The organism is Mesorhizobium sp. PL10, assembly GCF_053714315.1.
This window is the reverse complement of sequence record NZ_JBSKBR010000022.1, coordinates 1-54,315: the sequence shown is the minus strand read 5'-3', so window position 1 is coordinate 54,315 and position 54,315 is coordinate 1. Positions and strand designations below refer to the sequence as shown.

The following is a 54,315-nucleotide window of genomic DNA, read 5'->3' as shown; positions in this document are numbered from 1 at the left end:
GGGTCTGAGGGTGTCAACCAGCCTGCTGTGACCGCGTCGACCGCTCCGGCCGGCAACATCGACCACAGCTATACGGCCTCGATCGGCAAGCCGGCCACCTTCGGCGGCTTCACGATCAAGCCGGACTCGAACCAGCCGCAATCCGGCCAGGGCATCTGGGGCCGTTGATTTCTGGCAAATCGTCGACCACAAAGAGCGGTGGGCTTGGCCCGCCGCTCTTGTTTTTTGCGCAGCCGGCTTGGGTTCCGCGCGGTTTGAATCAACTCGGCAGCGATCTATTCTATCTTCTTGTTTGCACGTCATCTTTCTAGGCCGCGCTTGGCGATCGTCGTTCGCGGCCGGCCCGTTTCCGTCCCCCAAAATTCGAGAAAAAGCGCAGCGTCCGGGAATAAAGCCTCGCCGCTGAAGGTTCGTGGCGAGAGCGGGCCATCCTCGCAAGGCGCCGTTTGACCGACAAACAAGGAACGATGAAATGAGCAAGATCACTCTCGCGGCCGTCGCCGTCCTGATGGCGACAGGCGGCAGCCTTTGCCGGCAGCGACCACCACGACGGCGGCGGCAGCGGCAGCAACCACTATGGCTCGGACGAATGGCAGGAGCCCGTTGTCAAAACCACGACGACCACGGCTTCGATCAAGAAACCGGTCCAGCCGGCTCAGGAACCGGTCAGGCCGGGCAGTGACCGCCACCGTTTCGGCAACCACTGAGCGCGTTTGGGCACTGGCGGCGCCGAAGCTGCCAATCTCCCCACGTGGGGGAGATTGGCAGCTTCGGCGTCAGCCCAAATCCTTCGGCCTGATGCAATGCGTCAACCGGGCTGTGCCGAGGGCGAGATCCGCCCAGCCATCATCGACGACAAAGCGGGCAAGGGCGCCGGTCGGGAATTTCTCTTCGAGCTTCCTCAGAGCTCCGGCATCCGATCGCGGACCGGCAAGCCGGCGCGCAAAATCCTCCATGCCGGGATTATGGCCAAGCACCAGGAGACAGCCAGCCGATGTGATGGCCTGTTGCACCTCGGCCAGAATGTCGCCAGCAGTGGCCCCGAAGAGCGCTTCGGCAAACTCCACCGATACTTTCGCCGGCAGTTCTGCCGAGACCAGCCGCCATGTCTCACGCGTGCGCAGCGCCGGCGACACCAGCGCCAGGTCAGGCAGCCAGTCACGCTTGGTCAGTTCGCGCCCCATCAGCGGCGCTGCCTTCAGTCCGCGCGGGGCAAGCGGCCGGTCGAAATCGGCAAGCGCCGGATTGTCCCAGCTCGACTTGGCGTGGCGCAGCAGGAGCAACTGTTTCATCGATTTCACCTCAAGCGATCTGCTTGTCGGCGGCCTCGCGCAAGACCTCTTCTCCCCACTGGTTCAGGCTCTTGCCTGCGACTTCCGCTGCCAGCGCGACTTTCGAGTGGACCGAGGGATCGACGCGAAGCATGAGATTTCCGGAATAGGGTTTTTGCGGCGATTTGCCGATTTTTGCGCAGGTTTCGACATAGTCGTCCACAGCCTCATGGAAGGCTGCTTTCAGCCCCGCGACAGTTTCCGAATGGAACGATACACCGTCGCGAATTCCGGCAATCCGGCCGAAGAAAATCTCGTCGTCATCGTCATAGTCGACACGGGCGGAATAGCCCTTGTAGGACATCGCATTCATGGTTTCACTCCGATCCTCAACAGGAATTGGCGAGCATCTCTCACTTGGTATCGTTTCGCTTCCTTGGACGGGTGTGGCCTGTGAAAGGTCTCAACCTCGCCCTTGAACACAAAACGCACGCGCGAGCCGCTTCCCTCGATCACCTGGCAACCGACCGCCATCAGCAAGGTTTCGATGGCGAGCCATTCGATGCTGCCTGAAACTGGGTCGGTGAATATCGCCCTGAGCACGCGCTTATGCTTGCTGTTCATGCAAGCATAATTAGACCGGAGTGACTGAAAATGCAATCAAATTGTGATTGCACAAAGGGCCTAAGGCGTGATCCGCGCCAGATGCTCGAGATCGCGCTCCTCGCGCAGCGGATCGGGTGCCATCACCACCGAAGTTCCGTTGTCGGCGTCGTCGGCGAAGTGCGCCAGAACGGTGCGGCCGCCTTCCATGCGCGCCTTGCCGTCGGCGACCAGCCCGAGCGCCAGCGCATAGAGCCGGTGCTCGGCCTTCAGAACACGGGCGGCCAGTGTGTCCTCGTTGTCGCCGACCATCACCGGCACCGCGGCTTGTGCAATGATCGGGCCGTCATCCATCTCGGGCGTGACGAAATGCACCGTGCAGCCATGGATGCGCATGCCGGCGCGCAAGGCGCGCGCATGTGTGTCCAGCCCTTTGAAAGCCGGCAGCAGGGCAGGGTGGATGTTGAGCATGCGCCCCTGCCATTTCTCGACCAGGCCGCGCGAAAGGATGCGCAGATAGCCGGCCAGTGCCACGATCTCGGCATTGAACGCAATCAGCGCGGCGTCGATAGCCGCATCATGCGCTTCCTTGCTGGCATGGTCGGCGCGCACGATGACCTTGGTTGGAATGCCCCGCGCGGCGGCGATACCGAGACCGGCGGCGTTCGCCCTGTCGGAAATGACGCCGACGATCTCGGCAGGATAGGCCGGATCGCTGGCGGCCGCGATCAGCGCCGTCATGTTGGAGCCGCGTCCCGAGATCAAGACAACCGTGCGTTTTCTGCTCATAGGCCGATCGAGCCCCGATAGATGACGCCGGCGTCGCGCCGAGGCACGATGCGGCCGATCGGCGTCACCGTCTCGCCGGCCTCCTGCAGCACGGCGGCAACCTGCGCGGCCTGGCCGGAGGCGACGACGAGGATCATGCCGACGCCGCAGTTGAAGGTGCGCATCATCTCTTCCGGCGCCACGCCACCGGTTTTCGCCAGCCAGGAAAAGACCGGCGGCACATCGATGGCATTGAGGTCGAGCTCGGCGGAAAAGTCCTTCGGCAGGACGCGCGGGATGTTTTCGGGAAAGCCGCCGCCGGTGATGTGGGCCAGCGCCTTGATGCCATGCGTGCCGCGGATCGCCTTGAGGATCGACTTGACGTAAATGCGCGTCGGCTCGAGCAGCGCCTCGGCCAGCGTCGCCTCGTCGTTGAACGGCGCCGGATCGCTCCAGGCAAGCCCACTGACGCCGACGATGCGGCGAACCAGCGAAAAACCGTTGGAATGCAGGCCCGACGAGGCAAGGCCGAGCAGCACGTCGCCCTCGACAATATCGTCGGTCGGCAGCAACTGGCCGCGTTCAGCCGCGCCTACGGCAAAGCCGGCAAGGTCGTAATCGTTGCCATGATACATGCCGGGCATTTCGGCCGTCTCGCCGCCAATCAGCGCGCAGCCGGCCTGCCGGCAGCCCGTCGCGATGCCGCCCACGATCGCCGCCCCCTGGTCGGGGTCGAGCTTGCCGGTGGCGAAATAGTCGAGGAAGAACAGCGGCTCCGCCCCTTGTACGACAATGTCGTTGACGCACATGGCGACGAGGTCGATGCCGATCGTGTCATGCTTGCCGGCATCGATGGCGATCTTCAGCTTGGTGCCGACGCCGTCATTGGCGGCAACCAGCACCGGGTCTGTGAAACCGGCGGCCTTGAGGTCGAACAGGCCGCCAAAGCCGCCGATCTCTCCATCGGCGCCCGGCCGGCGCGTCGCGCGCACCAGCGGCTTGATCTTCTCGACCATGAGGTTGCCGGCATCGATGTCGACGCCCGCCTCGGCATAGGTGAGCCCGTTCTTGCGCTTGGCCCGGTCGCCCTTGCTCATCGTCGGCGCATCCCTGTTTCCGTTGCGGGCTCTTCGCATGAATGGTTTCGGGGGGCAAGGATGACCGCGCCTGCCACGCCGTTTGGCTCGACAAAAGCGTGGATATTTTTTGGGTTGCACCCTCACTGCGCGCCCTTGCAGTCTTCCGTCGCATTTGGCCGAAGATCGTTCAGAATATTGGCGCTGGCCGGCGGCGGCAGTCACGACGGTCTTTGGTTTCGACTGCGCGCTGCCCGGCTCAAACAGACCCAAACAGGCTCAAACAGATTGGGCGTCCTGTTTTCTGCCTTCGTCGCCGTGGATAGCCAAGCCCTTCGCCGCTGGTCCTTGCGCCCGCACCTCGACTCCATCATCTATCAGCGGAACAAGACATGGCGGGACATGCCTTTGACCATCCCCAATTTGATTACCATCATGCGCTTTGTTCTCGTCCCGGCCGTGGTGCTGGCGATGCTGAACATGCGTTGGGACTGGGCCTTTGCCGGCTTTCTCGTTGCCGGCATTTCCGATGGCGTCGACGGCTTCATCGCCCGCCGTTTCAACCAGCATTCGAAACTCGGCGCCTATCTCGATCCGATGGCCGACAAGGTGCTTCTGGTCTCGGTGTTCGTGGTCTTGGGCTTCATCGGGCAATTGCCGTTGTGGCTGGTGGTGACCATGGTGTCGCGCGATGTGCTGATCATCTGCGCCGTGCTTTTATCCACGGTCATGGCACACCCGGTCGAGATGAAGCCACTCTATGTGTCGAAGGCCAACACCGCCGCCCAGATCGTGTTGGCGGCCGTGGTGCTGGGCGAACTTGCCCTTGGCCTCCACCTCGACCCGCTCAGGCCCGCGCTCATATTGCTGTCCGGGGTCTTGACCGTGGCTTCGGCCGCAGCCTATCTCGTGGCTTGGCTGAGGCATATGAGCGGCTATGGCGAAGGCTCCACCCCGGGTAGTTGATAACAGTGCCGCGACTGCAGCGCTAGCAGATGCGGCTGCGTCGGCAGCGTTTCGCCGCCAGATTTTCTTCTGGCTGGGTACGGCCGTGTTCCTGGCGCTGTTCCTCTACATCTTCTCCAGCATCCTGCTGCCGTTTGTCGCCGGCATGGTGCTTGCCTATTTCCTCGACCCGGTAGCCGACCGGCTGCAGCGCCTCGGCCTGTCCCGGCTGATGGCAACGGTGGTCATTCTCATTGCCTTCATCATCCTGCTGGTGCTGGCCTTCGTCATCCTGATTCCGGTGCTGGCCACGCAGATGGCTGATTTCGCCAGCAAGCTGCCGGAATATCTGACCCGGCTGCAGTCGCTGATCACCAGCTTCGACCCGAAATGGCTGGAGCAGAAATTCGGCGTCAATGCCAATGGCCTGCGCGACGGGCTGAATTCGCTGCTCACCTCGGGCTTCGGCCTGTTGAGCACCGTTTTCACCTCGATCTGGAGTTCCGGCGTGGCGCTGGTCTCGGTGGTCAGCCTGTTCGTGGTCACCCCGGTCGTTGCCTTCTACATGCTACTCGACTGGGACCGCATGGTGGCGGTCGTCGACAGCTGGGTGCCGCGCGATTATGTCGGCACGGTCAGGGCGATCTTCAGGGACATCAACACCGCGACCGCCGGCTTCGTGCGCGGCCAGGGCACGCTGTGCCTGGTGCTCGGCGCCATGTACGCCACCGGCCTGACGCTGACCGGGTTGAATTTCGCCATCCTCATCGGCCTGTTCGCCGGGCTGATCTCCTTCATTCCCTATGTCGGCTCGCTGACCGGCCTGGTGCTGGCCGTCGGCGTTGCTTTCGTCCAATTCTGGCCGGACTGGACCATGATCGTCGCCGTCGCAGTGGTGTTCTTCATCGGCCAGTTCATCGAAGGCAACATCCTGCAGCCCAGGCTGGTCGGAAAAAGCGTCGGCCTGCATCCGGTGTGGCTGATGTTCGCGCTGTTTGCCTTCGGCGCCCTGTTCGGCTTCGTTGGCCTGCTGATTGCTGTGCCAGCCTCGGCCGCGGTTGCCGTGCTGGTGCGCTTTGCCATCGCCAGGTATCTGGAATCGCCGCTCTACAAGGGACACTCCACCGAGCCAGTCCCGCCGCTCCCCGCCAATCGCGGCGGGGACCACCGCTCGCCGCGCGGCTGAACGTGGCGGATCAAAAGACCGAACCGCCGCGCCAGCTGCCGCTCGACCTTGGCCACGGCACCGGCTATTCGCGCGACGAGCTGGTGGTGTCGGCCACCAACCGCGAGGCGGCGGCCTTGGTCGACCGCTGGCCGGACTGGCCCTCGCCGGTGATCGTGCTGGCCGGCCCGGCCGGTTCCGGCAAGACACATCTGGGCTCGATCTGGCAGGCGCGGGCCAACGCCATGGCGGTCGATGCCCAGCGCATCGGCAATGTCATCACCGGGCTTGGCGGCAGGCCGGCGCTGATCGACGATGTCGACAAGACAGCGATCGACGAGGCGGGTCTGTTCCACCTCATCAATGAAGTGCGCGGCGCCGGGTCCACCTTGCTGTTGACGGCGCGGCGTTTCCCCGCAGCGTGGGGGGTAACGCTGCCCGATCTCGCCTCGCGGCTGAAGGCGGCGGCTACCGTCGAGATCCATGAGCCGGACGACCTGCTTCTGGCCGGCGTCATCACCAAACTGTTCGCCGACCGCCAGGTCGAGGTCGAGCAGCATGTCGTGCAATATCTCGTGCGGCGCATCGAGCGCTCGCTGGCCACCGCCATGCGCGTGGTCGAACGGCTCGACCGCACCGCACTCGAGCGCAAGACGCCGATCAGCCGCGCGCTGGCCGCCGAGACCGTGAGCGCAATGGATGAAGGGCAGGGCGAGTTCGAGATTTAGTCCGTGGAAGGGGGAGACTCCGCTGCTGTCCTATATCGGGAAACATATGCTGGCATCCATCTTGCAACACTGCGCCTGCCGGCTGACCCCGGTCCTGATCGCGTTCCTGATCGGGTTGTAGGCTCGCCGGGAGTGATGATTGGGGTTCTCGCCGGGCGAGCTTACCTTCAGGCAGAATGCTTGCCAGAAGCGCGCTCCCTTACGCCCATAACGGGTCCAGATACCGCACCAGCAGGTAGACCGCCGTATGCGCCGCCACGTAGCACGCGGCGACGACGACAAAGAACGCCAGGCTGGCGGGCCACGACCGGGGTGGGCCCTGCCTCTTGCTCGGCCGGTTGTTCCAGATCCACAGCGCGGCACAAATAATGGCCCAGACGACCACGAACGGGATCGCGATGCCGAGATAAGCGAAGTAGGCAGGGCCTATCAGCGACAGCCATGCCTCGAGACCAAGCATCCAGAATCTCCCCTTTTGCCAAAGTCTAGACCGGCGCCAGCGATGGAAGCGAGGGGATTATCCGTCAGGCCGCGCGTCCGCGTTAGATATGGGCCGTCGACGTGTAGTGCCTCGGACAGGCCGCTGCCGATGGTTGCCGCCGCCGATGTCGGCCGGCTTCCGCCGAACTCATCCAGCAGAGCTGGACGGGCATACGAATCGTCGAGATGGAGGGACCTTGTCGCGTCTCTCCAAACGACATCGCAGCCGCTTTTGCCGATGCCCTTGGCCGGTACGTGCCATGCCCATACCACGCGAAGACCGGGAGGCGCTCTTCCGTTCACAAGGCATGAAGAACCCCCAGCCGCGTCTGCGGATGCTCGACGGCTTCAACGAGGGCTGGATCGCATTCCCGGACAATGGCGAAGGGACGCTCAAGGGCACCACCAGCCTGGCCGACGTGGTTGCAGCGCTTACCGCCGGCACGGAGGCCTAGCTAAACTGCTCCGGCCGACAAATCGGGCCGGAGCAGGCCTGCAACGATCAGGTCAACCGCAGACCCTGACCTCTTCGATGACCCTGTGATGATGGCGCCAATGCTTGACCAGTTCGATATGGCAGCGGTGATGGCGGTGGTGTCGGCGCCACTGACCGTCATCGCCCTGATTGTCGCTATATTCATCGTCGTCATAGATTTTTTGGCGGTCGTGATGGCGGCGAATTCGTATTTGATCATCGTCCGACGAATATTGGTCGCCGTCATCTGACTGGATGATCAGACTGGCGGCCTGTGTCGGTGTGATCGAAGCAGCCGTTCCGGCAAACGCGATCATGGAGGCGATTATCAGAGTTTTCATTGCTGGCTCCAGGGTTGAATGATACTCAACTCGCGGAGCGAACGCGTGTTCCGATAACAAATTGTGTGGTTTGACCTATAGAAGTTACCGCGCATGTCGCCAGGCATTGGCAGCGACAAAGGTCCCGCGGCCTTCTGTGCGGCGATGTTGTGGGAGAAAAATGGTCGGAGTGGAGAGATTCGAACTCCCGACCCTCTGGTCCCAAACCAGATGCGCTACCAGGCTGCGCTACACTCCGAGGCCCTGCGGCTATAAGGTTCCGGGCCCTGCGGCGCAACCCCTAAAACGTCAAACCGGACCTGGCGGTCTGCGCTCCCTCGCAATCCTGGCAGCGATCGCCTTGGCCTGGATGCGGGCATTGGCGAAGCAGCCGCGGATGCTCGGCCGCATTCCGGTGAACCACAGGCCCGGCAGCTTCGGGTCGCGGTCGGCGCCGTTGAACAGCGGCACGCCCTTTTTGTCGAGCACTCCGAGCTTGCCCAACATGGTCTCGAGCCCGGTGCGGTAGCCGGTCGCCGCGATGACGATGTCAGGCTGGATCGTCACGCCATTGTCGAAAATGACAGTGTCGCGGGTGAATTCCCGCACGGTCGGCAGCACTATGATGCGGCCGTCCTTGATGGCGTCGACGGCGCCGTCATCGGTGGCGATGGCGGTATAATCCGACGCCAGCCGGCTTGCCCCGCCCGAAGGCGTCGGTGGCAGGCCGAAGGCAGCGAGGTCACCGAAGACCAGCCGCTGCGTCGCTGCCATAACCGCATCGGCAAGCTTGAACGGCAGCCGCGCCAGCATCGGCGAAAAGCGGTGGACGGCGATCTGGCGGATGCGCTTAGGCAGCAGCGCCGGGCCGTTTCGTGCAGACAGCCAGATCTGCGCCGTATCCACCCGCGCCAGATGGTTGAGCACGTCGAAACCGGAATTGCCGGCGCCGACGACCAGCACTTTCCTGCCGGCATAGTCTCCGGCTTCGCCGAACTCTGCCGAATGGATAATGCGCCCGGCAAAGGCCTCCATTCCCTTCCAGGCCGGGATGAAGGGCTGCCGGTCGCGCCCGGTGGCGATGACGACATGGCGCGCCCGTCGCGGTCCGGCGCCGGTCCGCACAAGCCAGTGGTCGCCGTCGAAGGCGATCTCATCGACCGAGACCCCGAACTCGACCGGCAGCCGGTGCATGGCGCGGAACTCGTTGAGATGGCGGATGACGGCGCTTCGGTGCGGAAAGGCAGGGGTGCCGGCAGGAAAGGAGACGCCCGGGAGTGTCGAGAGATCGCGATGCGTGTTGAGGTGAAGCTGTGCATGGCGCCGGTGCCATGGCTCGGCCAGCCGGGCTTCCTTTTCCAGCACCATCACTTGTACGCCGGCCTTGAGCAGCGCGTGGGCTGCGGTCAGCCCGGCACCGCCGGCGCCGATGACGATCACGCCGTCGAAAATCGCTTGCTGGCCGGCTTTCGCGTACAAAATCCCTGCGTCCATGTCTCTATGTCTCGCCATAATGACCATGACTTTTGATGCCACGCCAGTGTATCAGGCCCATGCCGCTTCCGAAGCGGCGCGGTTGCAGGCCGCTTCGGCCTTGCCGTCGGCAGTGTTGCACAGTATTGACTGAAATAAGGCGGCGCTACCGCCAACGCAGCCACGAGGTGCCTATGTCCGCGCGTATTTTCAGCCCCGCCAAAACCGCGATGCAGTCCGGCAAGGCCAAGACCGGCCATTGGGTGCTGGAATTCGATCCCGCCCAGCGCAAAAAGATCGATCCGCTGATGGGCTACACCACATCTGGCGACATGCTGAGCCAGATCCGGCTCACCTTCGACACCAGGGAAGAGGCGGTGGCCTATGCCGAAAAGCAGGGGCTGGCCTTCCGCGTCGAGGAGCCGAAGGAGACCAAGCGCCGGCAGATTTCCTACGCGGAAAATTTCCGCTATGACCGCAGGATACCCTGGACGCATTGACCGGCGGACAGTGTCGTCGCAAAGACATTAGCCGGCCCGGCCGGCCAGCGGTCCCGTAGCTCAGCTGGATAGAGCACCGGCCTTCTAAGCCGATGGTCACAGGTTCGAATCCTGTCGGGATCGCCAATAATTCAACGGCTTAGCTCAGGCGCCGCTCCAAAAAATCCAACATTTCACCCTTGTCTCCGCGGATGGCGAAGTGGGCGGCAGCATCATCCCTGGGTGCTGCCTGAGAAGCAGGTCGCCGGCAGTAACGTTATGGTCTTGTAGAAAGAACGCGACGCTGGTAGGCTTTGGTCCGATGTTGGATAGGACTTTAGTCTGGCTATTTGGCTGGATTTTTGTTTTGTGCCAGCTGGGGACTTGGCGCGGGTTTTTCGCCGTTTATGTCGCCTCGGTTGAGTGGGCGTGACGCGACGAGATCATCGCAACGGTTCATACACACAGGTCTGCTGGCGCCATGGGCCCATGTCGCCTGATGAGCGCGAAAGTATGTGGAATCGATGATTTCGAAAAAACTTGCCGCCAATGCCGAAACTGCCGCCGCCTTTCTCAACTTGATGGGAAATGAGAAGCGGCTTTTGATCATGAACCATCTGGCCGGTGGCGAACTCTCGGTCGGTATCCTTGCCGAGAGAGTTCTGCTCAGCCAATCGGCCCTGTCGCAGCATCTTGCCAAGCTTCGCGCCTTCGGCCTTGTCGACACTCGTCGCGAACGTCAGATGGTCTACTATTCCTGCTCGTCCGGTGCGGCGCGTGAACTGCTTGCCATGTTGGATGGCTTCCTGGCGACCGAAAGACCGCTCACGGGGCCGGGGCCGCATTACGTGGCCGAAAGGCTGCGCCGGGCGCGAGCAGCCTGAGGGCAGGCATCGCCTGAATTGATTGACCCCTATGGCGGGGCTTCATAGCCGCTAACGCGCGAAGCGATGTGGGCGCCATCCCGGGGCCGATCGCTAGTATTTTCGACGACTTTTGCGGCTCTCCGGCGTTGGGTCGTCCATGCCGGCCGGACAGCACCTCGTTGGGCGCCAACATGGGCGTTGCGCGATCCGTGCCAAACTTGCGCGACTTCTAATATGGGAGCACAGTTCGAAGCGTTGAGGGAGAACGGCTCACAAGCAAAAAATCGGGAGGAAACCATGAACAGCATGAGCCTCACCACGCTTGAACGCGGCAAGACGACAGTCGACGCTACGGTCCTTGAAGCGTTTTCGACACACTTGCGCGGCACACTGCTTCAGCCTGGCGACGCCGCCTACGACGAAGCACGCACCGTCTGGAATGCCACGGTCGACCGGCGCCCCGGTCTCATCGTGTGTTGCGTCGGCGCCTCTGACGTCATCAGTGCCGTGAATTTCGCCCGGGAAAACAGGCTTCTCGTCTCCGTGCGCGGCGGCGGCCACAACATTGCTGGCAGTGCCGTCTGCGATGGCGGCCTGATGATCGATCTGTCGGCGATGAAGTCGGTGCGGGTCGATGTCGTGGGGCGGCGGGCATGGGTCGGGCCTGGCGCGACGCTCGTCGATGTCGACCGGGAAACACAGGCTTTTGGCCTGGTGGTGCCGACGGGTATCAACTCGACCACCGGCATATCAGGCTTGACGCTGGGTGGCGGCTTTGGCTGGATCACCCGCAAGTTCGGCTTGACCATCGACAATCTTGTTTCAGCCGATGTGGTCACCGCCGATGGCAAGTTGCTGCGCGCCTCCCAGAAGGACAATCCGGACCTGTTCTGGGCGCTGCGTGGCGGCGGCGGTAATTTCGGCGTCGTCACGGCGTTCGAGTTCCAACTCTACGAGATGGGTCCGCAGGTTCTGTCGGGGCTCGTCGTCCATCCCTTCGCCGATGCCGAAAAGGTGCTGCAGGACTATCGCAAGGCGCTCGAAACCGCGCCCGACGAACTGACCTGCTGGGTGGTCATGCGGCAGGCACCGCCGCTGCCGTTCCTGCCGACCGAATGGCATGGCAAAGAGGTGCTGGTTTTGGCCATGTGCTATTGCGGCGACATCCATGCGGGCGAAAAGGCGACGCAGAAGCTTCGCGCCATCGGCAAGCCGATTGCCGATGTTGTCGGTCCCAACCCGTTCACCGGCTGGCAGCAGGCCTTCGACCCGCTGCTGGCGCCGGGCGCCCGCAACTATTGGAAGAGCCACGACCTGACCGAGCTTTCCGACAGCGCGATTGGCGTCACCACTGCGGCGATTACGAGGCTTCCAGGCCCCGAATGCGAAATTTTCTTTGGCCATGTCGGTGGTGCGGCAGGCCGCGTCAAAGCAGATGCAACTGCGTTTCCGCAGCGCAGCTCGCATTTCGTCATGAACGTCCACGCCCGCTGGCGCGAACCGGCAATGGACAAGGCCTGCATCGATTGGGCTCGCGGTCTCTATGAAGCAGTCAAGCCCTATGCCGCCGGCACGGCTTACGTGAACTTCATGCCGGACGACGAGGTCGACCGGGTCGAAGCGGCCTATGGCGGCAACTATCGCCGGCTTCTGGAAATCAAGCAGCGCTACGACCCGCTGAACCTGTTCCGCATGAACCAGAATCTGCGGCCGAAAGAAAGCCAGCGCGCCGCTTGAGGCGGCAGCGCGTGATCCCGAACCGGAGATCCGTGCGTGCGAATATCGGAATCGATTTTGCTGCATTGACCTTCGGTTCGGAGCGGGTTGAGGTCAGTATCGGATAGTCCATTCGCACCCGACCTCGGTGCCATCCTGCCGCCGCCTAAAGCTCTGCGATAAATTGTCGAGACCTGTTCAGGCAACAGGCCAACTATCCCGTAGGGCACGGGCCTTCCGAGCCGATGGCCCAGGTTCGAATCCTGTCGGGATCGCCGACAGTTTCAAAGAGATAGTGTGGAGGTCTGAGTGGGAATTGAACCCACTACGTCGGTTTTGCAGACCGATGCGTCACCGTCCCGCCCTCAGACCATGATGCCTTGTGCATGCACCGCGACAGCCAGTCAAGTTGGCTGACCTTCCGCTCGACCTGGCTGCCGTCAGTCAGGATGTTTCGGAACGCAGCTCGCGCTCAGGTGTTTATGGGAGATGACACCGAAAACGCCTACCATCGCCCGCATCTGGCGCGGCAGGACCTTGCCGGACAAGGCCGACGCCTATGAGCGCTACAATTACGAGGCCGGCGTCAAGCCGCTGATCGAGAAAGCGCTTGGCGTGCAGACCTTTCGCGAGGACACGCCCAAGCATTCGGAGTTCGTCACCATCTCCTATTGGGAGAGCGTTGAGGCGATGGCGACCTTCACTGGCGGAGATCCCAAAAGCATCCACCATCTCGACCGCGACAGGGAGTTCCTGATCGAGTTGCCGAAGGGCGTCCAGGTGCTCCGCATCCGCTCCAGTGATGGAGTAATCGGACGGCGGCAGGATTGAAGGACGCCTGATGTTTGCAGGTTTTGACGCCAGAACCGTAGAGGTTGAGGGGACATCGATCTTCGTTAGGGTCGGTGGCGACGGTCCGCCTCTGTTGCTTCTGCACGGCTTTCCCGAAACGCATGTGATGTGGCGCGACATCGCTGTGGCTCTGGCACCGAACTTCAGCGTGGTTGCGGCCGATCTCAGGGGTTACGGCCAAAGCGGCTGTCCAGCCTCCGTTGCCGATCACGCCGCCTATTCCAAGCGGGCGATGGCGCGTGACATGGTGGCGGTCATGCGTGCGCTCGGCTTCGATCGCTTCATGGTTGCCGGCCATGACCGCGGCGGCCGCGTTGCTTACCGGCTGGCGCTCGACCATCCCGAGACCGTGTCGAAACTCGCCGTGCTCGACATCATCCCGACGGCCGCCGCGTGGGATCGCGCCGATGCCAGGCTGGCGCTCGCCTTCTGGCCGTGGAGCCTGCTTGCCCAGCCCGAACCGCTGCCGGAGCGTCTGCTGGCTGCGGCACCCGATGCCGTCGTCGACAACGCGATCGCCGGCTGGGGTTCGGCTCCGGATGCTTTCCCCTCTGAAGTCCGAAAGGCCTATATCGAGGCATTGCGCGATCCCGCCCATCTCCACGCCATCTGTGAGGAATATCGCGCCGCCGCTGGCATAGACCGCGAGCATGATGCAGCGAATCAGGCCGACGGCCGTCGCATAAAATGCCCGCTGCTGGCGCTGTGGAGCAGCGAGGGCGGTTTGGAAAACTGGTATGCGGACGAGGGCGGCCCGCTGGCGATCTGGCGGCAATGGGCCGACAGCGTCGAAGGCGGGCCGGTCAAGGGCGGGCATTTCTTCCCGGAGGAACATCCGGCGGACACCGCGGCGGCGCTGTCAAAATTCTTCGCGGCGTGAGGGCTCGCCTATTGCCCGCCGCGCACCTTGACCACCACGCTCCGCACCGCCAGCACCAGAACGGTGATGATGATCAGGATCACCGAAAGGGCGGCGATCGCCGGGTCGATGTTGTCGCGCAGACCCATCCACATCAGCCGCGGCAGCGTGATGGCGTTGACGGAGGTGATGAACAGGGTGACGCCGATTTCTTCCCACGACAGCACGAAGGACAGTAGCGCAGCGGTGACGATGCCGAACTTGATGTTGGGCATGATGATGCGCGTCGCGCGTTCCCACACGCTGGCGCCGAGGCCGCGCGCGGCCAGATCGATACGACGGTCGAGCTGGCTGAGCGAGACCAGGATCAGCACCGTGGAGAAAGGCACGGTCATTACCGAATGCGCCATGGCGACGCCGAGCCAGGTGTCGTAGCCGAAGAACGAGCTCATGCCCGAGATTGAGGTCAGCAGGAAGTAGAGCGTGATCGCCGAGACGACCGGCGGCACCACCATCGGCAACAGCACGAAGCCGACAAGGGCGGCGGTGAAGCGCGGCTGGAACATCCAGACGCCAAGGCTGAAGCAGAGAGCCAGCACGGTGGAGATGACGCTTGAGACGATGCCGATGCGGATCGAGAGCAGGATGGCGTCGAGCCAGCGCGGGTCCTCGATCAGCGAGCGGTAGTGGCGCAGCGACAGTTCGCCCGTCGGCATCGCCAGCATGCGGCTCGGCGTCAGCGACACAGGGATGACCGCCAGCAGCGGCAGCAGCAGGAACAACGCCACCAGCACGGCGAGGGCGAGCGAGACGGGACCGGGGCGATAGGTCGGCATCAGATCAACTGCTTCGGTCTGACATAGCGGAACAGCAGCGCCATCAGCGCGCCGACGAACAGCACCAGCACGACGCTGATCGCCGCGCCCAGTCCCCAGTCCGGGCTCTGGAAGATCCTGAGATAGATCAATTCGGCGATCATCACGCTGCGGCCGCCGCCGAGGATGGCGGGCGTGACGAAGAAGCCGAGCGAGAAGACGAAGACGATCATCGCCGAGCCGATGATGCCGGAGCGCGTCATCGGCACGAACACTGTCCAGAAGGTGCGCATGCGGCTGGAGCCGAGCCCGCGCGCCGCCAGCAGCACGCGTTCGTCGAGGCTTCGCATCGCCGACGCCAGCGGAAACACCGCGAAGGGGATCAGAAAATGCGTCATGCCGACGATGACGCCGAATTCGTTGCGCACCAGTGCCAGCGGCTCGGAGATGAAGCCGATCGATTGCAGCCAGGTGTTGATCAACCCGCGATTGGAGAGCAGCGCTACCCAGCCGAAGGCGCGCGTCAGCACCGAGATCCAGAAGGGGACGAGAATGCAGAATTCAGCGATCACGCGCTGTGCCGGGCTGCCGCGCACCCATACCATGGTGATCGCATACGCCGCCGCCACCGAAACCACAGTAACGATCAGCGCGATGCGCAGCGTGCGGATGAACACCGACTGCACCAGCGCGTCGGTGGCCAGCGCGCCATACTGGCCGAACCCCGGCGTCGGCAGCGTGACGCTCCATTTGACGACGCCGAGGAACGGCCATGCATAGGCGAGCACAAGGAACAGGAGCAGCGGCGCCATCAACAGCGCCGCGCCCATCCTGTCGGAGAGGGTGCCTCTCATCTCGGTCCGATCGTCCCGGCCTGATCAGGCCGAGATGATCTTGGTATATTCGTCGAGCGCTGCCCCGTAATTCTTGGCGTACCAATCCATGTCGAGCGCGATCTGCTTCTTCATGTTTTCGGGATCGACCGGGTTGATGCGCTTCTTGTCGGCGGGGATCAGCGCGTCGGCGGCCGGATTGGCCGGGCCCTGGCCCAACTTGTCGAACATGACCAGCTCCTTTTGCGGATCCTGGGTGCTGGCGATGAACTTCATCGCCGCTTCCTTGCCGCCCGGATTGCCCTTCAGCACGGCGAGCGCGCCCGGCGAGATCAGGCCCTGGTCCCAGATGAACTTGATCTTGCCGCCCGAGTCCTGCTCGATCAGCGAGGCGCGTGTCGACCAGACAATCGCCATCGAGGCCTCGCCATTGAGCAGCACGCTCTGGCTCTCGGCGCCGCCGCCCCAATAGGCCACGACGTTTTCCTTGAAGGCGGCGATCTTGTCATGCGCGCGCTTCAAATCGAGCGGGTAGAGCGAGGCCGGCGCGATGCCGTCGGCGAGCAACGCGGCTTCCCAGCTCGACACGCCCCATTTGTAGAGCGAGCGCTTGCCTGGGAATTTCTTCACGTCGAAGAAATCGGCCATGCCGGTCGGCGCGTCCTTGCCGTATTTCTCCGAGTCATAGGCGATGACATAAGAGAAGAAATAGGTCGAGGCGGCGTATTCCCAGCCGAAACCCTCGCGCATCTTCTTCTTGTCGACGATGGCGTAGTCGATCGGCTCGAGCGCGCCCTGGGCGCCGAGCGTGATGGCCGAGAACGGGTCGACGTCGACGAGATCCCAGGTCGGCGCGCCGCTCTTGAACTGCGCCGCAATCGCGCCTTCGGTCGGGCCCGAGCCGTCCATCTTGACGGTGATTCCGGTCTCCTTGGTGAAGGCCTGGCCGTAGGCTGCGTCATAAGCGGTGAGGGCATCGCCGCCCCAATTGACCAGCACCAATTCCTTGGCCTGCGCGAAGGCGCGGCTCGAGCGCAGCAGCATCGGCGTGCCGGCCAGCACAAGGGCTGCAAGCTGCGTGAATTGCCGGCGCGAAATCTCGCCGCGCGCCGCCCTGGCGGTCAGGCCGTCCATGGCTTGTTTTTTGGTTTCGTTTGTCATGTCAGTTCCCCTTTTTGTTGTTGATAGTCCGGTGGTTGTGGCGCGCTCCAGATTCTTTGCTGGAAGACTTCGCCGGTTTGGTCCTCATCCTCCGTCCGGAAGGAGGAAACCTTTTTCCGCCGGCCAGGTCAGCCAGACGGAATTGCCTTTGCTCAGCGCCGCGGCCGCGACTTCGTTCGGCACAGACACGGTTACCTTGGAGCCTTGGCGCGTGGTCAGATCGAGCTTGGTTGCGGCGCCGAGATAGGTGGAGGCCACCGCAGTTGCGACTATGCCGTTTTCCCCGACTGCTGCTTCACGGGCGATCGACATGTGCTCCGGCCGGATAGCCAGGATGGCGTCGCCACGGACTTTCTCGGCCTTGCAGTGCATGTTGACGGCGCGGTCTTCGCAGAGGCCCATCGAGCCATTGCCGGCGGGCGTGACGCCCTTCAACGGCAGCATGTTGATCTCGCCCAGGAACTCGGCGACGAAGCGGTTGTCCGGCCGGTCGTAGACCTCGTCGGGCGCGCCAACCTGCAGCAATTTGCCGTGGTTGAAGATGGCGACGCGCGACGACAGCGCCAGCGCCTCGCTCTGGTCGTGGGTGACGAAGACGAAGGTGGTGCCGGTCTCCTGGTGCAGCCGCTTCATCTCGGCCTGCATCTGGCCACGCAGGCTCTTGTCCAGCGCCGAGAACGGCTCGTCGAGAAGCAGCACGCCGGGCTCGAACACCAAAGCGCGCGCCAACGCCACACGCTGCTGCTGACCGCCGGAAAGCTGCGCCGGCAGCTTTTTCTCGTGACCCTTGAGCCCGACGCGTTCGACCATCTCGGCGACGCGGCGCTTGATCTCGGTTGCGGATTTCTTGCGCACCTTGAGGGGGAAGGCGATGTTGGCCTCTACCGACATATGTGGGAACAGCGCATAGCCCTGGAACACCATACCGGCGGCCCGTTGCTCCGCCGGCCTTTCGGTGATGTCGACGCCGTCGCTGAAAAGCTTGCCCTCGGTCGGCTGCACGAAGCCGGCCAGGATCATCAGGAAAGTGGTCTTGCCCGAGCCGGAGGGACCGAGCAGGGTCAGGAACTCGCCGCGGCCGATGTTGAGCGACAGATTGTCCAGCGCACGGAACGAGCCGAAGCTCTTGCCGATCCCGATTGCCTTGATCTCTGCGGCCCGGCCGGGTTGCTGCATCCTGCCTCTTTCCTTGGTCGTGGCTTGAGCGTAGGGCAGGGCGGCGGCTCACCGCAACCGAATAGTTTTCGCCGGATCGGCAAATTTGATTCACGGGCGGAAGGCTAGTACGGGCTGATCCGGTTCTCCGACAGCTTCGACCGCAGCCACCCCGCAAAGGCCTCCAGCACCGGATGGCTTGCCTTGGCATGCTCGGACACCAGGAAATACGAGCGCGGCGAGGGGATCGCGATGTCGAAGGGACGCACCAGACGGCCTTCGCTCAGTGCCCGGCGGCTGGTCAGCTCGTCGCCCATGGCGATGCCCTGGCCGGCGATTGCGGCCGAGAAGACGAGGTTCATGTCGGAAAAGAAAATACCGCCTTCGGTGTCGGGGTTTTCCACCTTGGACAGCGCCAGCCAGCGCGCCCAGTCCTCGGTGTCGCCGAGGTGCAGGAGGTTGGCGCGCAGCACGTCGGCTGGTTTTGAAAAGCCGCCGACCTTGTTGAGCAAGGTCGGGCTGCAGAGCGGCGTGAACGAAATTTCGCATAACAATTCGACTGCCCGGTTCGGCCAGTTGCCGACGCCGAAGGCAATGAAGGCATCAGCGTCCGGATTGCTGACATCGTCGAGGCGCCGTGGCGTCAGGATCGACAGCGCCACATCCGGATACGTCTGTCGAAACTCGCCGATATGGGTACATAAAAACAGCGAGGCGAAGCCCGGCGTGCAGGAGACGGCGAACGAGCCGCCCACGCCGGTGCCAGCCTGGCGTGTCACTGCGTCGCCAAGCACTGTCAACGCTTTGCGCACATCGGCGGCATAACGCTGGCCGCGCGGGGTGAGCGCCACGCCCTTGCCGATGCGCTCGAGCAGGTCGAAGCCGAGGTCGCGTTCGAGCAGCCGCAGCTGATGGCTGACCGCACTGCGGGTAAGGTGCAGTTCATCGGCGGCGCGCCAGACGCTGCCATGGCGGGCGAAACTGTCGAGGGCGCGCAGCGCCTGCGTGGAAGGAATCCGCAAGAGGCCTCAGGTGAACCGAATTTGCACGAGCCGGGAAAACATATCACTTTTTGCAAAGCCGCTTCACTGCTTTCTTGAATGGCATGGAGAAACCGGTGACGACCTCGGCGCAAGCCATCGCGCTTGCCTGTCTCGACGGCATCCAGCCGTCGCTATCGGCCTGGACGCGCACCATTTTCGATTTCGGCGAGACCGCCTGGCGCGAATACCAGTCGGCCGCCTGGTATGTCGCGCGGCTGAAGCATGAGGGGTTCTCCGTCGAGGAAGGCTCGGCCGGCATGCCGACCGCCTTCTGCGCCCATTGGACGAACGGTCCCGGTCCGACCATCGGCATGTACGCCGAATACGACGCCGTGCCAGGCAATTGCCAGGATGCGGCAACGGTGAAGCGGCCGCGCCCCGGTCTTGGCAGCGAGGCCGGCGGCCATACCGATCCGCATTCCGGGCTTGGCATCGCCAGCCTCGGCGGGCTTCTGGCCGCCAAGGCGGCAATGCAGCGCCACGGCATCGAGGGCACGTTGCGCTTCACCGGCGAGCCGGCCGAGAAGGTCAGGGGCTCGAAGCCGATCCATGCGGCTAAAGGCTATTATGACGGCCTTGCCGGCATGATCTCCTTCCACCCCTTCTACATGCTGCCGCTCTGCAACACGGCGCGCTGGGACACGCATTGCGGCGCGGCCTACGCGATGATCTATCGCTTTATCTGCGACGAACCTGAAAGCTGGGTGCGGGCCGGCGACGGCGCGCCGATCCCGCAGGCGCATTCGGCTGTCAGGGCGCCCGGCGCCAACGATGCGCTGATGACGATGTACATGGCTTCCAAGGCGCTGCGCGATTCCATGCTGCCGCACCAGGGCGGCTGGTCGATCAGCGAGGCGATCCTGACTGCAGGGCAGGCGACCGCCGACAATCTGCCGGCGGGCCTGGCCGAGATCCAGTACATGATCCGGGTGCCGACAATTGCCATGGCCGAGCAGGTCACATCAGTGCTCGACCGCAATGCGGCGGCGGCCGCCGCCATCAGCGGCTGCCGCTACGAGCGGCACTGGGTGTCGAAGTCGAGGCCGGGCCTCGCCAATCACGCCATGGCAGGGATTGCCTATGAAGCGCTGTCCACGGTCGGCCCGCCGCACTGGAATGAGGCGGCGAAGACGATCGCCCGTGAGGTGCAGGTCAATGCCGGCGGCACCGCGACCGAAAACCCGTTCATCGACGAAATGGAGCGATTGATGGCGCCGCAAGAGGCCGAGGCGATCCTGCGCCGCGATTTGCCACCGTCGCAGATCAACTCGACCTCCGACGACTACACCGATATGAGCTGGCACGCGCCGACTGCACGCTTCTATGTCGCCCGCCCGGCCTTGCGCTCCGCAAACGCCCACGCCTATCCGTCCTGGGCGATGAATGCGCTGGGCGGCATTGCCGCCACCATCGACCCGATGGTCATTTGCGCGGCGAAGACCGTTGCGCTGGCGGCGCTGCGCCTGCTGGAGGACAAGACCGCACGCGATGCGGCGATGGACGAATTCACCACCCGAACCGGCGGCGGCATCGGCGGCTCTGACTGGATCGCGCCGCTTTGCGACTATGACCCGCCGATCAATTTCCGCTGGCCGGAATATGTCACCACCGCGCGCGGGCGCGACTGGTGGATCCCTTCCGCCGGCACCGATCACCATTGATATCACCACGAGGAGAACCCCATGACCGTCCATGACCGTATCGTCGCCGAACCGTTTTCCTTGCAACGCCGCAATCCCAATGGCGGCACCAAGCCGCTGACATCATGGGGTTTCGCCAACGAGACCGACGTGCTGACCGACGTGCTGCTCGGCTCGCCCAATTTCCTGCGTCATCTCTCGACCAGCTCGCTGTCGCGCAAGCACCTGCGCGAGGCGCCGTGCAACGTCCAGATCGCGCAGGCGCAGCACAAGGACCTGGTCGCGGCATACGAGCATTTTGGCGTCAACATCCACTGGCACGAGCCGACGCCGGAACTGCCGATGCAGGTCTATTCGCGCGACTCCAGCGTCATGACGCCCTATGGCGCCTTCATCACCGCCATGGCCAATTGGTGGCGTCGCGGCGAGAACTATGCCGCCATCCGCACCTACGAAAAACTCGGTATCCCGATCTACGACATGGTCACATCAGGCACCTTCGAGGGTGGCGACTTCAATGTCATCGAGGAGGGCGTGGTGCTGATCGGCTGCGGCGGCGCCCGCACCCAGGAAGAGGGTGCCCGCCAGGTGCAGGCCTGGTTCGACAAGGAAGGCTGGGAAACCCGGCTAGCCTTCATCGACGAATACTACGTCCATATCGACCTGATGGTGGTGCCGATCGCTGAAAAGCTGACCGCGGTCTGCCTCGCCTGCACCGAGCCCGGCATCGTCGACTGGCTGAAGGGCAAGGGCCACGAAATCATCGACGTGCCGTTCCAGGACACGATGGCGCTCGGCTGCAACTTCATGTCGCTCGGCAAGGACAGGGTGATTGCGCCGACCTCGAGCCAGTCGCTGATCGGCCAGCTCAAGGCACGCGGCTTCGAGGTCGCGGCTGTCGACATGAGCGAGATCTCCAAGACCGGTGGCGGCATCCACTGCATGGCGCAGGCGCTGAAGCGCGAGCCGGCGTAAGGGCGGGAATCTTGACCGGTTAGTGCTGTATTTCCCTGCTTATTTGACAAAGCTGGCTCGGCAATGGAAACATGCACCGACATTTCGAGGAGAGAATCTATGAAAAAAGCCTACGAAAAGCCGAGCCTTGCCAAGGCGGGAAAGCTCGGATCGCTGGTCGCCTCGATCTCATCGAAGCCAGCCCCCTGAGCCGCCAGCCGTTGAAGGCTGAAATTCGGTTGTCCTGGCTTTAGTGACAACCGGACCGATTGTTTGACAGCAGCCCGCCGGCTTGGAAAGGCGGGCTTTTTGCTTTGCGCCAGAGCGCTGTCGCGCAAAGCCACCCCGCGGCGTCAGCCTCCTAATCCAGTCTGCCCGAACCTGAATTGAATTTGCGCCGGGCATTTTCCAGATGCGCGCGCATCGCTTGCCCGGCGGCTTCCGGCTCATGGCGCTCGATCGCCTCGAACACCGCCCGGTGGCCGGCGAAACTCTTGCGATTCTCGATCTCGGTGTTGGCCACGTGGATGCGCTGGTTGATCAGCCATTCGACCAGCGCCTCATGCGCGGCAAGGAAGATCGGATTGCCGGGGATAACGGTCAGCACGCGGTGAAATGCTACATCGGTGATGGCGAAGGCCCGCGCCCGAGCGATGGCACGCTCGTTTTCGGCCAGGGCTGCGGCCAGCGCGTCGATCTGTTCGCGTGTCGCCACCTCGGCGGCATGGCGGGCGATCGAGACCTCGAGAAACAGCCGCAATTGCTCGAAATGGCCGATGCCGTCGGGCTGATCCATCAGCAGATGCGCCGTACCCGTCAACTGTTCCAGCATGTTTTTCGGCGTCGGCCGCGTCACCTTCGGCCGCTCGCCGCTGTTGATGCGCACCAGTCCCATCTTCTCCAGCGCAAACAGTGCCTCGCGCACCGAGGGACGGCCTACGTCGAACATCGACATCAGGTCGCGCTCGGACGGCAACGACGCGCCGACCGGATAAACCTCGTCGCGGATCATCGCCTCCAGGCGGAGACGAACTTCATCCGACAATTTTTTTCGAACCGGCATATTGTGCATGGTCTACCTTTTAAGCTATTAGACCAGTCGCCGCAAGCGATGACTTGGTCGTTCGGTTGACGTGGCCGGACCCGCAAGGCGCGATCTCAAAGGTTGGAGGCAGTCGCAACGCGCTGATGGGTCTGGACCCTGTACCGCCCGGAGGAGGGCGCCCCGATATTCGGCCAAGACCGACAAAAGGCCGGCAGGAAGAACACAAGGGAGGAGAATTCCATGAGACGATTGCTGATGAGCCTGGTGCCGGCTCTGGCCATGATGTTTGCCGCCGGCCTCGCCAAGGCCGCGGATGGCGGTACGTTCCGCTCGGCGATGCGCACCGGCTGCATCGAGATGGGCACGCTGCACACGACTTGCGGCCACAGGCTCGACGAGACGGTTCTGCAGGGCCTTGTCCACATCAAATGGACGGGCGACGGCGTGCAGCCCATGCTGGCCGACAGCTGGAAGACACCCGACGGCGGCAAGACTTACATCTTCAACCTGCGCCATGGCGTCAAATGGCATGACGGCACGCCCTTCACAGCCAAGGATGTGGTGTTCAGCCTCAACCTCTACGCCAACCCCAAGGTCGGCTCGCCCTGGGCGCAGAAGCTTGGCGCGGTCGCCGGCTACAAGGCTTTCCAGGATGGCTCGGCCTCCTCGCTTGCCGGAGTGAAAGCACTCGATGACATGACCGTCCAGATCGAGCTCGACAGCGCCAAACCGCTCTGGGTCGAGCTGCAGCTTATCGCCATCAGCATCTTTCCCGAACACATTCTGGGTAAGGTCGCACCCGGCGACATCAAGGGCAACGCCTTTTGGGTCAACCGGGTCGGAACCGGTCCGTTCATCTGGAAGAAATACGAGAGCGACCAGTATGTCGAGGTCGGCCGTAACCCCGACTATTTCCTCGGTGCGCCGAAGCTCGACCGCATCATCTACCAGATCTACAAGGACGTGCCGCCGATCATCGCAGCGCTGGAGACCCAGGAGGTCGACGCCATGTCCTATGAGGGCGGCGGCGTGCCGATCTCCGAACTGCCGCGTCTGCAGAAGCTCGACTATCTGACGGTGCTGCCGAAATTCTCCGCCGGCCTGCCGACCTATTTGCAGTTCAACCTGGAGAACAAGCGCTTCGCCGACGTGCGCGTGCGCCAGGCGATGCTCTACGCCATCGACCGCAAGGCCATCATCGAGACGGTCAAGCAGGGCGCCGGCGAACTCTTGAACACGCTGTTCCCGCAGGACTGGGCGCGCGCCAAGGACCTCGAGCCCTACGACTACAATCCCGACAAGGCCAAGCAGCTGCTGACCGACGCCGGCTGGGACGCCAGCCAGCCGGTCGATTTCATCTACTATTATTCCGACCAGATGAACGTCGACACCGTCACGGCCATCCAGAGCTACCTGGCCGCCGTCGGCGTCAACATCCAGCCGCGCCTGCTCGATCCGGCGGCGATCAACCAGGTCTATGCCGATGGCAGCTTCCAGATGGGCTTCTTCGCCAACGGCATGGGGCTCGATCCCTCGCTCGGCTCGCCGCTGGTGGTCTGCGGCGCCAAGCCGCTCGGCTTTGGCTACTGCAACCCCAAGGTCGACGAACTCTTCAACAAAGGGCTGGAATCGAACGACCGCGCGGTGCGCGCCGTGAGCTACCAGGAGGCCTCGCGCATCCTTAACCAGGAGCTGCCCAAGGCCTGGCTGTGGAACGAGGTGCGGCCGCTCGCCTTCAACAACCGCATCGTCGGCTTGGCCCAGCACTTCAAGCAACAGCCGCTCGTGATCTTCAATCACCCGGTCTACAACGAAGTCGAGAAGTGGGAAGTGGCGAAATAGCCGCCGCGCAAACCCTTGCAGATCGTGGAGCTCCGCCGGAGCCTCACGATCCGATGTCTCAGAGCCGCCTTCAGCCATAGGAGAGGCCGGTGCTCAGCTATCTCCTGCGAAAACTGCTGTTCAGCATTCCTGTGCTGTTCGGCGTCACCGTGATCGTCTTCGCCATCGCGCACGCCATGCCGGGCGACGCGGTGCTGGCGATGATCACGGCCGAGGCGCCCTCCAGCGAGGAATTGATCGCCATGCGGCGCGGCGAACTCGGTCTCGACCAGCCGGTCTATGTCCAGTACCTCAACTGGATCGGCCAGATCCTGCACGGCAATCTTGGCCGCTCCTTCGTCAACGGCCGCAGCGTCGGCGACATCATCGGCGAGCGGCTGCCGATGACGCTGGAGCTGATGGGCGCGGCACTTCTCGTGGCCTTCCTCATCGGCACCACGCTGGGTGTGATCTCGGCGCTGCGGCAATACAAGCCCACCGACTATTCGCTGACACTGGCCGGTTTTGTCGGCGTCTCGATCCCGGATTTCTTCATGGGCCTGCTGCTGGTCTATGTCTTTGCGCTGGAGCTGCGCTGGCTGCCGTCGTCGGGCATCTCGACCGCCGGCGACAGCTTCTCGCTGCTCGACAATCTCAAGCACTTGATCCTGCCGGCGGCAGCCCTTGCCTTGTTCCGTGCCGCCATCTTCATGCGCTATGCCCGCGCCGGCATGCTCGAAGTGCTGAACCAGAGCTATATGCGCACAGCCAAAGCCAAGGGCCTGCGCCCGAGCACGATCACGCTGCGCCATGGCCTGCGCAACGCACTGATCCCGCTGGTCACCGTCTTCGGCCTCGCACTGCCGACTTTGTTCGGCGGCTCGGTAGTGATCGAGACCATTTTCCAGTGGCCGGGCATCGGCCTGATGTTCATCGATTCCGTCGTGAACCGGGATAGCCCTGTGATCATGGGCTATGTCCTGATCACCGCCATTATCGTCATGCTGGCGAACCTTGCGACGGACCTGGCCTACAGCGTGCTCGACCCCAGGGTGAGCTATGACTGACGCCACCGCCGCCGACATGACGATTACTGCCGGCGCCTCGCGCAGCCTGTGGGGCGAGGCGGCGCGCCGCTTCCTGCAGCACCGGCTGGCGACGCTTGGCCTGATCATGCTCGCCATCATCGTGCTTGCCTGTGTGCTGGCGCCTTTGATTGCGCATTACGGGCCGAACGACATCGACCTCAGGGGCCGCAACCAGCCACCTGGCGGCATGCATTGGCTGGGCACCGACGGCACCGGCAGGGATATCTTCGCCCGCATCCTCTATGGCGGCCGCATCTCGCTGACGGTCGGCTTCGTCGCCGTGGCCATCTCGGCGGCGATCGGCATCTTCATCGGCTGCGTCGCCGGCTATTTCGGCGGCAAGGTCGACCTCGTGCTGATGGGCCTCATCGACATGGTGCTGACCTTTCCGCGCCTGGTCATCATCATCGCTTTCGTCGCGGTCGCGGGCCCCAGCATTTTCAACACCATGGTGGTGATCGGGCTGCTCAGCTGGCCGTCCATCGCGCGGCTGACGCGTGGCGAGATTCTGGCGCTGCGCAACCAGGAATTCATTCTCGCCGCGCGCTCACTCGGTACTTCGCCATCGGTCATCATCCTCGAACACATATTGCCCAATGTGCTGAGCCCGATCCTGGTGGCGATCACGCTCGATGTGGCGACCGTCATCCTGCTCGAAGCTTCGCTTTCCTTCCTCGGCCTCGGCGCGCAGGCGCCGGCGGCAAGCTGGGGCAACATGCTGCGCGATGCGCGCACGCTGTCGATCCTGGAAAGCCAGCCGTGGATGTGGATCCCGCCCGGCGCCATGATCGCCATGGCCGTGCTCAGCATCAACTTCGTCGGTGACGGCCTGCGCGACGCGCTCGACCCGCAGCACATCATGGGCGGCAAATGATGCGGCAGGATACATTGTCCAGTGGCCAACTGGCCCATCGTCAGCCTGGTGAACCGCCGGGGCAAGCCCCCGTGCTTTCGGTGCAAGGACTGAGCGTCCAGTTCGGTCCGCAAGGCAGCGCCGTCTACGCCGTCAACGACGTCTCCTTCGAGCTTGCCGAAGGCGAGTCGCTGGCCATTGTCGGTGAGAGCGGTTCAGGAAAATCGGTCACGGTGCAGACGCTGATGGGGCTGATCCGCAAGCCACCCGGCCGCGTCACCGCCGGCCGGGCGCTGTTTCGCGGCCGCGATCTCCTCGCCATGCCCGACAGCGAACTGCGCCAGATTCGCGGCCGCGACATCGCCATGATCTTCCAGGATCCGATGTCGTCGCTGAACCCGGTGCTGACCATCGGCCTGCAATTGACCGAGGCGCTGCGCGAGCACCAGTACCTGAGCGAAGCCGAGGCGGAACGGCAGGCGCTCGACATGCTGGAATTGGTTGGCATCGCCAACGGGCCACAGCGCATGCGCGCCTTTCCGCACCAGTTCTCGGGTGGCCAGCTGCAGCGCATCGGCATCGCCATGGCACTGGTCTGCAAGCCCTCGATCCTGATCGCCGATGAGCCGACCACGGCGCTCGACGTCACCATCCAGGCGCAGATCGTCGAGCTGGTCAGCCGCCTGCAAAAACAGCTCGGCATGGCCATCATCTGGATCAGCCATGACCTCAGCCTGGTCGCCGGCTTCGTCGACCGCGTTGCGGTGATGTATGCCGGCTCGATCGTCGAATGTGCGCCGGTCGATGCGCTGTTTTCGGCAACGACGCATCCCTATACGATCGGCCTGTTGAATTCGATCCCGTCGCTGACGGCTGATAACACCAGGCTGGTGCCGATCAAGGGCGCGCCGCCCAATGTGACGCTGCCGCCGACCTTCTGCGCCTTCGCGCCGCGCTGCGATTATGCCGAGGCACGCTGCCGCGAGCAAAAGCCGCCGCTGGAAACGGCAAACGCTGGCCACACCACCGCCTGCTGGCGCTGGCGGGAGGTCGATCATTTACTGCGCTCGCTGGTGGCTGCATCGCCGGTGAAGCCGGCTGCCGCGGCTGGGCAGCAGGCGCTGCTCGCCGTCACCGATCTCAAGGTGCATTTCCCGATCCGGCGTGGCGTTTTGCGGCGGCAGGTCGGTGCGGTGCATGCCGTCGACGGCGTCAGCTTCGAGGTGCTGCGCGGCGAAACACTGGCGCTGGTCGGCGAAAGCGGCTGCGGCAAGTCGACGACCGGTCGCGCCGTGCTCGGTCTCGAGCGGCCAAGCAGCGGCCGCATCGTGTTCGAGGGCAGGGACTATGCCGACGCAACCGGCGAAGAGCTGAAGCAGCGCCGCCGTGACATGCAGATGGTGTTCCAGAACCCGTTCGGCTCGCTCAATCCGCGCATGACCGTCGGCCGCATCATCGGGGAGGGCCTGCGTGCGCAGAAGATCGGCACCCGCGCCACGCGCGATATCAGGGTCAGCGAGTTGCTGGCGCTGGTCGGCTTGAGGGAAGCGCTGCGCAACCGCTACCCCTTCGAGCTCTCCGGCGGCCAGCGCCAGCGCGTCGGCATTGCCCGCGCGCTGGCCGCCAATCCGAAATTCATCATCGCCGACGAGCCGATCTCGGCGCTCGATGTCTCGATCCAGGCGCAGATCGTCAACCTGCTCGACGACCTCAAGTCGCGCCTCGGCCTGACCTATCTGTTTGTTGGCCACGATCTGTCGATGATCCGCTATCTCAGCGATCGTGTCGCGGTGATGTATCTTGGCCGCATCGTCGAGATCGGTACCACGGCGGCGGTGTTCGGCAGCCCGCTGCACCCCTATACGCGCGCGCTGCTGTCGGCCATCCCTGTGCCCGATCCGAAGGCCGGCGGCACGCGCCGGCGCATCGTGCTCGGCGGTGGCGTGCCCGATCCGTCGAAGCCGCCGTCCGGCTGTCATTTCCATCCGCGCTGCCCGAAGGCGACCGACATCTGCAGCAGGGTGGATCCGCAGCCGCGCGATTTCGGATCGATCGCTTCGGGCCGGCACCTCGTCGCCTGCCACCATGCCGGCGAGGCGTAGTCAATGCGCCCGAGCAAAAGCCGGCTGTCGAAAAAGATCATGCCGAAACAACGCCATGGAGCCGGAACCGGAATCAGTGGTTCAGGCGCCGATTTCCCCGAGACAATCCCGACAACACCGAGGACCCTGCAATGACCAGAGAATTGGCGGGCATGTACGCCGCCTTGATGACCGGCCTCAGCGACGCCGGCGAGTTCGACCCCGAGCGCCAGCGCAACATCAATGATTACGTGCTGCGCCAGGGGCTGGCCGGCCTCTATGTCGGCGGCAGCAGTGGCGAGTCCGGCCTGCTGACGGTGGACGAATTGTTGGCCCAGCAGGAGGAGGTTTTCGCCGGCGCGGCAGGGTTGGCCATCAATCTGATCGCCCATGTCGGCATGCCGAACCTGCGTGACTCCATCCGCCTGGCGCGGCACGCGAAGAAGCTTGGCTACCACGCGCTGTCGGCGCTGCCGCCGCATTCCTATCCTTTCTCGGATGAGGAGGTATTCGGCTATTACCAGGCACTGGCGGCGGCGACCGACCTGCCGCTGATCGTCTACGAAATCCCCTTGCGCACCGGCCGTCCCTTGCCGCTTGCCTTGCTGGTCAGGCTGCTCGATCTCGGCAATGTCGTCGGCATCAAATACACCTCCACCGACCTGTTCAAATATTCGCTGCTGCGCAAGCGGCAGCCGCAAAAGCTGTTCTTCTACGGTTTTGATGAGATCTACGCCGCCGCCGGCATGCTCGGTACCGAGGGCGGCATCGGCACGACCTACAATCTGCTCGGACGGCTCTATGTGGCGATCGACCAGGCGGTCCGTGCCGGCGAACCGGCACGGGTGAAAACCCTGCAGATGGTGTCGCAGGATTTCGTCGAAGCGCTGCTCGAAACCGGCGTGCTGCCGGGTATGAAGGCGGCCTTCCGGGTCATTGGCGTCGATTGCGGCCCAACCCGCGCACCCATGGCGCCAGCCGTCAAGGACGCCGAAGACCGGATGCGCGCCGTCCTCGCCCGCCCGGCGATCAAGGAATGGCTGGCGTGATCGGCAGCCTTACTCGGTCCTCTGCCGGAACTTCGAATGGCAGCTCGAGCAATCCTGCAGGATGAGATGCAGGAGATGCTCGGCCGGCAGTTTGGCGGGGTCGACCTCCACTGCGCCCGGCCGTTTGCCGAGCAGGCTGCCGCCGCCCATTGCCAGACCGGCACCCATGCGCATTTCGTCCGTGATGACTGCCGGCGCGTGCTCGGCCTTGGCGGCGAGAGCCTCGGTCAGCATCCCGATGTGATTTGCCAGCGCCTCGAATTCCGCACGCGCTGGAGCGATCTCCAGCCTGGCCTGCGAAGGTGGCCCCAGCGATGCGCTCGGAAACTCGCCGATCAGGACAGGGCCGGTGCGTGCGCGAAGGGTGTCCGCCGCCGCCTTGAAGGCCGCGGCGTCATAGGCTTGCCGGCCGTCGAACATGCCGGCGATGGTTTTCGCCGCCACCGCCATGTCCTTCATCGACGCCTGGCGTGCCGCAACGATTGGTCCGTCGCCGGCAGAGGCGGCCACCGCGACGGCGCATACCAGCGACAGCAACGCCACTCCCAGGGTCCATCTCATGGCGCCACGCCCATGCCGGCCCATCCGTCGCCAAGCGCAGCGGGACTTCGCCGGAAGGTTGAATTCTTCGGTCGCGATGCCGCTGCTCATCGGTCGATGTCTACCATTGAAGGTGTCCATTTTTACTGCGCATAGACCTTCCATCTGCTGGAAGGTCAACCGCCCGAAACGGCCGATCACCGGGCGATCATCCTGACCTTGCAGAAAACTGACGTAGCGTTTTCTTGACTTGGATCACAAAAACGGGCAGCAAGGCGGGTGAGGGAGAGCATTTTTACCGTGGCGTAGACCATGGAGGGGCTCTTTTTTCGTATCGGGCACCGCACAATCGGTGGCTGATGGAGGGATTGGTTAACCAACTTTGTCCATCTTTTGATTCAATCGGCAACAGACGCGAAAGGTGCAGGGGGCACCAGCGAACTGTGGATGTCACGGATGCGAGGGTCGCAAGCCTGCATGCCGATTGAGAGTGGTTGTATGGCGTTTTTGCGTTTGAAAGACCGGGGCGACAATCCTGAACGGGATTTGACTTCGAAGAGATCCGGCAAGCGCTGGGTGGTGGTGCCGGCTGTCGGCGCGGCCCTTGCGCTGTGGTCGGTGGCGACCATGGCCGGCCTCTATTCGCTGGGAACCTCGCTCACCGCCGCTTCCAATACCTTGCCGCAAAGCCTGCTTCTGCCGCGCACGATCACGCTTGCCGATTCACGCCGCAACCTTGCCAATTCGTGGGCGCCGCGGCTTTCGGCGCAAAAATTTCAGGCCTCGCTGCTCAGCCAATGCGACGCCGGCTGCGCGCATACCGCCGCGAGCTTCGCGCATGACGGCAAGATGGCACGGTTGAAGCCGGCCACGCCTGCTGTGGCCAGTGTCGCCATCGCGCCAAACACCAGCGTCGCACTCGCCACTTCGCGCGGCATGCGCTTCGTGGTGGCCAAGGCAAAGCTGTCGCCGCAGAAGCTGGCTGCCGCCTTCGCCAAGGCCTCGAACGCGCCCTTCATGCTTGCCAGCCTTCCAGCCGCTGCCCGTTTCGCCGAAGTCCGCATGCCCGACCAGCATGGGCCGGCCTCGGAGCGCTTTGGGCCGGAAGTGGCTGAAATCGAACGCTCGTCCCGCCTGGCGTTGGCGCTGGCCAACACCTTGCCGGATCAGGGCGCTGACATGCTGGCGCCGCCGCCGGCCGTCGCGGCAATCGTCGGAACGCAAGATCCTGAGCAGGCCGAGGTTCAGGTCGCCTCGCTGCCGCCGCAGGACGATCTGCCGGACAACATTGCACTGCCGGGTCGGCGTCCGCGCGCCGAAACCGCTCAGCCTGCCGAGGCGCCCCAGGCAAGCAAGCCGCAGGCAAGCAAACTCCAGGACAGCAAACCCAAGGCAGCCAAGCCACAGGCCGACCGGGCGGCTGAGACTGCCGCACCCCAGTCGCCGGCCATTGCATCGCCGCGCTCGCCGCGGAGTTCTTCTGAAGTCGCAGCATTGCCGGGCGTGCCAGGCAGCGAGACCATTCGCACCAGGTCCGGCAAGCGGATAAAGGCGCCGGCTGGCGAGATGCTGGCCTATGCCAAGCCTGACGCGCCCGCCGGCGGTGTGGGCAGGGCCTTCAAGGACCTGTTCGCGACCCCCAACATGGGCAACGGCGTCGCCATCTACGATATCTCGGCCAAGACCGTCTATCTGCCGGACGGCTCGCGGCTCGAGGCGCATTCGGGAATTGGCTCGATGGCCGACCAGCCGCGCTACGCCAACCGCAAGAATGTCGGCCCGACACCGCCCGGCACCTATGACTTGAAGCTGCGCGAAACGCGCTTCCACGGCGTCGAGGCGATACGTCTCACCCCAACCAGCGGCGGCAACAACCAATATGGCCGCGACGGCCTGCTCGCCCACTCCTACCTGTTGCGCGGCGGCCGGGCGGAATCCCATGGCTGCGTGGCCTTCAAGGACTATGCGCGTTTCCTAGCCGCCTACAAGAAGGGCAAGATCAAGCGTCTCGTCGTGGTGCCGCGCATGTCGAAAACGCTGAAGCAAGTCGCCTCGAATGGCAGCCGCGCCTGAATCATTTTAACAGGATGAGCCTCTATCATCTTGTTTAAAATAGTATTTTCCGCACGTCGGGACCATGATCTCGACGCGTCGCATGCCCTCAATTTGTCAGCATTCGGCATTGAAAGCGTTTTCAATTCCGGCTGAGGATATTATGAGTGGATCGCGGCGGCTCCAGCTTCAACACACGAGGTATCAATGACAATACGCGCTGTCGTCTGGGGCGAGAATATCCATGAGCGGACTAATGAGGTGGTCGCCGCCCTCTACCCCGAGGGCATGCATGCGACCATCGCCAAGGCGCTGAACACTGACAAGGCGATCTCCGCCTCGACCGCCACGCTCGAACAGCCCGAGCATGGCCTGCCGGCCGATCGTCTGGCCGAGACCGACGTGCTGGTCTGGTGGGGCCACAAGGATCATGGCGCCGTTGCCGACGAGGTCGTCGAGCGCGTAGCCCGCCGCGTCTTTGAAGGCATGGGGCTGATCGTTCTGCATTCGGGCCATTTCTCCAAAATCTTCAAGCGGCTGATGGGCACGCCCTGCACGCTGAAATGGCGCGAGGCAGGCGAGCGCGAGCGGCTCTGGGTGACCAGCCCCAGCCACCCCATCGCCGAAGGCGTGGGAGAATATTTCGAGCTCGAGAACGAAGAAATGTATGGCGAGCAGTTTGCCGTGCCGGAGCCGCTGGAGACCGTTTTCATCTCCTGGTTCCAGGGCGGCGAGGTGTTCCGCTCCGGGCTGACCTATCGGCGCGGCGCCGGCAACGTCTTCTACTTCCGCCCGGGCCACGAGACCTATCCGACCTATCACGACGCCACTGTGCACAAGGTGCTGCGCAACGCGGTGAAGTGGGCGCACAACCCGCAAGGTACGAAGTCGGCGATCCTCGATGCGCCGAATGTGCCGGTCGACAAGGCGCTGGAACCGATCGTCGAGCGCGGCGGCAAGCTGCACGCCTCGGGCGAGGCGGGTTTCCGCTAAACAAACCCATGAAAAAGGCGAAGCGGCTTTCCGCATGGATTTGCTTAGCCCGCATCCGCCCCATATGATTGAATCGAACCAATTTCTCTCGGAGTGTAGAAAATGCGGCTTTTGATACTGGGTACCGGCTGGATGGCGCAGGAGCATGCCCGCCGCTTTGGCGCCATCGACGGCGTCGAGATCGTCGGCGCTGTCGACGTCGATGAAAAGCGCGTCGGTGAATTCGCCGACGGCTTCAAGATCCCGAAACGCTTCACATCGCTGGAGGCAGCGCTCAACTGGGACGGCTTCGATGCGGTGGCCAACGTCACGCCGGACCGCATTCACCACCCGACCACCATGGCTCTGATCGCCGCCGGTAAGCCGGTGCTGTGCGAAAAGCCGCTGGCCGAAAACTTCGGCAAGGCCAGCGAGATGGCTGACGCCGCCGAAGCCGCCGGCATCGTCAACATGGTCAACCTCACCTATCGCAACGTCGCTCCCCTGCAGAAGGCGCGGCAGATGGTGGTGGCCGGCGAAATCGGCACCGTGCGCCATGTCGAGGCGTCCTATCTGCAGAGCTGGCTGGTGTCGAAATTCTGGGGCGACTGGCGCACCGATCCGAAATGGCTGTGGCGGCTGTCGCGCGGCCACGGTTCCAATGGCGTGCTCGGCGATGTCGGCATCCATATCCTCGATTTCGCCAGCTATGGCGCGGCCCTTGACATCGACCATGTGTTCTGCCGGCTGCGCGCCTTCGACAAGGCGCCGGGCAACCGCATCGGCGAATACGACCTCGACGCCAATGACAGTTTCGCCATGACGATGGATTTTTCCAACGGCGCCTTCGGCGTGGTGCATGCCAGCCGCTGGGCGACCGGCCACATGAACGAATTGCGCCTGCGCATCTATGGCGACAAGGGCGGCATCGAGGTCGTGCACAATCTTGAGGGCTCGGAGCTGAAGGCGTGCATCGGCGACGACATCGAAACCGCCAAATGGCAGGTGATCGACGCCGGCACGGTGCCGACCAACTACCAGCGCTTCGTCGATGCCGTCAGGAGCGGCGTGCAGGCCGAACCATCATTCCACCATGCAGCCGAACTGCAAAGGGTGCTGGATCTGGCTGTCGTGTCGGACGAGAAGCGTACGGAGTTGAGGGCCAGCGCCGACACGCAGTAACGTGTCTCAGCAGCATGATCCCGAACCGAAGGTCAGCGAAGCAAAAAGCGGAATCCGGTTTTCGGAGATCATGCTCAAGAAGAAGATAGAGCCCCATCCCGATTCCATCGGGATGGAACAGGCTCGGGAGGAGCAACCCATGATCACGCGCCGCGCGCAATGTCTCTGCGGCCAGCTGTCGGCAATCTGTTCGGGCGAGCCGGCGCGCATCTCGGTCTGCCATTGCCTGGACTGCAAGCGCCGCACCGGCAGCGCCTTCAGCTATAACGTCCGGTTTGTGGAAGGCGATGTATCGATCGAGGGACGCGCGAAGCAGTTCACACGCATCGGCGATGAGGGCGGCCGCGTCGTCTATAATTTTTGCCCGGAGTGCGGCGCCGCCGTTCACTACCGCATCGACACGCAGCCCGGTGTTATCGCCATCCCCGTCGGCGCCTTCGCCGACCGATCGTTCCCGCCGCCCTTCCAGTCCTTCTATCACGACAGCCGGCGCTGCGACTGGGTCGAGATCAACGCAGAACCGCTGGCGACGTTTGATTGAAGACCCGCTTGTTCGATGAAGCGGAACCGTCCGCACGCTCCGCGCATTTCGAAGCATGGACAAGACGATTTCCAACACCGACATGGGTGGATCGGGCTGGACGATCAAGCTCGGAGACAGTCCTGTCATCGGTACAGCCATCCACAGCGGCACCGACGTTGGCAGCGCTTCTCGATCGCTCATGTCTCTTTCCGATCCAGACCGGCTTCGGGAAGAGGACCCGTTCACCGAGCGCTTCATCGCCGATTTTCCGACCCAGATCATCGTCCATCGATCGCGCTTCCATGTCGATCTGAACCGCGCGCGCGACGCTGCGATCTACCTGTCCCCGGACCAGTCCTGGGGGCTCAAAGTGTGGCGCGAGCCGCCGGCCGAGGCCATCGTGCAGGAGTCTCTCGCCTTTCACGACGCTTTCTACAGCGAGCTGAAGCGTGTCCTCATCGATATCGAGAAGCGCTACGGCCGGTTCGTTCTCATCGACGTCCACAGCTACAATCACCGCCGCGATGGGCCACAGGCTGTGCCGACGTCTCGCGACCTCGCGCCGGATATCAACATCGGCACGTCTTCCATGGACCGAGAGCGATGGGCGCCCATCGTCGACGCGTTCATCGAGACGCTTCGTGGCCACCTTCTCAACGGCGAGCCGATCGATGTGCGCGAGAACGTGTCCTTCCAGGGCAGGGGCGAACAGACGCGTTTCGTCCACACCAATTTTCCAGAGACCGGCTGTGCCATCGCGGTGGAGTTCAAGAAGATTTTCATGGACGAATGGAGCGGCGAACCCGACTGGGCAGCAATCGACCAACTGCGCGCCGCCCTTGCGTCGACGATGCCCGTTCTGGTCGAGGCGCTGCGGGCCATGCGATGAAGCCCAAGCTTGTCGAGCCCACCTCTCCACTGGTGCAAATCGAAGCGGACCTTGACGCGCTTTTCCGCGACGGCAAGCCGATCCGCCGCGAATTCGGCAACGGCAGCCGATTGCACATCGATCGGCCGCTGCCCTTTCTGTGTGTCCATGTCGGGTCGCATCAGGATGCGGCATTCCATGCCGTCTCCGCCAACGCCTCCTATCTGGTCGCCGCCGACATCGAGCTCGCCGGCGAGGTCGCGCGGCTGGTGGCGCGAAGGATACGCGATCACTGCGGCGCATTCCTCTTGCTGGACGTCGGCGAGTTGGCCGAAGACCGGTTCCTGACCGACGATGTTCCGTTCCTGCCGCCTTTCGAGATTGCGCTGGCCTGCGGCAACACCGCGGCGGAGAAGGCGGCACGCAAGCGCTTCGCTGATGCTGCATCCGCGCGCGAAGCCAGATATCGCACGCCCCGCGTCGACGAGCTCAGTCCCACCACACGTGCCGAAGCACGGCTCTGGGATGATCCCGGTGGTGTGGCGTGCCTGACGGTGCGCTTCGCACCAATCTACAGGGTGCCCGGCACCAAGCGCATCTACCCCGAACTCCACGACCTCGTGGTCGCCAACATGGTCGATTCCGCGCTGCAGGCCGTCAGCGCCTTCCTGAAGGCATCGAGCCTGGAACAACCGGCGACCCATCGTTCCCTGGGTCGCCGCGCCTACATCGACGCTGTCGTGCGGGCTGACCGCGCGCTAGACAATGTCGCGTCGACGTTCGATTTTCTGCTTGCGGTCACACCGATCAATGCCGAACCCGCCTGGCGGGAATTCCAGGCCGGCGCATTCGAGAGTGTGCCAACACTGCTTTACCGGCCGCTCGAGCTTGAGGTCGCCGACCAGAAGCGGAAGCTCTATTCGATCTCGCTCGACCATCTGGAAGATACACTCCTGACCAGGCTGCTCTCCGAAAAGCAGCAGGAGCTCGATCTCCAGTTGTCGATGCTGGCGGCACGCGAAACGCCCCGCTTCATCGAGCTCGGACGAGCCCTCTATGGCAGCGTCGAGCCGAGCCTGGCGGCGAGGGCACGCGCCATTCTCGAACGGCTGCCGCGGCCTGCCTCGGTCGCCCGTCAGAAGGGAATGGACGCCGCCGCCATTGCCACTGCCGCGCGAGACATGATCGCCGGATACCGCGCCGCCTATTCCGATTTCGATGCTTCCGTCGAGATCCGCGGCGACTTGCCGGCCGGCCTTCTGGTCTCGCGAAACCGGTTGCTGGTGTCGCGCGATACCAACCTTCCACCGGAGCGTCTGGCGGCGCTGCTCAGCCACGAGATCGGTGTTCATCTGCTGACCTATTTCAATGGTGCCGCGCAGGGGCTCGCCATCTTCTGTAGCGGGCTCGCCGGCTATGAAGGCATGCAGGAGGGACTGGCCGTGCTGGCGGAGTATCTGGTCGGCGGCATGACCGCGGCGCGTTTGCGGCTGATCGCGGCGAGAGTGATCGCCTGTCAGGCGATGCTCGGCGGCGCAACGTTTGAGGAAGCCTTCTACATTCTGCGTGGGGATCTCGATGAGCGCGAGGCCTTCAACGTCGTTCTGCGCGTCTATCGCGGCGGCGGCCTTGCAAAAGACGCCATCTATCTGCGCGGCCTGTTGCAGATTCTCGATCACTTGAGGAATGGCGGCAGCCTCACGCCGTTCTGGATGGGCAAGATTTCCGCCGCGCATTTCGGCGCGATCCAGGAACTCAACGCGCGCGGCCTGCTGCGGGCGCCGCGCCTCGAACCTGCGTTCCTCTCTTCCGACGCAGCCCGTCCGCGCCTCAGGAAAGCGATGGCGGGAATCAATCCGATCGATATGGTTGCAACCTGAGGGGGTCTAAAATGCGCATTGCGTTCTTCGTCAATTCCGTTGAAAGCGAGACGCCGGGCTATACGACGACGGCGTTGGCGATGGCTGCCGTCCAGCGCGGCCATTCTGTCGTCTATGTCGAGCCGGGCGATTTCATCCTGCGTCCCGATGACAATCTGGCTGTCAGCGTCGCGGTTCTGCCCGATGCTGCCCACAAGACATCAGCCAAGCTTCATGCTGCCCTGCGGGATGCCGCGAAGCAGAAGAAGACTGTCGCCATGAGCGACATCGACATTTTGTTTCTGCGCAACGACCCGTCGCTGGATGGCGCCCGTCGGCCATGGGCGGCCAATGCGGGCATCATGTTCGGTCGGCTCGCAGCAGAACGCGGCACGATCGTCGTCAACGATCCGGACGGCCTGGCGCAGGCACAGAGCAAGCTCTATCTGCAGTCCTTTCCCGAAGCGGTCAGGCCGGCGAGCCTGATATCGCGCAGCATCGCCGAGATCCGCGCCTTCATCGACAAGCAGCCAAAGGGCTGCATCGTCAAGCCGTTGCAAGGGTCCGGCGGCAAGAATGTCTTCCATATTGCCAAGCCCACCGATTCAAACCTCAACCAGATTTTCGAGGCGGCCAGCGGTGACGGCTATCTCATCGCGCAGGTCTATCTTCCGGAAGCCAAGGCCGGTGACGTGCGTCTGTTCCTGATGAACGGACTGCCGCTGGTGCGCGACGGCAAGTACGCAGCCTTTCGCCGCGTTCCGGCCAAGGGCGATGTCCGCTCCAACATCCATGCCGCCGGAACCGCTCGCAAGGTCAAGGTAACGGCCACCATGCTGGGCATTGCCGAGATGGTGCGCCCCAAATTGATCGGCGACGGCATGTTCCTGGTCGGCCTCGACATCGTCGGCGATAAACTTCTGGAGATCAACGTCTTCACGCCGGGCGGGCTCACCCGGCTCGCCGACATGTACGCGACGGACTTTGCCGCAAGCGTCATCGCTGCCTTGGAAGAGAAGCGGACGCTGCGACAAGCCTATGGCAAGGCCATGACCAATTCGCGGCTGGCGACGCTGTGAGGAATGGAGGCATGGCGCGACCTTTCAAAGGTGCAGGGTGGCCGCATAACCGCTTCCGCCGCGTGTCGGCCATACGAACAGCCTTCGCGAGGGTCGTTGTTGCGGCAACTCGGCTCAAATGATCTTGCGAACATCCTGTTCAAAGCTGAGGACGTGATGCAGCGCGATGCGCTCGGCCGTTTCGCCATCTCCCCGGCAAACCGCCTCGAGCATGAGGGTTTGCTCCTGCAGAACCTTGTCGAGCCCCGACATCAGCTCCGGAAACCGTCGCGTCGCCACATGCAGGATCCTGAGCGACAAATTGTGGTAATGGTCGAGCGTGTCGAACAAATACGGGTTCTTGGCGGCCCGATAGATGAAGCGGTGGATGCGCTGGTCCAGCGCAAGCAGGGGCTCGAGCTCCGGAGGACTTGGAAAGGCGGCCAGTTCGCCGATCAGGGCTTGTGCTTCCCGACGCTCGGGCTCTCGCAGACGTTCGGCGGCGAGCCGCGTCGCCCAGGATTCAATTCTCGCCCTGGCTTCGTAGATCGCCGATAGATCGCTGATGTCGATCGTGCTGACGGAGGTCCCGCGGCGGCCATTGACATCGACGAAGCCATCGCGCTGCAGCCGCAACAACGCCTCGCGGACCGGCGTGCGGCCGACGTCCAGCCGCCGCATGAGATCCGTTTCACGGAGCAGGGTGCCGGGCGCCAGCTTGACCGTGATGATGTCCTCCCGCAGCTGCAGATAGGTGCGCTCGGCCAATGTCGAGCCAGCCTCGACACGGTCGGCATCGTCTTCCCGCATCCGCGCGTCCATCTCACTCACCTCACAGGGATCAAATCCGATCACCAAGGAATCACTTGACAACGGATTCATATAATATACTGTTCAATATATTACAGATATATCGATCCGGCTACAGGGAGGTATCGGGCATGGAAAAAGGGACGGAAAAGGGCGTTGTATCTCACTCGCGATTCAAGGTCGGCATTGCCGCCTTGCTGGGCATTGGATTTGGAGTGCTGGCAACAGTGGCGCATGCGGACGGGCTTGAGACGCTGAAGCCTGGCGTCCTGCAGGTCACGATCGAGCCGTACATGCCCTACACGGCGATGAAGGACGAGAAGCTCGTCGGTCTGGACAGCGATATCCTTGCCGCCGTCGCCGACAAGCTAGGCCTCAAGATGGAAGTCAGCGTCACCGATTTTCCCGGCATGCTGGCATCGGTCCAGTCGCGGCGTGCCGATATCACGATCGGCGGCATCGCCTGGTCGGACGCCCGCCAGAAGGTCGGTCTCTTCACCGACCCGCCTTACTATTCGCCTCCGGCGATGGCGGTGCAGGGCACAACGGACTATCCGGACGTCAAGAGCCTGGAAGGCAAGGATCTCGGGACCGTCACCGGCTATGTCTGGGCGAAATCGATCGCGCAGGTGCCGAATGCCACCCCCCACACCTATCCGACGGCTGACAGCGTCTTTCAGGACCTGTCATCAGGCAGGCTGGATGTCGGCTTTCTCGACCCCCTGCTGATCATCTACCAGCAGAAGGAACGGCCGGACATGAAGTTCCGCGTCGCCTACCTGGCGCCGCCGACCGCCGACGAGATCAAGGCCCATCCCGATTACCAGTATTTTCAGCCCTACATGACCGGCTTCTACCTGCCGAAAGAGGCGCCGCAGCTGGCCAAGGCCGTCTCGGACCAGATCGATGCCATGTACAAGGACGGGTCGCTTGCCGCGCTTGTCACCAAATGGGGCGGCGATCCGAAGCAGTTCCTGGTGCCTTCGCCGGAGATGGCGGCGCAGCGCCGGGGCGCGGACCGCCCGGCGGATTGGGCGCCGCCCTCGATCGCGCCTTGAGGGTGGGGGCAGGCCATGTCCCTTTTCCACACGCTCGGCGGGTTCTTCCAGGTTCCCTGGAGCGATTACGCAAGCAATCTCGGCTGGGGTCTGCTCAGGACCCTTGCCTACACCATCGTCAGCTTTGTCGGTGCCGCTGTCCTCGGTCTCGTCCTGGCGCTGATGCGCCTCAACCGCTTGCGTCTGGTGCGCCTGCCGGCCGCCATCTACACCGAGATATTCAAGAACGTCCCGTTGCTCGCGATTATCTTCGTCACCTATTTCGGCCTGCCGTCGGTCGGCATCAAGCTCAGCGTCTTCGTCGCCGGCGTGCTGAGCCTCATGTTGTTTTATGCGGCCTATCTGTCCGAGATATTCCGCGCGGCCATAGCCGGCATCCATTCCGGTCAGAACGAGGCTGCCCAGGCGCTTGGCCTTGGCCGCGGCACCACCTTTGGCCATGTCATCCTGCCCCAGGCGTTGAGGCTGGCATTGCCCGGCACCAACACCATGTTCGTCGACCTTCTGAAATCGACGTCACTGCTGGTGACGATCTCGGCCGTCGAACTGATGACCCAGGCGCAGCTGATCGCCTCCGAAACGTTTCGGGCGCTCGAAGTCTACCTGGTGATCGCGTGCATCTATTTCGCCGTCTGCTACCCGGTCTCGCAATGCCTGCTCTGGCTGGAGCGGACCATTCAGGCCGGCGTGCCGCTGACGCCGGGGCGCCGGCGGCGGCTGAAGCTGGCCAGGTCGCTGCTCGCAGGCGGAGCCTAGACCGATGGCACAACAGACGCTTCCCAAGGCGCCCGGCGTGACGGTGCCCGCCGGCCCGGCAGTCACCATCCGTGGCTTGCGCAAATCCTTCGACGGCAGGCAGGTGCTCGGCGGCATCGATCTCGACGTGGCGGCCGGTCGCATCGTCAGCATCATCGGCCAGAGCGGCGGCGGCAAGACGACGCTGATGCGCTGCGTCAACCTGCTCGAGCTGCCCGACGGCGGCGTCATCGAGGTCAATGGCGAGACGATTTGCGACAAGGGCGCGGTGACCTGCAGGAACCTCGCCAGGCTGCGCCAGCGCGTCGGCATGGTGTTTCAGCGCTTCAACCTGTTCCCGCATTTGACGGCGGTGGAAAATGTCGTTCTCGCCCAGATGCATGCCGCCGCGATCGGCGAACGCGAAGCGGTCGAGCGCGCGGTGCGCCTGCTCACGCGCGTCGGCCTCGCGCATCGGGCGACGGCCTATCCCGAACGCATGTCTGGCGGCGAGCAGCAGCGCGTCGCGATTGCGCGCGCCCTGGCGCTTGGCCCAACCGTGCTTCTGTTCGACGAGCCGACCTCCGCGCTCGATCCGGAATCGACCGGCGAGGTGCTGCGCGTCATGCGGGAGCTGGCAAAGGACGGCATGACCATGATCCTCGTCACCCACGAACTGCCTTTCGCCCGCGAAGTCTCGGACTGGGTCGTCTTCATCGACGGCGGCCGGATCATCGAGCAGGGCACGGCGGCCGACGTGCTCGACAGCCCGCGTGAGGCGCGAACGGCCGCCTATGTCGCGCGCTACGCCGCGCCTGGCTGAACGCCGGCCGGCAATCAGTCCCAACAGAGCCCATCGGGCATGGTGCGATCCGGCACGCCGTCTCGCCAGCCCGTTTCGCCAGTCCTTGGGCGCCCGTCTTTGCCCCAACGCATGTGGACCAGATGAGCAGGATTTCGACCGACATCGCCGTGATTGGCGGTGGCGTCATAGGCTTGGCGATCGCGCTGCGGCTTCGCGCCGACGGGCGCGAGGTTGTTGTCATCGAACCGAACGAGCCCGGCAGCGGCGCGTCTTATGGCAATGCGGGAACCATCGCCAACTATGCGGTCATACCCGTAGGCACGCCGGCGGTGCTGCGGAACCTGCCCTCGCTTCTGCTCGACGCGCGCAGCCCCTTGTCGATCCGCGCCTCGGCTTTGCCGTCCCTGTTCCCCTGGCTGGTCCGGTTTGCCTATGAATCCCTGCCGCACCGGTTCCGGGAAAACACAAGCCGGATCGCCGAACTCGTTTCCGACGCATCGGCGGCATGGACAGAGTTCGCGGCCGAAATTGGGGCAACGGACCTGCTCTCCGCCAAGGGCTGTCTCTATCTCTATGAAACGCAGAAGGCCTTCAGGGCGGCGGCCACCGATATCGACCTGCGCCGCTCCTATGGCATTGGTCAGGAGCTGCTGTCGGCCGACGAAGTGCATCGGCTGGAACCCCGGTTGCCGCCCTTCGAAGGTGGCGGCGTGTTTTTTCCGGGCGCGATCAATCTCAACGATCCGGGCGAGACGATGGCGCGGTTGACCGCCGCGGTGCGGCGGGCGGGCGTGGAATTCGTCCAGGCCTCCGCCCGAACGATCGCGCGGCAAGCCAATGGAATCCGCATCGACGCCGCGCCCTTCGACATAAGCGCCCGGACCGCTGTCATCGCCGCCGGCGCCCACTCGCAAAGGCTCGCCGCCCAGATCGGCGATCCGGTCAGGCTGGATACCGAACGCGGTTATCACGTCGAATTCGACATGGCCCACCCGCCGATCGAACGGCCGGTCTGCCCGACAGCGCTCGGCTTCTATCTTTGCCCGATGCGAGGCCGGCTGCGCGTTGCGGGCCTGGTCGAACTCGGCGGCCTGGGCGCTCCCGCCGATCCGCTTCGTGTGGCAGTGCTGGCGGCGAATGCGCGTCGGGTTTTTCCGGAGCTGGGCGAGCCGAGCCGCACATGGCTCGGCTTTCGTCCCTCGATGCCCGATTCCGTGCCCGTTATCAGGCCATCGCGAGGCGGGCGGGACGTGATCCTCGCCTTCGGCCATGGCCATATAGGGCTGACACTTGCGCCGCGCACGGCGCGGATGGTAAGCGAGATGCTCGGGGGCTAGGCGCGGATCGACGTCCCATCTCTTGCCCGGTGGCGGCCAGCTGTTCGAGTCCCGACCCTAATGCCTGAGAATCTTGCTCAGAAAAGCCCGGCTGCGGTCCGTCTTCGGGGCGGAGAAAAACTCCTCCGGCGTGCCGCTTTCGACGATGGCGCCGGCATCCATGAACACCACGCGTTGCGCCACCTTGCGGGCAAAGCCCATTTCGTGCGTCACCACCATCATGGTCATGCCTTCCTCGGCCACGGCGACCATGACGTCGAGCACTTCGGAAATCATCTCGGGGTCGAGCGCGGAGGTCGGCTCGTCGAACAGCATGATCTTGGGCCGCATGCCGAGACAGCGCGCGATCGCCACGCGCTGCTGCTGGCCGCCCGAGAGCTGTGATGGATAGGCGTCGACCTTGTCGGCGAGACCAACCTTGGCCAGCAAGTCGCGCCCGGCTTGCTCGGCCTCGGCGCGCGGGATCTTGCGCACATGGATCGGCGCCAGCGTCACGTTCTCCAGCGCTGTCTTGTGCGGGTAGAGGTTGAATGACTGGAACACGAAGCCGATCTCGGTGCGCAGCTGCGTCATGTTGGTGGCGGGGTCGCCGAGGCGCTGGCCGTCGACGACAAGATCGCCGTCCTTGATCGCCTCTAGGCCGTTGATGCAGCGTATCAGCGTGCTCTTGCCCGAGCCGCTCGGGCCGCAGACGACGACCACTTCGCGCGGCTCGACGCTGAGCGTGATGTCCTTCAGCACGTTGAGCGTGCCGAACCATTTGTTGACACCGCGAAAGTCGATCATGCCGGTTTTGGCCTGGCTTGGCGTGCTCATGGTCGTGCGCCCTTTGGGTTCGATGTCACAGCTGGACCTCGCCATGCGCCGCACCCATGCGGCGCTCCAGCCGGCGGGCGAGCATGATCAGCGGATAGCAGACGATGAAATAGCCGACGCCGACGAGGAAGAAGACCAGCAGGCCGTTGGGCACACGCTGCACCACCAGCCAGCCGACGCGGGTGAGGTCGGTAAGACCGATGGCCGAGACGACGGAGGAATCCTTGATCAAAAGCACATATTGCCCGACCAGCGGCGGCAGCACGATGCGCATCGCTTGCGGCAACACCACCTGGCGCATCCGCTGCCAGCGTGACAGGCCCGATGCCAGCGCTGCCTCGACCTGGCCGGTCGGCACCGAGCGGATGCCGGCGGCGACGATCTCGCAGATGAAGCAGGCGGCCAGGTTGGTCAGCGCGATGATGCCGGCGGTGAAGGCATCGAGTTCGATACCGAATTCCGGCAGGATGAAGAAGATCAGGAAGATCTGCACCAGGAACGGCGTGCCGCGGATCAGGTCGACCCAGGCGCCGATCACGCTCGAGATCAGCCGGTTGCCGCCGGTTCGCAGCATGCCGAGGCCGAAGCCGAGAGCCGTGCCCAGCACCAGGCTGATCAGCGACAGCATCATCGTCATGCCGAGGCCGCGCAAGGCGAGGGGATAGCTGCTGGCCAGGCTTTGCAGCTGCTGCCAGATCATGTGCTGCTCCTTGCCGGCTGCAGGCCGAGCCAGCGACTGGACAGCGCCGCCAGTCCTTTGAGGCAATAGTAGAGCAGCAGGTAAAAGGCGGCGATGGTGATGAAACCTTCCGCCGGCATGAAGCGGTCGGACGCCAGCAACTGGCCGGCGCGCGTTAATTCGGAAACCGAGATCAGCGACAAGAGTGCCGAATCCTTGACCAGTACGATCGCCTGGCCGAGCAGTGGCGGTATCGTCACCTTGAAGGCTTGCGGCAGGATGACCAGCCGCATGCGCTGGACATAGGTCATCCCCGAAGCGACGCCGGCTTCGACCTGGCCGCGCGGGATCGATAGGATGCCGGCGCGGATGATCTCGGCAACATAGGCGCCGCTGTTCAGCGACAGAGCGAGGATGCCGACGACGAGCTCAGGCAGCACGAAGCCGAGTCGCGGCAGGCCGAAATAGAGGAAGTAGAGCTGCGCCAGCAAGGGCGTGGCGCGCACGGCGTCGATATAGGCCTTGGCCGGAATGCGAGACAGCTGGCTGCGCTGCAGGTTCATGGCGGCGAGCACGATGCCGACGGCAAGCGCACCGGCAAAGGACAGCGCCGACAGCCATACGGTCGTGATCAGACCCTGCCCGAACAAAGGCAGATATTCGACGATGGTGCGGAAGCTGAAATTTTCGAGCATTGGGCGGTAACTGATGAGTAGTGAGTAGTGAGTAGTGAAGGGTGTCAGGAATGGCCATTCACCATTCCCTGCTCCCTAACTGCTAATTCCTACTCACTAATCACTACATCCTATTCGTCAGTGATCTTTCTTCCAGGCGTCGGAATTGACCCAGTAGTCGAGGTTCTTCTGCAGGCGGCCGTCGATCGTGACCTGGTTGAGGAACAGGTTCATCCAGATCAGCAGGTCCGGCTCGTCATAGCGGGTGGCGAAGGCAAGCGGTTCCTTCGACAACAGCTCCGGCATGATGGTGAAGGTGCCGGCGGGATAGGCGGTCGACTGGCCCGTGACCGCCGAGACGTCGTTGACGCCGCAATCGGCCTGGCCGTTGTTGACGGCGTCGAGCAGCAGCGGACCGCCGCCCTTGTAGCTCTTGATGTCCGCATCGGGGAAGGCATTCTTGGCTTCCTTCTCGCCGGTGGCACCCAAAAGCACGGCGATCTTGGTGCCCTTGGCCTTGCAGTCCTCGGTGGTCTTGAACTTGCTGTCGGCCTTGGTGAAGACGGTGCTGCCCGTGTACATGTAGGGCGTGGTAAAGGCGACCTTCATGCCGCGCGCCAGCGTCGGCGTCATGTCGGCGACCAGCAGGTCGGCCTTGCCCGAGAGCAGCGCCGGGATCAGCCCGTCCCAGTCATAGTCGAGGAAGGTGATCTTGACGCCCATTTCCTTGGCCATCAGCTCGGCGAGTTCGACCGAACTGCCGGTGCGTTCGCCATTGGCTCCGACCAGCGAGAAGGGAGGTCCCTGTGTCTGCACCGCGACACGCAGTTCACCGCGCTTGGTGATCTCGTCGAGCGTTCCGGCACTGGCCGCTGTGGTAAGGCCGGCAAGCGCAAGTCCGGCGATGAAAAGTCTGGCAATCTTCATGTGGCATTCCTCCCTGTTTGGTTGTCATTTTTTGCCCGCGGATTCCCGTGAGCTCTTTTTGAGCGGTAGCGCCGTTGCCGACGGCAGCCACCGTTCGAAAATCCTCAGCCCCAGGCCACCGTTTCGGCAACCTTGATGCCGCGCCTGGCCAGTTCCTCGAAAAACGGTCCGTCGGGCACATGCTGCAGCGGGTTCAAAAGGCCTGCCGTTGTAATCTCGCGCCGCGCCAGCATCTGCGCCACGATGCTGGCGGGATAGCCGACGCCGAGGCTCATGCCGAACAGGCCGGAGCCGAGGTCGCGTTCGATGATCAGGTCCGATGTCACGGTCTTTCGGCGACCGCCTTCGAGACCGGAAAAGACGTTACGCATCACGCAAAGGTCTTTCTCGTCGGCGCCATACTGCAGTTGCGGGCCGAGCAGCCGGCCGAGAAATTCGCGTGGGCTCGCGCCGGTGCCGGGCACCTTGTCTTCGGAAAGGAAGCCGAGTTCCTTCAGCGGCGCCCAGAACGCCGACCAGCCCGGCCAGCGCAGCGTGTAGCGGCCCGAGCGTCGCAGCCCCTTGGCGCCGTCGAGCATCTCGACATAGTGCAGCGCGTCGCCATTGGGAAAGGCCTCCAGCCGGCCGAGGCCGGCAACCTCGATCTCGTGGATGAAGCGGTTGTCGTGCTGCCGGCCCGCGGACACTTCGACGCGCTTGCCATCCTCGATCATCACGCTGTCTCGGTTCTGGCTGACCAAAACCATGTCGAAATTCCAGCTCACCTTGTAGCAGAGGGGCTTCGCCATCGCCTTCGGTTCGGGGATGCCACCGCAATAGGATTCGATCGAGGAGATCGAAGAAAACTGCCTTGCGGCGCGTGCGTAGAGGACGAGATCGATGCCAGGGTCGAGCCCGCATTCGGTCATGATCGAAACGCCGGCCTGTTCAGCAGCGGGGCCTAGATCGGCGATGGCCTTGCCATAGTTGGTGGTGACCAGCGGCGTGCGCGTTGCGATCGCAGCCTGCACCGCCTCGCGCATCAATGGCTGCGGCAACAGATCGATGACGGCGTCGACATCGGCCAGCACATTGGTCAACGCAGGGCCGATCGGTCCTTCAGGCACGACGAAACGCACGCCAGAAAGATCGGTCAGGCCAGCAAGCCGGGCAGGGCCGTCGGCGGATGTATCGACGCAGACGATTTCCTCGGCACCGGCGCTGGCGACGAGATCGGCAATGGCCGCGCGGCCCTGCAGGCCGAGGCCGCCGAGAACAGCGATTTTCATGCCGGCTCCTTGCGCGCCGGTGTTTCTTCCGACCAGCAGCCTTCGGGAAGGCTGACCCATTTGTTGCAGGAGGCCATGACGACAAAGGTCTCGCTGCGCACCACTTCGCCGGGAATGCCGGCGCCTGGGATCAACTCGCTGGTGATGCGGTAGAGATCGGCGACATCGCCGGCGACGGTGACGTCGACAATGATGTCGAAACGTCCGGTGACCACCGAGGCCGAGTTGACGAAGGGCAGTTCGGCAATGCGCTGGGCCAGCTCGCGAGCGCGGCCTCGTCCCTGCGCGTTGATGCCGACAATGGCCGAGATCAGCTCCGGGCGCTCGGTCAAATTGAGCAGGCCGACGATCTTCAAAAGGTTGCGATCGAGCAGATTGCGCAGCCGAGAGCGCACCGTCGGAACCGAGATCGCCATCGTCTCGGCGAGTCGGCTGATGCCGGGTTGGGCATCCTGCGACAACAGCTTGACCAGCCGTCGATCGGTTTGATCGAGATGCTCACGCAAGGGCTATGCTTTCATAAAGGAGAAAAATATGAGGCAATTTCTTCCAGATATGAAAATAGCCTATGGGAAAATTCTAATAACAGCAAGGGCGGAGTTGCGGCTCGCTATTGGGCCAGCTTCGGGAGGAGGGTGATCTCCCCGCGAGGGCGAGATCACCTGTCATCGACGCATTCGTCAGCCGCTACGCCGATCGGCTGGCCCGGAAGATCGCCACCGCCGCGGCCGTCAGCGCCGCATTGCCGGAGGCCACCGTGCCATCCGGCAGTTCCTTGCCGTCCTCTAGCCCGACCCGCGTCGACCAGTTGCGCTCCGCCGCACGGCGCACGAACGGCCAGACCGCGGTGTCGGCTCCATGCAGCAGGATCGCCCGTCGTATCCCGGCACGATCCAGCACTTTTTCGATGCCGTCCGAAACGGCAAAGGCCTCGTCCAGCGTCTGCTCGGAAATCTCGATCAGCACGCGCAGAACGCGTCCGCCATGGTCGAGGCTGACCAGTCGTTCGGCGTCGGCGACCGACGCCAGGCCCGCCTCGATGCCGATGCCGCGTTGGCGCAGGCTTTCCATGACGATGGGGGCGGCCGTCTCGCTGAGATTGACCGACGCATAGTCCGGCAATTCGCGCCAGCCGGCGATGGCGACCAGTGTGCGGTTGTCATCATTCTCGATCCAGGCGCCGGTTGAGACGCCGATCAGCGTGCCGGGGCAGGCGCGGCGCAGCGCCGCAATTGTCGGGTCCATCGCTGCCGGCGCAAGGCTCTCGCGGCCGTCCGCTCCGCGGGCATGGACATGCAGCTCCGCCGCACCCGCGGCAATCGAAGCCGCACCATCGCGCGCCATGGCGTCCACGTCGAGCGGCAGCGAGGGATGGAAATCGGCGGGACGAGTGCCGTTGATGCAGGCCTGGACGATCATGGTTCTCGCGATCCTGTTGCGGGTGGCGCGAGCCTAGCAAAGGGCTGCCAAAATCGGTACCGGTCCGCCGAAGGCTCCTGACAGGTGGATGCCACGCGGCCTGAATCAGATTGGTAGGATGCGCCGCTATCGCCTTGTTCGAAAAAGCCTTCCGCGAGATCGGTGGCGGGACGGCAATGGCCAGTGACGACGCTTGCCGGAGAACTCAGTCCTCCTCGACCCAGATCAGCCGCAGCAGCCGCAGCAGCGTTGCGCGCTCTTTTTTCGTCAGCCGCTCCAGGAACCGGTTCTCGTGCCGGCGCACCTGCCGGCGCCATGCCGGCATGGCCAATTTGGCAGCCGCTGTCAAAGCGAGCACTTGCACGCGCTTGTCCTGCGCATGGTCGTCGCGCTCCACCATGCCGCGCTCCTCGAGTTCGGCAAGCAGCGGCGCCATGTTGGCGCTCTTCATGCCGAGCAGACGGCAGAGTTCGGCGGCGCTGATGCCGGGCCGCTCGTCGATCAACGCCAGCATGCCGTAAGTGACGGGACGCAGCGCCGCATCAGCCAGCTCGACCGTGAAATCATTGAGCGCCAGGGTCGAAGCGCGGCGCAGATTGTAGCCGATCTGCGCGTCGAGCCTGTCTTCGGGCGCGATCCTTGTCGTATTGCCGGAAGCGGTGCGATCTGCCGTCTCGTTCATGCTGCAATCGATCGCCGCGATCAAAACCCTTGTCAAGTAAAAAAGACTATGCAACATAGCGATTATAAAAGCTATGTAGCATAGCGATTAATGCGAGGAGCACGGCTCTTCGCTTGCATGCAAGACCGCGAGCCGGAGGAGACTTGCCATGACCGAAGAGACTGTTGCCTTCAACATCGAGGACGGCATCGCCTGGGTGCGCTTCAACCGGCCTGAGAAACGCAATTGCATGAACCCGGCGCTCAACCGGCGCATGATGGAAGTGCTCGACGAGCTGGAATACCGCGACGATGTCGGCGTGCTGGTGCTGTCGGGCGAGGGCAATGCCTGGTCGGCGGGCATGGACCTCAAGGAGTATTTTCGCGAGACCGAAGCCAAGGGGCTGGGCGCTGTCCGCAAGGCCCAAAGCGAAGCCTATGGCTGGTGGCGGCGGCTGCGCTGGTACCGCAAGCCGACCATTGCCATGGTCAATGGCTGGTGCTTTGGCGGCGGCTACGGCCCGCTGTTTGCCTGCGACCTCGCTTTCGCCGCCGACGAGGCGCGGTTTGCTTTGTCGGAGATCAACTGGGGCATCCTGCCCGGCGGCGGCGCCACCAAGGTGGTGGTCGACCTGCTGTCGATGCGCGACGCCATGTACCACGCGCTGACCGGCGAGCTGATAGACGGCAGGAAAGCGGCGGCCTGGAAGCTGGTCAATGAAAGCCTGCCGCTCGAAGGACTCAAGGCGCGCGTCACCGAGGTGGCCAACATCTTGCTGAAGAAAAACCCGGTGGCGCTGAAGGCGACCAAGGACGCCGTCCGCCGCGTTGCCGAGATGACCTACGACAATGCCGAGGACTATCTGGTGCGGGCGCAGGAGGCGGCCAATTCCTACGACCATGACGGCCGCAAGGAAGGCATCCGCCAGTTCATCGACGAGAAGAGCTACAAGCCCGGCCTCGGCGCCTACGACAAGGCAAGGTGACCGACTGACATTCGATCGGGGAGGAGATGCGAGATGCCGGCCTGGACGACGCCCGATCCCGTGGCCTTGCATGCCGCGACGCAGCCGGAGCGCGTCGCTTGCGTCGACCTCGCTTCCGGGCGGCGCTGGACCTACGGCAGTTTCGATGAAGCCATCCAGCGTGCTGTCGCCGTCCTTGAGAGCAGCTACGGTATCGAACCGGGGCTACGCATCGCCACGGTCGCCCGCAACAGCGCCGATCTCCTGATCCTGCAGCAGGCCGCCATGCGGCTCGGCGCCATCTTTGTGCCCGTCAACTGGCGCCTCGCCGGCATCGAGCAACAAGCAATCCTTGCCGATTGCGATCCCGCGCTGCTGCTGCACGATGCCGCGTTTGAGATAGCGCCGCCCAAGGGCTGCATGCTGGTCGAGGTCGCTGACTTTGCGGCGGCGGTGGCAGCGCAGGCGCCGGCGCCGCGCCGGCCTTTGCCGGCGGCCGATCAGCCGTCGATCATCCTCTACACCTCGGGCACATCGGGCCGGCCGAAGGGGGTGATCATCACCGAGGCCAACGCCTTCGCCACCGCGGTCAATTTCGGCGTGCTGGGGCGGGTGGGCAATTCCAGCATCTTCCTCTGCGACGCCCCGATGTTCCATGTCATCGGCCTCCTCACCAGCCTGCGTCCGCCCTTGCTGCAAGGCGGCGCGGTGCTGATCTCGTCCGGCTTCGAGGCCGGCCTCACCAACCGCCGGCTTGCCGATCCGGAACTCGGCGTCACCCACTATTTCTGCGTCCCGCAAATGGCCAAAATGCTGCGCGAAGATACCGCGTTCGCGCCGGCAAACTGGACCACACTCACCGCCATCTTCACCGGCGGCGCCCCCAATCCCGCCGCCGACATCCTCTGGTGGCTGGAAAAGGGCGTGCGCATGGTCGACGGCTTCGGCATGACCGAGGCCGGCACCGTGCTCGGCATGCCGCTCGAGTCCGGCCAGATCGCCCGCAAGGCCGGCTCCGCCGGCCTGCCGGCGCCATCGCTTGGCTTGCGCATCGTCGACGAAGATGGCCAGGACGTCGCTGCCGGCGCGGCGGGCGAGATCTGGCTCAGCGGTCCCAACATCACACCGGGCTACTGGAACCGGCCGGATGAGACCGCGCAGGCCTTCACATCAGACGGCTGGTTCCGCACCGGCGACATCGCCCGCCGGGACGAAGAAGGTTTCGTCACCCTGGTCGACCGCCGCAAGGACATGTTCATCTCGGGCGGCGAGAACGTCTATCCCGTCGAGATCGAAATGGCGCTGCTCGATCATCCCGACATTGCCGAAGCGGCAGTCATCGGCATCGCCGACGAACGCTGGGGCGAGATCGGCCGCGCTTTCGTCGTGATGAAGGCGGGCCGCGTCCTCGACCCAGCCGCGCTCATCGCCCACTGTGCAGCCCGCATCGCCCGCTACAAGGTGCCGAAGGAATTCCTGCCTACCGACGCGCTGCCGCGCACCGCGTCCGGCAAGATCCAGAAACACATCTTGCGCGGCCGGTAGCGCCGGGACCGCGCCTGCTCCGAAACCGACCGTGCTACTCGATCAGCAGCAGACCGCGCTTCCTGTCGCCATCGCTGTCGATCGTGTCCATGGCCGAGAACAGCCGTTCGCGCTCGATCAGCCAAGGCTTGTAGCGCTCGTTTACGTCGAGGACGAAAACCATGTCCTCGGCCTCAAGATAGCCGCCGATCGGGGAAAAATGGCCACTGCCGGCGCCAAAGATTTTCTCGCGGGTGAAATTGATGATGTAGCGGCGGTTTGGATCGTTGGCGCGCTTCATGTGCTCGCGGAAGTCGTCGGCGCTCAGGTTCCGCAGCACCGAGACTTTCCGGCCGGTCTTCGTTCGGGCGACTTCGGCAACCTCGTCCAGCGTCAGCCCGATGATGCAAAAGCCGGTCCAGCATTTTCCGGTGCCCTCAAGGACTTCGGCCTCGCTTGTCTCCTCCTCGCCGATGGAGCGGAACGTGTTTGCGACACTGGCCGGACCGCACCTTGAACTGTTCGTTTGCCAGTCAAGGCTGGCGTTGAAAGTGGCGGCCACCGGCAGCTTCCAGGCGCTGTCGATCAGCGCGGGGGTGCGGATAACCGACGACTGGATTGCGTCCGGCGAAACCGCGGTCTGACCAACAAGCAACAGTGCGCCGCCGCCGAGCAGACCAGCGCCGGCAACTGCAATCAAAGCGAAAGCCAGACCACGCTTCATTGCCGAACCTCGATACAGTGCAGCATCAGGGCTTATTCAGAAGGCATCACAGTCTAGCGAAATCGGAGACTTCAGTCGATGTTGCGGCCTTGGCCCCGAGCGTACCATATAGCGGGCAGCGCACGCGCCACGGCGGCAGCCCCCGATTGCGGGCGGCCAGTGAAAGGATCCGATATGAGTGAACTCAAGGTCAGGACACGCGTCACCGGCGCGACGGCGACGCTGCAGCCCGGCGGTTTGCCCGCCATCACCACACCGACCGGCGGTGCGGTCGATGTCGTCACCGGGGTCAGCGCGCCGGGCTTCAATCCGCTCGACCTGCTCTATGCCTCGCTCGCCGCCTGCATGGTGCTGAGCGCCCGCATCGCCGCCAGCCGGCTCGGGGTCGCCGCCGAGCTTGGCGAAGTGCGCGCCGAGGTCAGCGGCGAGAAAGCGAAGGACGAACCCTCGCGTGTCGAAAAGTTCAACATCAGGCTCGACATCTCGGGCGATCTCGACGCGGCGACGAAGCAGCGTATCGTCGAGGATGCCGAAGCGATCTGCACGGTCTCCAACACGCTGCGCGGCGCGCCGGAACTGCATACGACGCTTGGATGAGGGATGTCGCAGAACACCGCCAACCAAGGACCATCCGATGGCTATGATCGCGCCAATTGACTACGCGACGGCATCGCAAGACATCCGCGCCGAGCACGACAGGGAGCTTGGCCTGCGCGGGCGCATGACCAACATGAAGCGCATATTGCTGCATTCGCCGGCGGCGCACCGCATCTATGCCGAATGGTTCACGCTGCGCGATCTCTTGAAGCCGACGCTCGACGGCCGCGCCATCTGGCTCCTGTCGCTGGCGATCTCGCAAGGCTGCCGGGCCGAGATTCCCGTCACCTTCTTCCGCCGCGCGCTGATCGATGGCGGCCTTGATCCGGAAGCGATCGGACCCAGCGCCGACGAGGCGTTGCTGATCGAATTCGGCAAGGCACTTGCGGCCAGCAGCGATGCCATTCCCGACGATATCTGGGCGGCACTGAGGGCCCGCTACGACGACACGCTGCTGGTCAACCTCGTCGCCTTCGCCGGCATCATGGTGGCGACCTGCGTGTTCACCAACGCGGTGCGGGTCGATCTGGATCCGGAGCTGGAGGGGTATCGGAAGCGGTGAGGTGCAACCTGTCCTTCTCCCCCTGTGGACCTGTTGCACAGTACGAGAGAGTGCGGCCGGGATGCGAATACAGTGGTTCGTTGCTTG

The 54,315-nt window shown here is 63.7% G+C and carries 57 protein-coding genes, 3 tRNA genes and 1 pseudogene (1 of these 61 only partly in view); 35 read left to right on the top strand and 26 right to left on the bottom strand.

What is annotated here, in order from left to right; translation table 11 throughout:
- Positions 1-168 carry the 3' portion of a DUF680 domain-containing protein gene (locus ACWGTO_RS26785; protein WP_454577800.1) on the top strand. 75 nt of this gene lie to the left of the window's left edge, so 168 of the gene's 243 nt are visible here — the last part of the coding sequence; its start codon lies beyond the left edge, outside the window; it ends in the stop codon at positions 166-168.
- A 407-nt stretch (positions 169-575) separates the two neighbouring features.
- Positions 576-707 (top strand): annotated as a pseudogene (locus tag ACWGTO_RS26780) (DUF680 domain-containing protein); the annotation flags it as partial.
- 69 nt (positions 708-776) lie between these two features.
- Here ACWGTO_RS26780 and ACWGTO_RS26775 read toward each other — a convergent pair.
- From ACWGTO_RS26775 to purM, 5 genes are read right to left on the bottom strand one after another with little or no spacing between them, the layout of a single operon-like run.
- Complete coding sequence (locus ACWGTO_RS26775; RefSeq protein ID WP_454577799.1) at positions 777-1,292, bottom strand: SixA phosphatase family protein; 516 nt, start codon at positions 1,290-1,292, stop codon at positions 777-779.
- Positions 1,293-1,302: 10 nt separating this feature from the next.
- Positions 1,303-1,644, bottom strand: a complete 342-nt coding sequence (locus ACWGTO_RS26770) for a type II toxin-antitoxin system HicB family antitoxin (protein ID WP_454577798.1) — start codon at positions 1,642-1,644, stop codon at positions 1,303-1,305.
- Entirely contained in the window at positions 1,641-1,895 is a 255-nt protein-coding gene (locus tag ACWGTO_RS26765; protein ID WP_454577797.1) for a type II toxin-antitoxin system HicA family toxin, read from the bottom strand. The genes ACWGTO_RS26770 and ACWGTO_RS26765 overlap by 4 nt, the downstream gene beginning before the upstream one ends.
- A 60-nt stretch (positions 1,896-1,955) precedes the next feature.
- Entirely contained in the window at positions 1,956-2,663 is a 708-nt protein-coding gene (purN, locus tag ACWGTO_RS26760) for a phosphoribosylglycinamide formyltransferase (protein WP_454577796.1), read from the bottom strand.
- Positions 2,660-3,739: a phosphoribosylformylglycinamidine cyclo-ligase gene (gene purM, locus ACWGTO_RS26755; RefSeq protein ID WP_454577795.1), complete on the bottom strand. Its 1,080-nt coding sequence runs from the start codon at positions 3,737-3,739 to the stop codon at positions 2,660-2,662. The genes purN and purM overlap by 4 nt, the downstream gene beginning before the upstream one ends.
- A gap of 387 nt (positions 3,740-4,126) precedes the next feature.
- On the opposite strand from purM, the gene ACWGTO_RS26750 reads away from it, so the two are divergent.
- From ACWGTO_RS26750 to hdaA, 3 genes are read left to right on the top strand one after another with little or no spacing between them, the layout of a single operon-like run.
- A complete protein-coding gene (locus ACWGTO_RS26750; protein ID WP_454577821.1) occupies positions 4,127-4,684 on the top strand; it encodes a CDP-alcohol phosphatidyltransferase family protein in 558 nt (185 codons plus the stop codon).
- Positions 4,656-5,849 carry an AI-2E family transporter gene (locus ACWGTO_RS26745; protein ID WP_454577794.1) on the top strand — a complete coding sequence of 398 codons (1,194 nt, stop codon included), beginning with the start codon at positions 4,656-4,658 and terminating at the stop codon, positions 5,847-5,849. Before ACWGTO_RS26750 ends, ACWGTO_RS26745 begins: the two co-directional genes overlap by 29 nt.
- A 2-nt stretch (positions 5,850-5,851) precedes the next feature.
- Complete coding sequence (gene hdaA, locus ACWGTO_RS26740; RefSeq protein WP_454577793.1) at positions 5,852-6,556, top strand: DnaA regulatory inactivator HdaA; 705 nt, start codon at positions 5,852-5,854, stop codon at positions 6,554-6,556.
- A 199-nt stretch (positions 6,557-6,755) separates the two neighbouring features.
- On the opposite strand, the gene ACWGTO_RS26735 is transcribed toward hdaA, so the two are convergent.
- On the bottom strand, positions 6,756-7,016 hold the full coding sequence (locus tag ACWGTO_RS26735; protein ID WP_454577792.1) for a hypothetical protein: 261 nt from the start codon (positions 7,014-7,016) through the stop codon (positions 6,756-6,758).
- A gap of 280 nt (positions 7,017-7,296) precedes the next feature.
- On the opposite strand from ACWGTO_RS26735, the gene ACWGTO_RS26730 reads away from it, so the two are divergent.
- Positions 7,297-7,491, top strand: a complete 195-nt coding sequence (locus ACWGTO_RS26730; RefSeq protein WP_454577791.1) for a hypothetical protein — start codon at positions 7,297-7,299, stop codon at positions 7,489-7,491.
- A gap of 100 nt (positions 7,492-7,591) precedes the next feature.
- On the top strand, positions 7,592-7,762 hold the full coding sequence (locus ACWGTO_RS26725) for a hypothetical protein (protein ID WP_454577790.1): 171 nt from the start codon (positions 7,592-7,594) through the stop codon (positions 7,760-7,762).
- Positions 7,763-8,013: 251 nt separating this feature from the next.
- Here the strand turns inward: ACWGTO_RS26725 and ACWGTO_RS26720 are convergent.
- A tRNA-Pro gene (locus ACWGTO_RS26720) sits at positions 8,014-8,090 on the bottom strand.
- A 50-nt stretch (positions 8,091-8,140) separates the two neighbouring features.
- Complete coding sequence (locus tag ACWGTO_RS26715) at positions 8,141-9,325, bottom strand: flavin-containing monooxygenase (protein WP_454577789.1); 1,185 nt, start codon at positions 9,323-9,325, stop codon at positions 8,141-8,143.
- A gap of 173 nt (positions 9,326-9,498) precedes the next feature.
- Here ACWGTO_RS26715 and ACWGTO_RS26710 point away from each other — a divergent pair, with 173 nt between their 5' ends.
- From ACWGTO_RS26710 to ACWGTO_RS26695, 4 genes are all read left to right on the top strand, one after another.
- Positions 9,499-9,804, top strand: coding sequence for an ETC complex I subunit (locus tag ACWGTO_RS26710; RefSeq protein WP_023670294.1), 306 nt, complete (start codon positions 9,499-9,501; stop codon positions 9,802-9,804).
- 49 nt (positions 9,805-9,853) lie between these two features.
- Positions 9,854-9,930 (top strand) — tRNA-Arg (locus ACWGTO_RS26705).
- A gap of 377 nt (positions 9,931-10,307) precedes the next feature.
- Complete coding sequence (locus ACWGTO_RS26700) at positions 10,308-10,667, top strand: ArsR/SmtB family transcription factor (RefSeq protein ID WP_454577788.1); 360 nt, start codon at positions 10,308-10,310, stop codon at positions 10,665-10,667.
- A 279-nt stretch (positions 10,668-10,946) separates the two neighbouring features.
- Entirely contained in the window at positions 10,947-12,386 is a 1,440-nt protein-coding gene (locus tag ACWGTO_RS26695) for an FAD-binding oxidoreductase (protein ID WP_454577787.1), read from the top strand.
- Positions 12,387-12,663: 277 nt separating this feature from the next.
- Here ACWGTO_RS26695 and ACWGTO_RS26690 read toward each other — a convergent pair.
- Positions 12,664-12,737 (bottom strand) — tRNA-Cys (locus ACWGTO_RS26690).
- A gap of 117 nt (positions 12,738-12,854) precedes the next feature.
- Between ACWGTO_RS26690 and ACWGTO_RS26685 the strand changes: the two genes are divergently transcribed.
- A complete protein-coding gene (locus ACWGTO_RS26685; protein WP_454577786.1) occupies positions 12,855-13,196 on the top strand; it encodes an antibiotic biosynthesis monooxygenase family protein in 342 nt (113 codons plus the stop codon).
- A 10-nt stretch (positions 13,197-13,206) separates the two neighbouring features.
- The gene (locus ACWGTO_RS26680) at positions 13,207-14,097 is read left to right on the top strand and encodes an alpha/beta fold hydrolase (protein ID WP_454577785.1); all 891 of its coding nucleotides are present in this window, start codon (positions 13,207-13,209) and stop codon (positions 14,095-14,097) included.
- Positions 14,098-14,105: 8 nt separating this feature from the next.
- On the opposite strand, the gene ACWGTO_RS26675 is transcribed toward ACWGTO_RS26680, so the two are convergent.
- The 5 genes from ACWGTO_RS26675 to ACWGTO_RS26655 all read right to left on the bottom strand — a co-directional run bounded on the left by ACWGTO_RS26675 (position 14,106) and on the right by ACWGTO_RS26655 (position 19,062).
- Positions 14,106-14,912, bottom strand: a complete 807-nt coding sequence (locus tag ACWGTO_RS26675) for an ABC transporter permease (protein ID WP_454577784.1) — start codon at positions 14,910-14,912, stop codon at positions 14,106-14,108.
- Positions 14,912-15,745, bottom strand: a complete 834-nt coding sequence (locus ACWGTO_RS26670) for an ABC transporter permease (RefSeq protein WP_454577783.1) — start codon at positions 15,743-15,745, stop codon at positions 14,912-14,914. The genes ACWGTO_RS26675 and ACWGTO_RS26670 overlap by 1 nt, the downstream gene beginning before the upstream one ends.
- 24 nt (positions 15,746-15,769) lie before the next feature.
- Positions 15,770-16,885, bottom strand: coding sequence for an ABC transporter substrate-binding protein (locus tag ACWGTO_RS26665; protein ID WP_454577782.1), 1,116 nt, complete (start codon positions 16,883-16,885; stop codon positions 15,770-15,772).
- 84 nt (positions 16,886-16,969) lie between these two features.
- Positions 16,970-18,061: an ABC transporter ATP-binding protein gene (locus ACWGTO_RS26660; protein WP_454577781.1), complete on the bottom strand. Its 1,092-nt coding sequence runs from the start codon at positions 18,059-18,061 to the stop codon at positions 16,970-16,972.
- A gap of 104 nt (positions 18,062-18,165) precedes the next feature.
- Positions 18,166-19,062 carry a LysR substrate-binding domain-containing protein gene (locus ACWGTO_RS26655; protein ID WP_454577780.1) on the bottom strand — a complete coding sequence of 299 codons (897 nt, stop codon included), beginning with the start codon at positions 19,060-19,062 and terminating at the stop codon, positions 18,166-18,168.
- A gap of 83 nt (positions 19,063-19,145) precedes the next feature.
- Here ACWGTO_RS26655 and ACWGTO_RS26650 point away from each other — a divergent pair, with 83 nt between their 5' ends.
- Together ACWGTO_RS26650 and ACWGTO_RS26645 are read left to right on the top strand one after the other, a co-directional pair.
- Complete coding sequence (locus ACWGTO_RS26650; protein ID WP_454577779.1) at positions 19,146-20,744, top strand: amidohydrolase; 1,599 nt, start codon at positions 19,146-19,148, stop codon at positions 20,742-20,744.
- A 21-nt stretch (positions 20,745-20,765) separates the two neighbouring features.
- The gene (locus tag ACWGTO_RS26645; protein ID WP_454577778.1) at positions 20,766-21,698 is read left to right on the top strand and encodes a dimethylarginine dimethylaminohydrolase family protein; all 933 of its coding nucleotides are present in this window, start codon (positions 20,766-20,768) and stop codon (positions 21,696-21,698) included.
- A 340-nt stretch (positions 21,699-22,038) separates the two neighbouring features.
- Here ACWGTO_RS26645 and nanR read toward each other — a convergent pair whose 3' ends face one another.
- Complete coding sequence (gene nanR / locus ACWGTO_RS26640; protein WP_454577820.1) at positions 22,039-22,740, bottom strand: transcriptional regulator NanR; 702 nt, start codon at positions 22,738-22,740, stop codon at positions 22,039-22,041.
- A 222-nt stretch (positions 22,741-22,962) separates the two neighbouring features.
- Here nanR and ACWGTO_RS26635 point away from each other — a divergent pair, with 222 nt between their 5' ends.
- The 5 genes from ACWGTO_RS26635 to ACWGTO_RS26615 all read left to right on the top strand — a co-directional run bounded on the left by ACWGTO_RS26635 (position 22,963) and on the right by ACWGTO_RS26615 (position 29,614).
- A complete protein-coding gene (locus ACWGTO_RS26635; protein ID WP_454577777.1) occupies positions 22,963-24,564 on the top strand; it encodes an ABC transporter substrate-binding protein in 1,602 nt (533 codons plus the stop codon).
- A gap of 89 nt (positions 24,565-24,653) precedes the next feature.
- The gene (locus ACWGTO_RS26630; RefSeq protein WP_454577776.1) at positions 24,654-25,610 is read left to right on the top strand and encodes an ABC transporter permease; all 957 of its coding nucleotides are present in this window, start codon (positions 24,654-24,656) and stop codon (positions 25,608-25,610) included.
- Positions 25,603-26,505 (top strand): oligopeptide ABC transporter permease, encoded by a 903-nt coding sequence (gene opp4C / locus ACWGTO_RS26625; RefSeq protein ID WP_454577775.1) that lies wholly within the window; start codon positions 25,603-25,605, stop codon positions 26,503-26,505. Before ACWGTO_RS26630 ends, opp4C begins: the two co-directional genes overlap by 8 nt.
- A 71-nt stretch (positions 26,506-26,576) precedes the next feature.
- The gene (locus ACWGTO_RS26620; RefSeq protein WP_454577774.1) at positions 26,577-28,586 is read left to right on the top strand and encodes an ABC transporter ATP-binding protein; all 2,010 of its coding nucleotides are present in this window, start codon (positions 26,577-26,579) and stop codon (positions 28,584-28,586) included.
- A gap of 131 nt (positions 28,587-28,717) precedes the next feature.
- Positions 28,718-29,614 (top strand): dihydrodipicolinate synthase family protein, encoded by an 897-nt coding sequence (locus ACWGTO_RS26615; protein ID WP_454577773.1) that lies wholly within the window; start codon positions 28,718-28,720, stop codon positions 29,612-29,614.
- 9 nt (positions 29,615-29,623) lie between these two features.
- Here the strand turns inward: ACWGTO_RS26615 and ACWGTO_RS26610 are convergent, their stop codons facing one another.
- Positions 29,624-30,175: a cytochrome c gene (locus tag ACWGTO_RS26610; RefSeq protein ID WP_454577772.1), complete on the bottom strand. Its 552-nt coding sequence runs from the start codon at positions 30,173-30,175 to the stop codon at positions 29,624-29,626.
- Positions 30,176-30,700: 525 nt separating this feature from the next.
- On the opposite strand from ACWGTO_RS26610, the gene ACWGTO_RS26605 reads away from it, so the two are divergent.
- The 7 genes from ACWGTO_RS26605 to ACWGTO_RS26575 all read left to right on the top strand — a co-directional run bounded on the left by ACWGTO_RS26605 (position 30,701) and on the right by ACWGTO_RS26575 (position 38,689).
- On the top strand, positions 30,701-32,227 hold the full coding sequence (locus ACWGTO_RS26605) for a tlde1 domain-containing protein (protein WP_454577771.1): 1,527 nt from the start codon (positions 30,701-30,703) through the stop codon (positions 32,225-32,227).
- A gap of 186 nt (positions 32,228-32,413) precedes the next feature.
- The gene (locus ACWGTO_RS26600) at positions 32,414-33,199 is read left to right on the top strand and encodes a ThuA domain-containing protein (protein WP_454577770.1); all 786 of its coding nucleotides are present in this window, start codon (positions 32,414-32,416) and stop codon (positions 33,197-33,199) included.
- 102 nt (positions 33,200-33,301) lie between these two features.
- A complete protein-coding gene (locus ACWGTO_RS26595; RefSeq protein WP_454577769.1) occupies positions 33,302-34,360 on the top strand; it encodes a Gfo/Idh/MocA family protein in 1,059 nt (352 codons plus the stop codon).
- 70 nt (positions 34,361-34,430) lie between these two features.
- Positions 34,431-34,901, top strand: a complete 471-nt coding sequence (locus ACWGTO_RS26590) for a GFA family protein (RefSeq protein WP_454577768.1) — start codon at positions 34,431-34,433, stop codon at positions 34,899-34,901.
- A gap of 55 nt (positions 34,902-34,956) precedes the next feature.
- A complete protein-coding gene (locus tag ACWGTO_RS26585) occupies positions 34,957-35,772 on the top strand; it encodes an N-formylglutamate amidohydrolase (protein WP_454577767.1) in 816 nt (271 codons plus the stop codon).
- Complete coding sequence (locus tag ACWGTO_RS26580) at positions 35,769-37,631, top strand: flavohemoglobin expression-modulating QEGLA motif protein (protein ID WP_454577766.1); 1,863 nt, start codon at positions 35,769-35,771, stop codon at positions 37,629-37,631. Before ACWGTO_RS26585 ends, ACWGTO_RS26580 begins: the two co-directional genes overlap by 4 nt.
- Positions 37,632-37,642: 11 nt before the next feature.
- Positions 37,643-38,689 (top strand): glutathione synthetase, encoded by a 1,047-nt coding sequence (locus tag ACWGTO_RS26575; RefSeq protein ID WP_454577765.1) that lies wholly within the window; start codon positions 37,643-37,645, stop codon positions 38,687-38,689.
- Positions 38,690-38,803: 114 nt separating this feature from the next.
- Here the strand turns inward: ACWGTO_RS26575 and ACWGTO_RS26570 are convergent, their stop codons facing one another.
- The gene (locus ACWGTO_RS26570; protein ID WP_454577819.1) at positions 38,804-39,478 is read right to left on the bottom strand and encodes a GntR family transcriptional regulator; all 675 of its coding nucleotides are present in this window, start codon (positions 39,476-39,478) and stop codon (positions 38,804-38,806) included.
- Positions 39,479-39,609: 131 nt separating this feature from the next.
- Here ACWGTO_RS26570 and ACWGTO_RS26565 point away from each other — a divergent pair, with 131 nt between their 5' ends.
- The 4 genes from ACWGTO_RS26565 (at position 39,610) to ACWGTO_RS26550 (ending at position 43,413) form a co-directional block, all read left to right on the top strand.
- Positions 39,610-40,536, top strand: coding sequence for a substrate-binding periplasmic protein (locus tag ACWGTO_RS26565; protein ID WP_454577764.1), 927 nt, complete (start codon positions 39,610-39,612; stop codon positions 40,534-40,536).
- Positions 40,537-40,551: 15 nt separating this feature from the next.
- Entirely contained in the window at positions 40,552-41,292 is a 741-nt protein-coding gene (locus tag ACWGTO_RS26560; RefSeq protein WP_454577763.1) for an amino acid ABC transporter permease, read from the top strand.
- A 4-nt stretch (positions 41,293-41,296) separates the two neighbouring features.
- Positions 41,297-42,094 (top strand): amino acid ABC transporter ATP-binding protein, encoded by a 798-nt coding sequence (locus tag ACWGTO_RS26555; protein ID WP_454577762.1) that lies wholly within the window; start codon positions 41,297-41,299, stop codon positions 42,092-42,094.
- Between the two features lie 122 nt (positions 42,095-42,216).
- A complete protein-coding gene (locus ACWGTO_RS26550; protein ID WP_454577761.1) occupies positions 42,217-43,413 on the top strand; it encodes an NAD(P)/FAD-dependent oxidoreductase in 1,197 nt (398 codons plus the stop codon).
- A gap of 57 nt (positions 43,414-43,470) precedes the next feature.
- Here ACWGTO_RS26550 and ACWGTO_RS26545 read toward each other — a convergent pair whose 3' ends face one another.
- From ACWGTO_RS26545 to ACWGTO_RS26510, 8 genes are all read right to left on the bottom strand, one after another.
- Positions 43,471-44,199 (bottom strand): amino acid ABC transporter ATP-binding protein, encoded by a 729-nt coding sequence (locus tag ACWGTO_RS26545; protein ID WP_454577818.1) that lies wholly within the window; start codon positions 44,197-44,199, stop codon positions 43,471-43,473.
- 55 nt (positions 44,200-44,254) lie between these two features.
- Positions 44,255-44,929, bottom strand: coding sequence for an amino acid ABC transporter permease (locus tag ACWGTO_RS26540; protein ID WP_454577760.1), 675 nt, complete (start codon positions 44,927-44,929; stop codon positions 44,255-44,257).
- Positions 44,926-45,603, bottom strand: a complete 678-nt coding sequence (locus tag ACWGTO_RS26535; protein WP_454577759.1) for an amino acid ABC transporter permease — start codon at positions 45,601-45,603, stop codon at positions 44,926-44,928. The genes ACWGTO_RS26540 and ACWGTO_RS26535 overlap by 4 nt, the downstream gene beginning before the upstream one ends.
- Positions 45,604-45,720: 117 nt before the next feature.
- Positions 45,721-46,509 (bottom strand): ABC transporter substrate-binding protein, encoded by a 789-nt coding sequence (locus ACWGTO_RS26530; protein WP_454577758.1) that lies wholly within the window; start codon positions 46,507-46,509, stop codon positions 45,721-45,723.
- Between the two features lie 104 nt (positions 46,510-46,613).
- Complete coding sequence (locus ACWGTO_RS26525) at positions 46,614-47,777, bottom strand: saccharopine dehydrogenase family protein (protein WP_454577757.1); 1,164 nt, start codon at positions 47,775-47,777, stop codon at positions 46,614-46,616.
- Positions 47,774-48,283, bottom strand: a complete 510-nt coding sequence (locus tag ACWGTO_RS26520; protein ID WP_454577756.1) for an Lrp/AsnC family transcriptional regulator — start codon at positions 48,281-48,283, stop codon at positions 47,774-47,776. Before ACWGTO_RS26520 ends, ACWGTO_RS26525 begins: the two co-directional genes overlap by 4 nt.
- Positions 48,284-48,464: 181 nt before the next feature.
- The gene (locus tag ACWGTO_RS26515) at positions 48,465-49,196 is read right to left on the bottom strand and encodes a 3-keto-5-aminohexanoate cleavage protein (protein WP_454577755.1); all 732 of its coding nucleotides are present in this window, start codon (positions 49,194-49,196) and stop codon (positions 48,465-48,467) included.
- Positions 49,197-49,401: 205 nt separating this feature from the next.
- Entirely contained in the window at positions 49,402-49,878 is a 477-nt protein-coding gene (locus ACWGTO_RS26510; RefSeq protein ID WP_454577754.1) for a MarR family winged helix-turn-helix transcriptional regulator, read from the bottom strand.
- A gap of 148 nt (positions 49,879-50,026) precedes the next feature.
- Between ACWGTO_RS26510 and ACWGTO_RS26505 the strand changes: the two genes are divergently transcribed.
- Positions 50,027-50,842, top strand: coding sequence for a p-hydroxycinnamoyl CoA hydratase/lyase (locus ACWGTO_RS26505; RefSeq protein ID WP_454577753.1), 816 nt, complete (start codon positions 50,027-50,029; stop codon positions 50,840-50,842).
- A 33-nt stretch (positions 50,843-50,875) separates the two neighbouring features.
- Positions 50,876-52,366 (top strand): AMP-binding protein, encoded by a 1,491-nt coding sequence (locus ACWGTO_RS26500; protein ID WP_454577752.1) that lies wholly within the window; start codon positions 50,876-50,878, stop codon positions 52,364-52,366.
- Between the two features lie 34 nt (positions 52,367-52,400).
- Here the strand turns inward: ACWGTO_RS26500 and ACWGTO_RS26495 are convergent, their stop codons facing one another.
- Complete coding sequence (locus ACWGTO_RS26495) at positions 52,401-53,069, bottom strand: phytochelatin synthase family protein (RefSeq protein ID WP_454577751.1); 669 nt, start codon at positions 53,067-53,069, stop codon at positions 52,401-52,403.
- A gap of 174 nt (positions 53,070-53,243) precedes the next feature.
- Here ACWGTO_RS26495 and ACWGTO_RS26490 point away from each other — a divergent pair, with 174 nt between their 5' ends.
- Together ACWGTO_RS26490 and ACWGTO_RS26485 are read left to right on the top strand one after the other, a co-directional pair.
- Entirely contained in the window at positions 53,244-53,666 is a 423-nt protein-coding gene (locus ACWGTO_RS26490; RefSeq protein WP_454577750.1) for an OsmC family protein, read from the top strand.
- A 37-nt stretch (positions 53,667-53,703) separates the two neighbouring features.
- Positions 53,704-54,228 carry a carboxymuconolactone decarboxylase family protein gene (locus ACWGTO_RS26485; RefSeq protein ID WP_454577749.1) on the top strand — a complete coding sequence of 175 codons (525 nt, stop codon included), beginning with the start codon at positions 53,704-53,706 and terminating at the stop codon, positions 54,226-54,228.
- The last annotated feature ends 87 nt before the right edge of the window (positions 54,229-54,315 follow it).

Bases quoted from the DNA above. Each gene is read 5' to 3' on its own strand.
- ACWGTO_RS26765 (WP_454577797.1), bottom strand. From the start codon at position 1,895: ATGAACAGCAAGCATAAGCGCGTGCTCAGGGCGATATTCACCGACCCA.
- ACWGTO_RS26595 (WP_454577769.1), top strand. From the start codon at position 33,302: ATGCGGCTTTTGATACTGGGTACCGGCTGGATGGCGCAGGAGCATGCC.
- ACWGTO_RS26580 (WP_454577766.1), top strand. From the start codon at position 35,769: ATGAAGCCCAAGCTTGTCGAGCCCACCTCTCCACTGGTGCAAATCGAA.
- nanR (WP_454577820.1), bottom strand. From the start codon at position 22,740: ATGCCGGTTCGAAAAAAATTGTCGGATGAAGTTCGTCTCCGCCTGGAG.
- ACWGTO_RS26700 (WP_454577788.1), top strand. From the start codon at position 10,308: ATGATTTCGAAAAAACTTGCCGCCAATGCCGAAACTGCCGCCGCCTTT.
- ACWGTO_RS26645 (WP_454577778.1), top strand. From the start codon at position 20,766: ATGACCGTCCATGACCGTATCGTCGCCGAACCGTTTTCCTTGCAACGC.
- ACWGTO_RS26545 (WP_454577818.1), bottom strand. From the start codon at position 44,199: ATGATCGACTTTCGCGGTGTCAACAAATGGTTCGGCACGCTCAACGTG.
- ACWGTO_RS26680 (WP_454577785.1), top strand. From the start codon at position 13,207: ATGTTTGCAGGTTTTGACGCCAGAACCGTAGAGGTTGAGGGGACATCG.
- ACWGTO_RS26650 (WP_454577779.1), top strand. From the start codon at position 19,146: ATGGAGAAACCGGTGACGACCTCGGCGCAAGCCATCGCGCTTGCCTGT.
- ACWGTO_RS26715 (WP_454577789.1), bottom strand. From the start codon at position 9,325: ATGGACGCAGGGATTTTGTACGCGAAAGCCGGCCAGCAAGCGATTTTC.
- ACWGTO_RS26510 (WP_454577754.1), bottom strand. From the start codon at position 49,878: ATGAACGAGACGGCAGATCGCACCGCTTCCGGCAATACGACAAGGATC.
- ACWGTO_RS26600 (WP_454577770.1), top strand. From the start codon at position 32,414: ATGACAATACGCGCTGTCGTCTGGGGCGAGAATATCCATGAGCGGACT.
- ACWGTO_RS26610 (WP_454577772.1), bottom strand. From the start codon at position 30,175: ATGAGATGGACCCTGGGAGTGGCGTTGCTGTCGCTGGTATGCGCCGTC.
- ACWGTO_RS26530 (WP_454577758.1), bottom strand. From the start codon at position 46,509: ATGAAGATTGCCAGACTTTTCATCGCCGGACTTGCGCTTGCCGGCCTT.
- ACWGTO_RS26515 (WP_454577755.1), bottom strand. From the start codon at position 49,196: ATGATCGTCCAGGCCTGCATCAACGGCACTCGTCCCGCCGATTTCCAT.
- ACWGTO_RS26685 (WP_454577786.1), top strand. From the start codon at position 12,855: ATGACACCGAAAACGCCTACCATCGCCCGCATCTGGCGCGGCAGGACC.
- ACWGTO_RS26675 (WP_454577784.1), bottom strand. From the start codon at position 14,912: ATGCCGACCTATCGCCCCGGTCCCGTCTCGCTCGCCCTCGCCGTGCTG.
- purM (WP_454577795.1), bottom strand. From the start codon at position 3,739: ATGAGCAAGGGCGACCGGGCCAAGCGCAAGAACGGGCTCACCTATGCC.
- ACWGTO_RS26730 (WP_454577791.1), top strand. From the start codon at position 7,297: ATGCCCATACCACGCGAAGACCGGGAGGCGCTCTTCCGTTCACAAGGC.
- ACWGTO_RS26775 (WP_454577799.1), bottom strand. From the start codon at position 1,292: ATGAAACAGTTGCTCCTGCTGCGCCACGCCAAGTCGAGCTGGGACAAT.
- ACWGTO_RS26555 (WP_454577762.1), top strand. From the start codon at position 41,297: ATGGCACAACAGACGCTTCCCAAGGCGCCCGGCGTGACGGTGCCCGCC.
- ACWGTO_RS26495 (WP_454577751.1), bottom strand. From the start codon at position 53,069: ATGAAGCGTGGTCTGGCTTTCGCTTTGATTGCAGTTGCCGGCGCTGGT.
- ACWGTO_RS26635 (WP_454577777.1), top strand. From the start codon at position 22,963: ATGAGACGATTGCTGATGAGCCTGGTGCCGGCTCTGGCCATGATGTTT.
- ACWGTO_RS26490 (WP_454577750.1), top strand. From the start codon at position 53,244: ATGAGTGAACTCAAGGTCAGGACACGCGTCACCGGCGCGACGGCGACG.
- ACWGTO_RS26585 (WP_454577767.1), top strand. From the start codon at position 34,957: ATGGACAAGACGATTTCCAACACCGACATGGGTGGATCGGGCTGGACG.
- ACWGTO_RS26695 (WP_454577787.1), top strand. From the start codon at position 10,947: ATGAACAGCATGAGCCTCACCACGCTTGAACGCGGCAAGACGACAGTC.
- ACWGTO_RS26575 (WP_454577765.1), top strand. From the start codon at position 37,643: ATGCGCATTGCGTTCTTCGTCAATTCCGTTGAAAGCGAGACGCCGGGC.
- ACWGTO_RS26725 (WP_454577790.1), top strand. From the start codon at position 7,592: ATGCTTGACCAGTTCGATATGGCAGCGGTGATGGCGGTGGTGTCGGCG.
- opp4C (WP_454577775.1), top strand. From the start codon at position 25,603: ATGACTGACGCCACCGCCGCCGACATGACGATTACTGCCGGCGCCTCG.
- ACWGTO_RS26485 (WP_454577749.1), top strand. From the start codon at position 53,704: ATGGCTATGATCGCGCCAATTGACTACGCGACGGCATCGCAAGACATC.
- ACWGTO_RS26535 (WP_454577759.1), bottom strand. From the start codon at position 45,603: ATGCTCGAAAATTTCAGCTTCCGCACCATCGTCGAATATCTGCCTTTG.
- ACWGTO_RS26505 (WP_454577753.1), top strand. From the start codon at position 50,027: ATGACCGAAGAGACTGTTGCCTTCAACATCGAGGACGGCATCGCCTGG.
- ACWGTO_RS26550 (WP_454577761.1), top strand. From the start codon at position 42,217: ATGAGCAGGATTTCGACCGACATCGCCGTGATTGGCGGTGGCGTCATA.
- ACWGTO_RS26660 (WP_454577781.1), bottom strand. From the start codon at position 18,061: ATGCAGCAACCCGGCCGGGCCGCAGAGATCAAGGCAATCGGGATCGGC.
- ACWGTO_RS26770 (WP_454577798.1), bottom strand. From the start codon at position 1,644: ATGAATGCGATGTCCTACAAGGGCTATTCCGCCCGTGTCGACTATGAC.
- ACWGTO_RS26570 (WP_454577819.1), bottom strand. From the start codon at position 39,478: ATGCGGGAAGACGATGCCGACCGTGTCGAGGCTGGCTCGACATTGGCC.
- ACWGTO_RS26565 (WP_454577764.1), top strand. From the start codon at position 39,610: ATGGAAAAAGGGACGGAAAAGGGCGTTGTATCTCACTCGCGATTCAAG.
- ACWGTO_RS26525 (WP_454577757.1), bottom strand. From the start codon at position 47,777: ATGAAAATCGCTGTTCTCGGCGGCCTCGGCCTGCAGGGCCGCGCGGCC.
- purN (WP_454577796.1), bottom strand. From the start codon at position 2,663: ATGAGCAGAAAACGCACGGTTGTCTTGATCTCGGGACGCGGCTCCAAC.
- ACWGTO_RS26745 (WP_454577794.1), top strand. From the start codon at position 4,656: ATGGCGAAGGCTCCACCCCGGGTAGTTGATAACAGTGCCGCGACTGCA.
- ACWGTO_RS26710 (WP_023670294.1), top strand. From the start codon at position 9,499: ATGTCCGCGCGTATTTTCAGCCCCGCCAAAACCGCGATGCAGTCCGGC.
- ACWGTO_RS26670 (WP_454577783.1), bottom strand. From the start codon at position 15,745: ATGAGAGGCACCCTCTCCGACAGGATGGGCGCGGCGCTGTTGATGGCG.
- ACWGTO_RS26560 (WP_454577763.1), top strand. From the start codon at position 40,552: ATGTCCCTTTTCCACACGCTCGGCGGGTTCTTCCAGGTTCCCTGGAGC.
- ACWGTO_RS26665 (WP_454577782.1), bottom strand. From the start codon at position 16,885: ATGACAAACGAAACCAAAAAACAAGCCATGGACGGCCTGACCGCCAGG.
- ACWGTO_RS26590 (WP_454577768.1), top strand. From the start codon at position 34,431: ATGCTCAAGAAGAAGATAGAGCCCCATCCCGATTCCATCGGGATGGAA.
- ACWGTO_RS26500 (WP_454577752.1), top strand. From the start codon at position 50,876: ATGCCGGCCTGGACGACGCCCGATCCCGTGGCCTTGCATGCCGCGACG.
- ACWGTO_RS26615 (WP_454577773.1), top strand. From the start codon at position 28,718: ATGACCAGAGAATTGGCGGGCATGTACGCCGCCTTGATGACCGGCCTC.
- ACWGTO_RS26540 (WP_454577760.1), bottom strand. From the start codon at position 44,929: ATGATCTGGCAGCAGCTGCAAAGCCTGGCCAGCAGCTATCCCCTCGCC.
- ACWGTO_RS26735 (WP_454577792.1), bottom strand. From the start codon at position 7,016: ATGCTTGGTCTCGAGGCATGGCTGTCGCTGATAGGCCCTGCCTACTTC.